Source organism: Cellulosimicrobium sp. NPDC057862, assembly GCF_042797035.1.
In the GTDB taxonomy this organism is placed as follows: Bacteria; Actinomycetota; Actinomycetes; order Actinomycetales; family Cellulomonadaceae; genus Cellulosimicrobium.
Genome location: NZ_JBHVMH010000021.1, coordinates 1 through 57,671, shown reverse-complemented (window position 1 = coordinate 57,671; position 57,671 = coordinate 1). Strand labels below are relative to the sequence as shown.

General features: G+C 74.0%; 42 protein-coding genes, 1 pseudogene and 2 riboswitches (1 of these 45 running past the window's edge). Of the genes and pseudogenes, 24 read left to right on the top strand and 19 right to left on the bottom strand.

Translation table 11 applies throughout. The features are described from left to right. From ACFVN3_RS18710 to ACFVN3_RS18700, 3 genes are all read right to left on the bottom strand, one after another. Window positions 1-683: the beginning of an MFS transporter gene (locus tag ACFVN3_RS18710; protein ID WP_378234480.1), read on the bottom strand. It extends 808 nt beyond the left edge of the window; only the first 683 of its 1,491 coding nucleotides appear in the window; its start codon is at window positions 681-683; its stop codon lies beyond the left edge, outside the window. A gap of 59 nt (window positions 684-742) precedes the next feature. Then, a complete protein-coding gene (locus ACFVN3_RS18705) occupies window positions 743-2,083 on the bottom strand; it encodes a M20/M25/M40 family metallo-hydrolase (protein WP_378234479.1) in 1,341 nt (446 codons plus the stop codon). A gap of 85 nt (window positions 2,084-2,168) precedes the next feature. After that, complete coding sequence (locus tag ACFVN3_RS18700) at window positions 2,169-2,792, bottom strand: hypothetical protein (RefSeq protein WP_378234477.1); 624 nt, start codon at window positions 2,790-2,792, stop codon at window positions 2,169-2,171. Between the two features lie 137 nt (window positions 2,793-2,929). On the opposite strand from ACFVN3_RS18700, the gene purN reads away from it, so the two are divergent. Next, on the top strand, window positions 2,930-3,571 hold the full coding sequence (gene purN, locus ACFVN3_RS18695; RefSeq protein WP_378234476.1) for a phosphoribosylglycinamide formyltransferase: 642 nt from the start codon (window positions 2,930-2,932) through the stop codon (window positions 3,569-3,571). Here the strand turns inward: purN and ACFVN3_RS18690 are convergent. After that, entirely contained in the window at window positions 3,568-4,149 is a 582-nt protein-coding gene (locus ACFVN3_RS18690) for an ArsR/SmtB family transcription factor (RefSeq protein WP_378234475.1), read from the bottom strand. The two genes, purN and ACFVN3_RS18690, sit on opposite strands and share 4 nt — an antisense overlap. 102 nt (window positions 4,150-4,251) lie before the next feature. Here ACFVN3_RS18690 and ACFVN3_RS18685 point away from each other — a divergent pair, with 102 nt between their 5' ends. Next, window positions 4,252-5,685 (top strand): MFS transporter, encoded by a 1,434-nt coding sequence (locus ACFVN3_RS18685; protein ID WP_378234473.1) that lies wholly within the window; start codon window positions 4,252-4,254, stop codon window positions 5,683-5,685. A gap of 3 nt (window positions 5,686-5,688) precedes the next feature. Continuing rightward, a riboswitch (ZMP/ZTP riboswitch) is annotated at window positions 5,689-5,777 on the top strand. 62 nt (window positions 5,778-5,839) lie between these two features. Further along, the gene (gene purH, locus ACFVN3_RS18680; RefSeq protein ID WP_378234472.1) at window positions 5,840-7,522 is read left to right on the top strand and encodes a bifunctional phosphoribosylaminoimidazolecarboxamide formyltransferase/IMP cyclohydrolase; all 1,683 of its coding nucleotides are present in this window, start codon (window positions 5,840-5,842) and stop codon (window positions 7,520-7,522) included. A 63-nt stretch (window positions 7,523-7,585) separates the two neighbouring features. On the opposite strand, the gene ACFVN3_RS18675 is transcribed toward purH, so the two are convergent. After that, window positions 7,586-8,944, bottom strand: coding sequence for an NAD(P)/FAD-dependent oxidoreductase (locus ACFVN3_RS18675; protein WP_378234471.1), 1,359 nt, complete (start codon window positions 8,942-8,944; stop codon window positions 7,586-7,588). Window positions 8,945-8,998: 54 nt separating this feature from the next. On the opposite strand from ACFVN3_RS18675, the gene ACFVN3_RS18670 reads away from it, so the two are divergent. Next, window positions 8,999-9,427 carry a DUF3017 domain-containing protein gene (locus ACFVN3_RS18670; RefSeq protein WP_378234470.1) on the top strand — a complete coding sequence of 143 codons (429 nt, stop codon included), beginning with the start codon at window positions 8,999-9,001 and terminating at the stop codon, window positions 9,425-9,427. Between the two features lie 71 nt (window positions 9,428-9,498). On the opposite strand, the gene ACFVN3_RS18665 is transcribed toward ACFVN3_RS18670, so the two are convergent. Continuing rightward, complete coding sequence (locus ACFVN3_RS18665) at window positions 9,499-10,581, bottom strand: MIP/aquaporin family protein (RefSeq protein WP_378234469.1); 1,083 nt, start codon at window positions 10,579-10,581, stop codon at window positions 9,499-9,501. A gap of 375 nt (window positions 10,582-10,956) precedes the next feature. On the opposite strand from ACFVN3_RS18665, the gene ACFVN3_RS18660 reads away from it, so the two are divergent. From ACFVN3_RS18660 to ACFVN3_RS18625, 8 genes are all read left to right on the top strand, one after another. After that, window positions 10,957-12,174, top strand: a complete 1,218-nt coding sequence (locus tag ACFVN3_RS18660; RefSeq protein ID WP_378234468.1) for an NADP-dependent isocitrate dehydrogenase — start codon at window positions 10,957-10,959, stop codon at window positions 12,172-12,174. A 164-nt stretch (window positions 12,175-12,338) separates the two neighbouring features. Further along, a complete protein-coding gene (locus ACFVN3_RS18655; RefSeq protein ID WP_378234467.1) occupies window positions 12,339-13,325 on the top strand; it encodes a malate dehydrogenase in 987 nt (328 codons plus the stop codon). Window positions 13,326-13,485: 160 nt separating this feature from the next. Then, on the top strand, window positions 13,486-17,127 hold the full coding sequence (locus tag ACFVN3_RS18650) for an ATP-binding cassette domain-containing protein (protein ID WP_378234466.1): 3,642 nt from the start codon (window positions 13,486-13,488) through the stop codon (window positions 17,125-17,127). 276 nt (window positions 17,128-17,403) lie between these two features. Continuing rightward, on the top strand, window positions 17,404-23,595 hold the full coding sequence (gene pulA, locus ACFVN3_RS18645; RefSeq protein WP_378234464.1) for a pullulanase-type alpha-1,6-glucosidase: 6,192 nt from the start codon (window positions 17,404-17,406) through the stop codon (window positions 23,593-23,595). 152 nt (window positions 23,596-23,747) lie between these two features. Next, window positions 23,748-24,230, top strand: a complete 483-nt coding sequence (locus tag ACFVN3_RS18640) for a GNAT family N-acetyltransferase (RefSeq protein WP_378234482.1) — start codon at window positions 23,748-23,750, stop codon at window positions 24,228-24,230. Between the two features lie 325 nt (window positions 24,231-24,555). Continuing rightward, window positions 24,556-26,115 (top strand): multiple monosaccharide ABC transporter ATP-binding protein, encoded by a 1,560-nt coding sequence (gene mmsA, locus ACFVN3_RS18635; RefSeq protein WP_378234462.1) that lies wholly within the window; start codon window positions 24,556-24,558, stop codon window positions 26,113-26,115. A gap of 52 nt (window positions 26,116-26,167) precedes the next feature. Beyond that, window positions 26,168-27,457: a multiple monosaccharide ABC transporter permease gene (mmsB, locus tag ACFVN3_RS18630; protein WP_047234069.1), complete on the top strand. Its 1,290-nt coding sequence runs from the start codon at window positions 26,168-26,170 to the stop codon at window positions 27,455-27,457. Window positions 27,458-27,539: 82 nt separating this feature from the next. Further along, the gene (locus tag ACFVN3_RS18625) at window positions 27,540-28,649 is read left to right on the top strand and encodes a substrate-binding domain-containing protein (protein WP_378234461.1); all 1,110 of its coding nucleotides are present in this window, start codon (window positions 27,540-27,542) and stop codon (window positions 28,647-28,649) included. Between the two features lie 138 nt (window positions 28,650-28,787). Here ACFVN3_RS18625 and purU read toward each other — a convergent pair whose 3' ends face one another. After that, window positions 28,788-29,708 carry a formyltetrahydrofolate deformylase gene (gene purU, locus ACFVN3_RS18620; protein WP_336721966.1) on the bottom strand — a complete coding sequence of 307 codons (921 nt, stop codon included), beginning with the start codon at window positions 29,706-29,708 and terminating at the stop codon, window positions 28,788-28,790. 107 nt (window positions 29,709-29,815) lie between these two features. Here purU and ACFVN3_RS18615 point away from each other — a divergent pair, with 107 nt between their 5' ends. The 5 genes from ACFVN3_RS18615 to ACFVN3_RS18595 all read left to right on the top strand — a co-directional run bounded on the left by ACFVN3_RS18615 (window position 29,816) and on the right by ACFVN3_RS18595 (window position 35,087). Beyond that, window positions 29,816-30,334, top strand: coding sequence for a GNAT family N-acetyltransferase (locus tag ACFVN3_RS18615; RefSeq protein ID WP_378234459.1), 519 nt, complete (start codon window positions 29,816-29,818; stop codon window positions 30,332-30,334). A gap of 69 nt (window positions 30,335-30,403) precedes the next feature. Beyond that, window positions 30,404-30,514, top strand: a riboswitch (ZMP/ZTP riboswitch). An 81-nt stretch (window positions 30,515-30,595) separates the two neighbouring features. Then, a complete protein-coding gene (glyA, locus tag ACFVN3_RS18610) occupies window positions 30,596-31,885 on the top strand; it encodes a serine hydroxymethyltransferase (RefSeq protein WP_378234458.1) in 1,290 nt (429 codons plus the stop codon). 8 nt (window positions 31,886-31,893) lie between these two features. Then, complete coding sequence (locus ACFVN3_RS18605) at window positions 31,894-32,775, top strand: bifunctional methylenetetrahydrofolate dehydrogenase/methenyltetrahydrofolate cyclohydrolase (RefSeq protein ID WP_378234457.1); 882 nt, start codon at window positions 31,894-31,896, stop codon at window positions 32,773-32,775. Window positions 32,776-32,859: 84 nt separating this feature from the next. Continuing rightward, on the top strand, window positions 32,860-34,182 hold the full coding sequence (locus tag ACFVN3_RS18600) for an MFS transporter (RefSeq protein WP_378234456.1): 1,323 nt from the start codon (window positions 32,860-32,862) through the stop codon (window positions 34,180-34,182). Window positions 34,183-34,283: 101 nt separating this feature from the next. Next, window positions 34,284-35,087, top strand: coding sequence for an exodeoxyribonuclease III (locus tag ACFVN3_RS18595; RefSeq protein ID WP_378234455.1), 804 nt, complete (start codon window positions 34,284-34,286; stop codon window positions 35,085-35,087). 95 nt (window positions 35,088-35,182) lie between these two features. Here the strand turns inward: ACFVN3_RS18595 and galK are convergent, their stop codons facing one another. The 7 genes and pseudogenes from galK to ACFVN3_RS18560 all read right to left on the bottom strand — a co-directional run bounded on the left by galK (window position 35,183) and on the right by ACFVN3_RS18560 (window position 43,313). After that, the gene (galK, locus tag ACFVN3_RS18590) at window positions 35,183-36,526 is read right to left on the bottom strand and encodes a galactokinase (RefSeq protein ID WP_378234481.1); all 1,344 of its coding nucleotides are present in this window, start codon (window positions 36,524-36,526) and stop codon (window positions 35,183-35,185) included. Continuing rightward, window positions 36,500-37,702 (bottom strand): annotated as a pseudogene (gene galT, locus ACFVN3_RS18585) (galactose-1-phosphate uridylyltransferase); the annotation flags it as partial. The gene galK and the pseudogene galT, both read right to left, overlap by 27 nt. 54 nt (window positions 37,703-37,756) lie before the next feature. Then, a complete protein-coding gene (locus ACFVN3_RS18580) occupies window positions 37,757-38,530 on the bottom strand; it encodes a DeoR/GlpR family DNA-binding transcription regulator (RefSeq protein ID WP_378234454.1) in 774 nt (257 codons plus the stop codon). A 103-nt stretch (window positions 38,531-38,633) separates the two neighbouring features. Then, a complete protein-coding gene (locus ACFVN3_RS18575; RefSeq protein ID WP_378234453.1) occupies window positions 38,634-39,845 on the bottom strand; it encodes an ABC transporter permease in 1,212 nt (403 codons plus the stop codon). Further along, on the bottom strand, window positions 39,842-40,738 hold the full coding sequence (locus tag ACFVN3_RS18570; protein WP_378234452.1) for an ABC transporter ATP-binding protein: 897 nt from the start codon (window positions 40,736-40,738) through the stop codon (window positions 39,842-39,844). Before ACFVN3_RS18570 ends, ACFVN3_RS18575 begins: the two co-directional genes overlap by 4 nt. Beyond that, on the bottom strand, window positions 40,738-41,766 hold the full coding sequence (locus tag ACFVN3_RS18565) for an efflux RND transporter periplasmic adaptor subunit (protein ID WP_378234451.1): 1,029 nt from the start codon (window positions 41,764-41,766) through the stop codon (window positions 40,738-40,740). The genes ACFVN3_RS18570 and ACFVN3_RS18565 overlap by 1 nt, the downstream gene beginning before the upstream one ends. Before the next feature lie 407 nt (window positions 41,767-42,173). Then, window positions 42,174-43,313 carry an Mrp/NBP35 family ATP-binding protein gene (locus tag ACFVN3_RS18560; RefSeq protein ID WP_378234449.1) on the bottom strand — a complete coding sequence of 380 codons (1,140 nt, stop codon included), beginning with the start codon at window positions 43,311-43,313 and terminating at the stop codon, window positions 42,174-42,176. A 108-nt stretch (window positions 43,314-43,421) separates the two neighbouring features. Between ACFVN3_RS18560 and ACFVN3_RS18555 the strand changes: the two genes are divergently transcribed. Next, window positions 43,422-44,219, top strand: a complete 798-nt coding sequence (locus ACFVN3_RS18555) for a maleylpyruvate isomerase family mycothiol-dependent enzyme (protein ID WP_378234448.1) — start codon at window positions 43,422-43,424, stop codon at window positions 44,217-44,219. A 77-nt stretch (window positions 44,220-44,296) separates the two neighbouring features. Here ACFVN3_RS18555 and ACFVN3_RS18550 read toward each other — a convergent pair whose 3' ends face one another. Both ACFVN3_RS18550 and ACFVN3_RS18545 read right to left on the bottom strand, forming a co-directional pair. Continuing rightward, the gene (locus tag ACFVN3_RS18550; RefSeq protein WP_378234447.1) at window positions 44,297-44,806 is read right to left on the bottom strand and encodes a DUF1003 domain-containing protein; all 510 of its coding nucleotides are present in this window, start codon (window positions 44,804-44,806) and stop codon (window positions 44,297-44,299) included. Beyond that, entirely contained in the window at window positions 44,799-46,142 is a 1,344-nt protein-coding gene (locus ACFVN3_RS18545; RefSeq protein WP_378234446.1) for a magnesium transporter MgtE N-terminal domain-containing protein, read from the bottom strand. The genes ACFVN3_RS18550 and ACFVN3_RS18545 overlap by 8 nt, the downstream gene beginning before the upstream one ends. Window positions 46,143-46,274: 132 nt before the next feature. Between ACFVN3_RS18545 and ACFVN3_RS18540 the strand changes: the two genes are divergently transcribed. Then, window positions 46,275-47,084 (top strand): general stress protein, encoded by an 810-nt coding sequence (locus ACFVN3_RS18540; RefSeq protein ID WP_378234444.1) that lies wholly within the window; start codon window positions 46,275-46,277, stop codon window positions 47,082-47,084. A gap of 246 nt (window positions 47,085-47,330) precedes the next feature. Here ACFVN3_RS18540 and ACFVN3_RS18535 read toward each other — a convergent pair whose 3' ends face one another. Both ACFVN3_RS18535 and ACFVN3_RS18530 read right to left on the bottom strand, forming a co-directional pair. Further along, window positions 47,331-48,968 carry an aminopeptidase P family protein gene (locus ACFVN3_RS18535; RefSeq protein ID WP_378234443.1) on the bottom strand — a complete coding sequence of 546 codons (1,638 nt, stop codon included), beginning with the start codon at window positions 48,966-48,968 and terminating at the stop codon, window positions 47,331-47,333. Further along, a complete protein-coding gene (locus tag ACFVN3_RS18530; RefSeq protein WP_378234442.1) occupies window positions 48,965-49,858 on the bottom strand; it encodes an alpha/beta fold hydrolase in 894 nt (297 codons plus the stop codon). The genes ACFVN3_RS18535 and ACFVN3_RS18530 overlap by 4 nt, the downstream gene beginning before the upstream one ends. 118 nt (window positions 49,859-49,976) lie before the next feature. Here ACFVN3_RS18530 and ACFVN3_RS18525 point away from each other — a divergent pair, with 118 nt between their 5' ends. The 3 genes from ACFVN3_RS18525 to ACFVN3_RS18515 all read left to right on the top strand — a co-directional run bounded on the left by ACFVN3_RS18525 (window position 49,977) and on the right by ACFVN3_RS18515 (window position 53,409). Continuing rightward, window positions 49,977-50,816, top strand: a complete 840-nt coding sequence (locus tag ACFVN3_RS18525; protein ID WP_378234441.1) for a PHP domain-containing protein — start codon at window positions 49,977-49,979, stop codon at window positions 50,814-50,816. Between the two features lie 7 nt (window positions 50,817-50,823). Then, complete coding sequence (locus ACFVN3_RS18520) at window positions 50,824-51,456, top strand: MarC family protein (RefSeq protein ID WP_047234782.1); 633 nt, start codon at window positions 50,824-50,826, stop codon at window positions 51,454-51,456. Between the two features lie 159 nt (window positions 51,457-51,615). Beyond that, window positions 51,616-53,409 carry a beta-N-acetylhexosaminidase gene (locus tag ACFVN3_RS18515; RefSeq protein ID WP_378234440.1) on the top strand — a complete coding sequence of 598 codons (1,794 nt, stop codon included), beginning with the start codon at window positions 51,616-51,618 and terminating at the stop codon, window positions 53,407-53,409. A 69-nt stretch (window positions 53,410-53,478) separates the two neighbouring features. On the opposite strand, the gene ACFVN3_RS18510 is transcribed toward ACFVN3_RS18515, so the two are convergent. After that, the gene (locus ACFVN3_RS18510; protein ID WP_378234439.1) at window positions 53,479-55,560 is read right to left on the bottom strand and encodes a carbohydrate binding domain-containing protein; all 2,082 of its coding nucleotides are present in this window, start codon (window positions 55,558-55,560) and stop codon (window positions 53,479-53,481) included. Between the two features lie 140 nt (window positions 55,561-55,700). On the opposite strand from ACFVN3_RS18510, the gene ACFVN3_RS18505 reads away from it, so the two are divergent. Both ACFVN3_RS18505 and ACFVN3_RS18500 read left to right on the top strand, forming a co-directional pair. After that, window positions 55,701-56,420 (top strand): FadR/GntR family transcriptional regulator, encoded by a 720-nt coding sequence (locus tag ACFVN3_RS18505; protein ID WP_378234438.1) that lies wholly within the window; start codon window positions 55,701-55,703, stop codon window positions 56,418-56,420. Further along, window positions 56,417-57,607 carry a CynX/NimT family MFS transporter gene (locus ACFVN3_RS18500; protein ID WP_378234436.1) on the top strand — a complete coding sequence of 397 codons (1,191 nt, stop codon included), beginning with the start codon at window positions 56,417-56,419 and terminating at the stop codon, window positions 57,605-57,607. Before ACFVN3_RS18505 ends, ACFVN3_RS18500 begins: the two co-directional genes overlap by 4 nt. The last annotated feature ends 64 nt before the right edge of the window (window positions 57,608-57,671 follow it).

Below are 57,671 nucleotides of genomic sequence, written 5' to 3'. Positions count from 1 at the left end.
AGCAGGCTGAGGCCGCCGGTGAGCGCGAGGAGCGCAAGCGAGACGAGCACGAGGCCGACGGTGTCGAAGCGCCCGCCCGCAGGGTCGGGCGACTCCTTCACCCCCAGGAGCACGACGACGAAGCACACCACCACGAGCAGCGCGGGCACCAGGAGGACGATCCGCAGCGGCAGCGCGTCGACCAGCGCACCGCCCGCGAGCGCGCCGAGGATCGCGCCGGTCTCGAGCGCCGCGACGAGGATGCCGGCCGCCCGCGCGGTGACCGCGGCGGGGTTCGCCAGGCGCCGGGCGCGCGACCACACGAGCGCGATCTCCAGCGGCAGCCACACGACGTAGAACCCCTGCACGGCCCACGCCACGAGGAACACCGCGAACGAGTCCGTGAACGGCAGGACGAGCGACGCGGCCGCCGTGACCGCCGTCGACCACAGGAGGATGCGGCGGTGGCCGACCATGTCGCCGAGCTTGGCCAGCGGGGGCACGACGAGCGCGGACAGCATGAGCTGGGAGCCCTCGAGCCAGTTCACGTCGGCGTCGTGCACGCCGAGGTGCCGCGCGATGTCCGTGAGCATCGGCGTGTAGTAGCCCTGGAGGACGCCGCTCGTCAGCTCGACGAAGGCGAGGAACCCGACGACGCCGGCGAGGGTCGAACCCGCGAGGCGCCCGGTGAGCGAGCGAGCCATCGCTGCTCCTTCTGCGTGGGGAGGCGCGCGTCGTCACGCGCCCCGGAGGTGGGGGAGCGTCAGGGTAGCCGCTCGAGGAGCGCGCGGTGGAACCGCTCGCCCCGCTCGAGCTCGGCGACCTCGACGCGCTCGTCGACGCCGTGGATGGTGGCGCGCAGCTCGGCGGACATCGCGAGCGGCGCGAACCGGTACACGGCGGGCGAGAACCGGTGGAAGTGCCGCGCGTCGGTCGCCTGCATCGTGATGTACGGGGCGGGCAGCGCGTCGGGGTGCGAGACGCCGACGCACGCGGCGAGGAGGGCGAACCGCTCGTCGTCGACGGGGGACTCGGGGGAGGGCTCGCTGCCCTCGACGACCTCGATCTGGACCTGCGGGTCGTCGACGCGCCGGCGGACGCGCTCGACGGAGCCCGCGAGGGTCTCGCCGAGCGCGATCCGCAGGTTGACGGTCGCGGACGCCTGCGACGGCAGCACGTTCGCGGCCGTGCCGCCGGAGAGCATCGTCGGCGCGACGGTCGTGCGGACGATCGCCGCGGCCTCGCCCCCCATCGCGGCGAAGGTCTGCGCGGACACGGGCGGCGCTGCGGCCAGGGCGCGCAGCGCGGTGCGCGCGGGCCCGGTCGCACGGTCGGAGAACAGGCGGAGCATGCGCGAGATCGCGACGGGCGCGCGCGCCGGGAAGGTCCGCGGGCCGAGGCGCTCGACGGCGCGCGCGACCCGCCGGACCGCCGTCGTCGTGGGCGGGGCGGAGGCGTGGCCGCCCTCGCCGCGCGCGGTGAGGCGCAGCGTGAGCACGCCCTTCTCGCCCACGCCGATCATCGCGGCGCTCCCGGGGACGAGGGGGAGCGGGGAGTCCGTGACCGCCCCGCCCTCGTCGAGCACGAGCCACGGGATCACGCCCCGCTCGTGCAGCGTCGCCGCGATCGCGGCGGCGGCCGCGCCGTGCGACTCCTCGTTGCCACCGAACGACAGGTAGACGTCGCGCGCGGGCGTGAAGCCCGCCGCGAGCAGGTTCTCGACCGCCTCGAGCACGACGACGAGCGGCCCCTTGTCGTCGAGCGCGCCACGCCCGTGGACCCAGCCGTCGGCGACGCGCCCCTCGAAGGGTGGGTAGGTCCAGTCGTCGCTCTCGTCGACCGGGACGACGTCGTAGTGCGCCATGAGCACCACCGGCGGCTCGCCGGAACGCCCGCGCCAGCGGTAGAGCAGACCGAGGTCGGTGATGCGCTCGCGGTCGAGGTGCTCGTGGACCAGGGGGTAGAGCTCGGGGAGGAGGTCGACGAGCTCGTCGAAGGGCGCGAGCCCGCGCTGCTCCAGCTCGGCGGACACCGTGGGGATCCGGATGAGCCGGGCGAGGCGCTCGTCGGCACCGGGCCGGGGGGACACGGAGGCGGTCGTCATGCGCTCACCCTAGAGACTCCATGTCACGAGCAGGTGACGGAGTCTCAGGCCGTGTCGGCGGACGAACCCGGCGCGTCGCAGGCGGTCAGGAGGACGCGGGGGCGGGCGTGGGGAACCAGCGGGCGAACTTCTCCTCGAGCGCCTGGGTCCGCTCGACGTCGCAGCGCTTCTCCGCCGAGACGGTGATGGCACCGTCGAGGCACTGCTGGTGCGCCAGCGCGACGTCCCAGGTGACGAGCGTCGACACCATCTGGAGGGCGAGCATGGCGGAGAGGCCGACCCCGATGCCCAGCGCCGGGACGAGCGCCCCGCGCACGCGAGCACGCCAGACGGCCATGAGCGCCCGGATGCCCACGACGATCGCCCCGAGCGCGAGCGCGAGACTCACGGCCTGCCACGGGAACGGCATCGTGCTCACGACGATCACCGCGAGCAGGAGCAGGCCGAAGTGCAGCACGCGTCGCGTCGCCTGCCGTGCGAGCTCGGGGTCCGGCTCCGGCGGCTCGGGCGGTGCCGGAGGCCGGGCGTCGGCGGGCGCCTGCAGGTCCGGCCAGCCCGGCGGGGGCGGGGGGAGCGGGGCACCCGGGCCGGGGCCGGCACCCGGCGGGACCGGTGCGTCCGGACGCGGACCCTCCTCCGGCGGCTGCGGCGGCTCGGGACGGGGCTGCTGCGGCGCGTCGGGACGGGGCGGTGCGTACGGGTTGCCCACGGGCAGCTCCTCGGTCGGTCGGGCGGCTCGCGGTACATTCTCCCATCGGAGGCCGGGTGCCCGGGAGGGTGCCCCGCCCCTCCCGCCGAGCCCGACGCTCGAGCCGCCCCGAGCCACCCCGACCCCGCAGGAGCACCGTGCAGACGCCGTCCGGCCACCCCGTCGAGTCCACCTCCGCCTCCCGTGTCGTCGTCCTCGTCTCGGGCGCGGGCAGCAACCTCGCCGCGATCCTCGCCGCGCACGACGACGCCGCCTACGGGGCGCGCGTCGTGGGCGTCGTGTCGGACAAGGCCGACGCGGGCGGTCTCGACCTCGCCCGCGAGGCCGGGGTCGCCGCCGTCGTCGTGGCCCCGGGGGACTTCGACGACCGGTCCGCGTGGAACGAGGCGGTCGCGCAGGCGGTCGACGTCTTCCGGCCGGACCTCGTGGTGCTCGCGGGCTTCATGCGCATCCTCGGACCGGCGTTCGTCGGGCGCTTCGCGGGCCGCACGATCAACACGCACCCGGCGCTCCTGCCGTCCTTCCCCGGCGCCCACGGCGTGCGGGACGCGCTCGCGTACGGGGTGCGCGTCACGGGGTGCACCGTCCACGTGGTCGACGACGGCGTCGACACCGGGCCGATCATCGCCCAGGTCGCCGTCCCGGTCGAGGACGGCGACGACGAGTCGTCGCTCCACGAGCGCATCAAGGTCGCGGAGCGCGCGCTGCTCGTCGAGACGGTCGGCCGGGTCGCGCGCGAGGGGCTGCGCGTGGAGGGCCGGCGGGCCCTGCTCGGCTAGGCGCCGGGCTCCTCCTCCGGAGTGCTGTCCGCGGGCGGGAGGTCGCGCGGCGCGAGCACGGCGAGGGCCTGGTAGGTCTCGCGGCGCTCCTGGGGCGCCGCACGCCCCTCCTCGAGCGAGCGCGTGGTCCAGCGCTCGAGCAGCTCCGCGATCTCGTGGGACATCGTCGCCGCCTGCTCGGCGGTGAGCACGAGCGTGCTGAGCGCGAGGATCCGGTCGTCGCGCGCCCCGGTCTCGCTCCCGCGCCGGAACGTCTCCTCGGCCCAGGCAAGGGCCGGGCGCACCACGTGGCGCACCGCGTCGGGCGTCCCCGGCTCGACGGCGTAGCTCTGCGCCACGTTCTTCCACACCCGGTCGCGGCGGTCGCGCGCGTGCTCGGGCGCCTCGACGATCATCCCGGCCTTGGCGAGCACCCGGAGGTGGAAGCTCACGGAGTTCGCGGGCTCTCCCGTCGCCTGGGCGAGGTCCGCCGCGCGCGCGTACCCGAGGACGGCGAGCTCCACGAGGATGCGCTGCCGCAGGGGGTGCGCGATCGCCCGCAGCGCCGCGGGGTCCTGGACGCGGAAGGTCTCGAGCACAGGCCGAGGCTAGCAACGCCCGGGTCTGTGCACGCGATGGTGCGCAGAGACAAGTGCGCAACGGCTATTGCGCAAGAAGAGTTGCGCACCTAGGTTCGTGCCATGACGAACCCGCCTGCCGCCTCGGTCGAGGACCACCCGCCCACCGGCCCGTCGTCGACGGCGGCGGATCCCGCCGTCCCGGACCCTGCCGCCCCGGACGCCGTCGTGCCGGACGCCGTCGTGCCGGGCGTCGCCCCGGGCGGTGCGGTCCCGCCGTCGCTCCTGCGCAACCGGTCGTACATGCTGCTCATGACGGGGATGACCGCGGAGTCGCTCGGTGCGGGCGTCGCGCTGTTCGCCGTGCCGCTCGTCGCCTACGGGATCACGGGATCGGTCGTGCAGGCGGGCGTCGTCGCCGCCGTCGGTCAGCTCGGGGCGCTCCTCGCGACGCTGCCCGCCGGCGTCGTCGCGGACCGGGTCGACCGGCGCCGGCTCATCACGGTGGCCGCGGGCGTCGGCGCGGCGCTATGGGCGACCGTCGCGCTCGCCGCGGCGCTCGGCTCGCTCACCGCCTGGCACCTCGCGGCCGTGCTCTTCGGGGCGTCGGTCGTCGGGGCGCTCGTCGACCCGGCCACGAGCGGGGCGTTCCGCTCCGTCGTGCCCGTCCCGCAGCTGCCGACCGCGCTCGCGGCCGTGCAGGGCCGGGACGCCGTCGCGAGCCTCCTCGCCGGGCCCCTCGGCGGCGTGCTCTACGCCGTCGCGCACGCCGTCCCGCTCGCCGCGGCCGCGATCGGGCACCTGGCGACCGCCGTCTGCACGGGGTTCGTGCGCGAGCCGCTCAACGGCGACGTCGCCGCGGCGCGCGCGACCCGCCCCGCGGAGGCGCTGCGCGAGGGGCTCCGTTTCGTGTGGTCCGTGCCGCTCTTCCGCGCTCTCCTCGGCCTGTTCGTCGTCATCAACGTCGCGTTCGGCGGCCTCATGGTCGGCATCAACCTCGAGCTCGTGCGCACGGGCACCGCGCCGCTCCTCATCGGCCTCGTCGACCTCGCGGTCGGCCTCGGCGTCCTCGTCGGCGCGGTCCTCGCGCCCCGGCTCGTCGCGCGGCTCCGGGCCGGCGTCCTCGTGGTCGGCTCGCTCGGCACGCTGGCGGCCGGTGCTGTCGCGATGGCGGCGCTGAACACGTACGTCGGGTACGTCCTCCTGCTCCCGCCGGCGCTCCTCCTGGTCCCCGCGGCGAACGCCTGCCTGTCCGGCTACGCGGCCGCGATCACCCCGCCGCAGCTCCAGGGGAGGCTCTCGTCGGTCCTGGGGCTGACCGGCCTCGCCGCCGGACCCCTCGTGCCGCTCGTCGGGAGCGGGCTCCTCGAGCGGTTCGGGCTCGGGACGGCGCTCGTGGTGCTCGCAGGGCTCCTCGTCGTCACCGTCGCCGTCCTCAGCACGGTCCGGTCGCTCTGGCGGGTCGGCACCCCGGACACCTGGGCCGACGACGCGGCCGCCCTCGCCGCGTCGGGCGTCGTGCCGGGCGAGCCCGCGCCGGCCGGGCCGGGCCGGTAGACTCGTCCCGGCCGCGACTGGCGAGGGTGGGAACGACCACCGGGGAGCGGCCGGATCAACCTGCTGGTGCGTCGACCGCCTGGGCGCCTGGGTTCAGCCACTCGGTACCGGTGCACCGCCGGACCGCGACCGCGACCCAGAGGAGCCCCTCGTCATGTCCCACCCGGCCCCGCACGTGCCTTCCGCCCCCGACGTCCAGCTCGCCGACGACGCGCAGCGCCCCGTGCGGCGGGCGCTCCTGAGCGTCTACGACAAGACCGGCCTCGTCGAGCTCGCGACCGCGCTCCACGCGGCAGGCGTCGAGCTGGTCTCCACCGGCTCCACCGCGTCGACGATCGCCGCCGCGGGTGTGCCCGTGACGAAGGTCGAGGACCTCACCGGGTTCCCCGAGTGCCTCGAGGGCCGGGTCAAGACGCTCCACCCGCGCGTGCACGCCGGGATCCTCGCGGACTCGCGCAAGGCCGACCACCTCGCGCAGCTCGACGAGCTCGGCATCGCGCCGTTCGAGCTCGTCGTCGTCAACCTCTACCCGTTCGCCGCCACCGTCGCGTCGGGCGCGGGCCCGGACGAGGTCGTCGAGCAGATCGACATCGGCGGGCCCTCGATGGTCCGCGCGGCCGCGAAGAACCACCCGAGCGTGGCCGTCGTCGTCGACCCGGCCCGGTACGACGACGTCGTGGCGGCCGTGCAGGCGGGCGGCTTCACCTACGCGCAGCGCAAGGCGCTCGCGGCCGCCGCGTTCGTGCACACCGCGACGTACGACGTCGCGGTCGCGTCGTGGATGGGCAGCGTCGTGGCGCCGACCGACGCGGTCGAGACCGACGGCGAGACCGTGAGCACCGGGTTCCCGGCCTGGATCGGCGCCACGTGGGACCGCGCCGACGTGCTGCGCTACGGCGAGAACCCGCACCAGCGCGCCGCGCTCTACACCCAGGGCCACGGTGCGAGCGGCCTCGCCCAGGCGGCGCAGCTCCACGGTAAGGCCATGAGCTACAACAACTACGTCGACGCCGACGCCGCCTGGCGTGCTGCGCACGACCACGACGCGCCCGCCGTCGCGATCATCAAGCACGCCAACCCGTGCGGCATCGCGGTCGGCACCGACATCGCCGAGGCGCACGCCCGCGCCCACGCGACCGACCCCGTCTCGGCCTACGGCGGCGTCATCGCCGCGAACCGCGTGGTCACCAAGGCGGCCGCAGAGCAGATCGCGCCCGTCTTCACCGAGGTGGTCGTCGCGCCGGGCTTCGAGCCCGAGGCGCTGGAGGTCCTCCAGGCGAAGAAGAACATCCGGCTCCTCGTCGTCGACACCCCGCCGACGACGTCCGTCGAGACCCGCCCGGTGAGCGGCGGGCTGCTCGTGCAGAGCACCGACCGGGTCGACGCCGTCGTGACGGACGCCGACGGGAACGTCACCGGCGGGGACGACCCGCAGCACTGGAACCTCGTCACCGGCGAGGCCGCCGACGACGCGACGATCGCCGACCTCGCGTTCGCGTGGCGCGCGATCCGCGCCGCGAAGTCGAACGCGATCCTCCTCGCGCACGACGGCGCGGCCGTCGGCGTCGGGATGGGGCAGGTCAACCGCGTCGACTCGTGCCGCCTCGCGGTCGAGCGCGCGAACACGCTCGCCGAGGGGGAGGAGCGGGCACGCGGCGCCGTCGCGGCGTCCGACGCGTTCTTCCCGTTCGCCGACGGTCTCCAGATCCTGCTCGATGCCGGCGTGCGTGCCGTCGTCGCTCCGGGAGGCTCGATCCGCGACGCCGAGGTGGTCGAGGCGGCGCAGGCGGCGGGCGTGACGATGTACTTCACCGGGACGCGCCACTTCGCGCACTGAGACGAACCCTCGCTCGACGGCCCCGCCGGTCCTCGGACCCGCGGGGCCGTCGCGTCCCGGGCGTCAGGCGAGCGCGTCGCGCAGGCGGCGGGTCGGGTCGAGCGCGACGTCGAGGTCGACGCGCAGGCGGCCGGTGCGGTTCATCGCCTTGCGCACGGGGCCGACGTCGCGCGGCGAGTCGACCAGGAGGACCGCCCGGACCTCGGTGACCCGACCGTCCGGGGCGGCGTCCGACGTCGCGCCGACGTGCGACCCCGGGGGGAGGTAGAACGCGGCCCAGCCCTCGTGGCTGGTGGTCCCGCCCGACGGGTCGCCGCGGAAGAGCACGTCGTCGGCCTCGTCGGGCACGCCGAACAGGGCGAGGTCGTGACCGAGCTGCTGGGAGAACACGTACGGGGCGTGCCCCGGTCCGGTGTCCTCGTCGCCGAGCATCGCGGCGACCGTCGCGTCGGGGTCGTGGAGCGCGGCCGACCAGTGGCCGCCGGGGACGGCACCGAGCACGGGGTGCTCGCGGGTCGCGCAGTCGCCGACGGCCCAGAGCCCGTCCAGCCCGCGCACGGCGCCGGTCGCGTCGACGGGGACGCTGCCGCGCACGTCGCGCGGGACCGCGCCGTCGAGCCAGTCCGTGGCGGGGCGGGCGCCGACGGCGGCCAGCACGAGGTCGGCCGCGAGCTCGCGCCCGTCGGCGAGCCGGACGCCGTCGGGACGGACCTCCGCGACCGCGGCGCCGGTCACGAGCTCCGCGCCGACGGCGGCGTACCAGGGCGCGAGGTGCGCGCCGACGCCCGGTCCGAGCTGGCGCCGGAGCGGGGTCGGTGCCGCCTCGAGGACCGTGACGCGCGCGCCCGCGCCGGTCGCGACCCCGGCCAGCTCGGCACCGATCCAGCCCGCGCCGACGATCACGAGGCGGAGGCCTGGCCGCAGCGCGCCGCGCAGGTCCTCGGCGTCCCGCGCGGTGTGCAGGAGGCGGGCGTGCTCCCAGCCGGCGGGCCGCACGGGCGTGGAGCCGACCGCGAGCACGACGGCGTCGGTGGCGCGGCGCTCGCCCGACCGGGTCGTGACCTCCCACGAGCCGCCCTCGGGCGCGGAGCGACGGTCCAGCCGTACCGCCGGGTCGGCGAGGCGGACCTCGTCGGCGAGGGCCTCGACGTCCACGCCGAGGTCCTCGGCCAGCCATGCCGGCCGCGGGCGGCTCAGGAGCTCCTTCGACAGCGGCGGCCGGTCGTAGGGAGGCACACCCTCGGCGCCGAGGAGCGTCACCCGTCCGGCGTACCCCCGACGTCGGAGCGCGCCGACGGTCTGGGCGCCCGCGAGGCCGCCGCCCACGACGACGACCGACGAGGGCGGCTCCGGGACCGCCGCGGGGCGGTCTCCGCGGTGCGGAGCGGGGGGCGGGAGGACCGGCGGCTCGGCGGACGACATGCACGTCACGCTAGGCCACGACGGTAGGCTTCCGGGCGTGGAAGGTGCAGCAGCGTGACCGACGTCACCGCGGACGGGGGGACGCGCCACCGCCCGCCGACGACGCTCGCGCCGGCGTGGCACCACGTCGACGACGAGCCCGGAGACCGGGAGCACCCCGTGCGGGCGCGGCCCGACGACGAGACCCGGCCGCCGGTCCCGGAACCCCCCGCGAGCCTCGCCCCGTCGCGCCAGCCGGCGATGTGGCTCGTGCTCGCGGGCGTCGCGGTCTCGACGCTCGTCGCCGTGCTCGTCGGCGCGCGCGCCGGTTGCTTCACGCTCGCCGCGCTGCTCGCCGTCGCGGGGGTGTGCCGGGCGGCCATCCCGGGCCCCGGCCCCGTCGGGATCACCGTGCGCTCGCGCGGCCTGGACGTCTTCTTCTTCCTCGCGCCCGCCGTCGCCATGGCGTTCCTCGCGCTGAGCCTCGACCAGGGCGAGATCTGACCCCTCGGCACGGCAGACGACGACGGGCCCGGACCGCGGTCGCGGTCCGGGCCCGTCGGGCGTGCGGGACGTCAGGCCTTGGGGGCCTCGTCCGTGCCGGGGGCCTCGCCCGCCGCGGGCGCCTCGGGCTCGTCCACCTCGACGACCTCGACGACCTCCTCGACCGCGACGACGTCGCCGTTCTCGTCCGTGACGACGACCTCCTCCTCGACGACGGCGGCGACGGCACCCGCACCGGCGGCACCGGCGGCGCCGGCCGCCGCGGAGTACGCCGGGGCCTCGGCCTCGGTCAGCGTGACGACCTGGTCCTCGCCGAGGAGGTCGTCCTGCTTCGGGGCGAACGCGAACGCGCGGTAGAAGAGGCCGGCGATCGCCGCGCCGAGGAGCGGTGCGACCCAGAAGACCCACTGCTGCTTCCACAGGTCGCCGTCGCCGGCGAAGACCGCCGAGGCCATCGAGCGGGCCGGGTTGAGCGACGCGTTGGTGATCGGCGCGGCGACGAGGATGAGCGCGGTGAGCGTGAGGCCGATGACGACCGGCGCGTACTGGACGCTCGCGCGCTTGTCGGTGACGCCGAGGATCACGCCCACGAACACGGCGGTGACGATGGTCTCGACGAGCAGCGCCTGCACGAGGCCGAACTCCGTGCCGCCCTGCGACGCCGTCGCGAGCGAGGAGAAGCTGCCGTACCCGTTGGCGGTCGCGACGAACACGCCGCCCCGACCCTCCTGCCCGAGGAGCTGCGGGAGCGTCGAGGGCACCGTCGCGAGCAGGACGAGCCCGGCGAGGATCGCGCCCACGAGCTGGGCGACCCAGTACGGCAGGACGTCGCGCCACGCGGTGCGGCCGCCGATCGCGGCGCCGAGCGTCACGGCCGGGTTGAAGTGGCCGCCCGACACGTTGCCGACGGCCGCGGCGCCCGCGATCACCGCGATGCCGCCGGCGAGGCCGACGGCCAGGGCGTTCTGCTGGCTGACGAACGTGTAGAGCGCCACACCCACGATCGCGAGGACGAGGAAGAACGTGCCGAAGACCTCGGCGCCGAGACGCGCGAGGAGGCTCGGCTGGACGACGGCGACGGTCTCCGTCGGCGCGGGGCGCGGGTCGTCGACGAAGCCCTCCGGTGCGCCGGGAGCGGTGGTGTCCTGGGACATGATGATCCTGTCTGGTTCGGTGGGTACTTCGGGCAGTCCCGGCCCGGCCGCCACGGTGCGGCACCGGGGAGGCGGTCGGGACGACGGCACGATGCCTGACCGAGTGCCCGGCCATTCCGGCATCTGGGGGCATCTTGCCACCACCACCCGGGAGATGTGTGGAAATCAGCGGTGCTCCACCTGAGAACGGACGTCCCGTCTCACGATGCGGTCGGTTCGCCCGGGGCCCGCGAAAGTATCTTGATGTCGAGAAGTCGAGTACCCTGGACCGCGGTCAGCAACGCCCCTGCGTGCGACGGACCGGGCCCCACGGGCCGCACGGTCGCCGTCCGGCTCCCGGGGGCACCAGTCCCCGACAGTTGGAGCGATCTGCGCATGGGCAAGATCAAGGTCGTCAACCCGGTCGTCGAGCTCGACGGCGACGAGATGACGCGCATCATCTGGCAGTTCATCAAGGACCGCCTCATCCACCCGTACCTCGACGTGGACCTCAAGTACTACGACCTGTCGATCCAGAACCGCGACGCGACGGACGACCAGGTCACCATCGATGCCGCGCACGCGATCAAGCAGTACAACGTGGGCGTCAAGTGCGCGACGATCACGCCCGACGAGGCGCGCGTCGAGGAGTTCGGCCTGAAGAAGATGTGGGTCTCGCCCAACGGCACGATCCGCAACATCCTCGGCGGCGTCGTCTTCCGCGAGCCGATCATCATCTCCAACATCCCGCGCCTCGTGCCGGGCTGGAACAAGCCGATCATCATCGGCCGTCACGCCCACGGCGACCAGTACAAGTCGACGAACTTCAAGGTCCCGGGCCCCGGCAAGATCACGATGACGTTCGAGCCGGCCGACGGCTCCGAGCCGCAGAAGTTCGACGTCGTGACCATGCCCGAGGAGGGCGGCGTCGCGATGGGCATGTACAACTTCAACGAGTCGATCCGCGACTTCGCGCGCGCCTCGTTCGCGTACGGCCTCCAGCGCGAGTACCCCGTGTACCTCTCGACGAAGAACACGATCCTCAAGGCCTACGACGGCGCCTTCAAGGACATCTTCCAGGAGGTGTTCGACGCCGAGTTCGCCGAGGCGTTCGCCGCGAAGGGCCTCACCTACGAGCACCGCCTCATCGACGACATGGTCGCCTCGGCCATGAAGTGGGAGGGCGGCTACGTCTGGGCCTGCAAGAACTACGACGGCGACGTCCAGTCCGACACCGTCGCGCAGGGCTTCGGCTCGCTCGGCCTCATGACGTCCGTCCTCATGACCCCGGACGGCCAGACCGTCGAGGCCGAGGCCGCGCACGGCACCGTGACGCGCCACTACCGCCAGCACCAGCAGGGCAAGCCGACGTCGACGAACCCGATCGCGTCGATCTTCGCCTGGACCCGCGGCCTCATGCACCGCGGCAAGCTGGACGGCACGCCCGAGGTCACCGAGTTCGCGCAGACCCTCGAGGACGTCGTCATCAAGACCGTCGAGGCCGGCCAGATGACCAAGGACCTCGCGCTCCTCGTCGGCCCGGACCAGGAGTGGCTGACGACCGAGGACTTCCTCGCCGCGCTCGACGAGAACCTCAAGGCGCGCCTGGCCTGAGCCTCGGTCAGAGCCTGCCCGACGGCGGCGCCCCCCTTCGCAGGGGGCGTCGCCGTTCGTCGTCCTCGTGCTCGGGTCGTGATGAGCGGCTCCCTCCTCGGCGGCCCCGCTCGCGGTGAGGCCGACGGGCCTCCGACCTGGGCGCGTTGTGGGAGAGTGAGCGCATGACTTCCCCCGTGAACGTGACGGTGACCGGCGCGGCCGGTCAGATCGGCTACGCACTGCTCTTCCGGATCGCGTCGGGCCAGATGCTCGGCCCCGACACCCCCGTGCGCCTGCGCCTCCTGGAGATCCCGCAGGGCGTCAAGGCCGCGGAGGGCACCGCGATGGAGCTCGACGACTGCGCCTTCCCGCTCCTCGCGGGCATCGACATCTTCGACGACCCGACCGCCGCGTTCGAGGGGACGAACGTGGCGCTGCTCGTGGGTGCGCGACCGCGCGGGCCGGGCATGGAGCGTGGTGACCTCCTGGAGGCCAACGGCGGCATCTTCAAGCCGCAGGGCCAGGCGATCAACGCGGGTGCGGCGGACGACGTCCGCGTCCTGGTCGTCGGCAACCCGGCGAACACGAACGCGCTCATCGCGGCGTCGAACGCGCCGGACGTGCCGAAGGGCCGGTTCACCGCGATGACGCGCCTCGACCACAACCGCGCGCTGACGCAGGTCGCGAAGCGAGCGGGCGTCCCGGTGTCCGAGGTGCGCAAGGTGACGATCTGGGGCAACCACTCGGCGACGCAGTACCCGGACATCTTCCATGCGGACGTCGCGGGGACGCCGGGCGCGCAGCTCGCCGAGGACCGCGGGTGGCTCGAGGAGACGTTCATCCCGACGGTCGCCAAGCGCGGCGCGGCGATCATCGACGCGCGGGGGGCGTCCTCGGCGGCCTCGGCCGCGAACGCGGCGATCGACCACGTGCGCGACTGGGTGCTCGGCACGCCGGAGGGCGACTGGACGAGCGCGGGCGTCGTGTCGGACGGGTCGTACGGGGTCCCGACGGGCCTCATCTCGTCGTTCCCGGTCGTGTCCCGCGGCGGGTCGTGGGAGATCGTCCAGGGCGTCGAGCTGTCGGAGTTCTCGCGCGGGCGCGTCGACGCGTCGGTCGCGGAGCTCCAGGAGGAGCGACAGGCCGTGGAGCAGCTCGGGCTCGTCTGAGCCCGGCTCCGGTCGCGCGGTCCGAGGCACGGTCCGGACCGCGGGACCGGGGACGGTCCGGGGGCCGGACGGGGGCGACGGTGCGGGGTGTTCGGGGGCGGGTGACCGGGCGGAAAATCGCTGCGCCCGCGGGGGTGGGGCGCCGTAGGGTCGACGGGCCATGATCGACGCCACCCTGCCGACCGAGCAGCCCCCGAACCCCCCGGCCACCCCGAACCCCACCCCGGCGGCGGGTGCGTCGCGCGCACCCGTCGACCCCGCCCGCCGTCTGGACTGGCGGCGGCTGCGCGGGCCGCTGGCAGTCGTCGCGCTCGTCGCGCTCACGCTCGGTGCGGTCGGTGCCGCGCTCGGGACCGTCATCGCGGGCTGGCTGGCCGACGACCCGACGACGGCGACGCTCCAGCTCCTCGCGGTGTGCGTCATCGGCGCGGCGCTGCTCGACACCGTGGGCCAGGTCGTGTGGGCCGGGGTCGTGGACCGGGCCGAGGGCCGACTGCGCGGCGACCTGCTCACGGCGGCCTTGCACCAGCCGCTCGCCACGCTCACGGAGCAGGCGGTCGGCGAGGTGCTCGACCGTGTCGACGACGACACGCACGCGGTGGGCACGCTGGTGCGCCGCCAGCTCTGGGGCGCGGGCCGCACGGTCGTCGGCGTCCTGCCGATGTGGGTCGTCGCGGGCCTGACCTGGTGGCCGGCCTGGATCCTCTTCCCGGCGCTCGGCGCCCTGGCCGCCGTGATCGTGCGGCCCATGCTCGGGGAGATCGCGCGCCGCAAGGTGATCGAGGAGGCCGCCTGGACGGACCACGCCGCCGCGTTCGAGGAGTCGGTCGCCGCGCGCGACGACCTGCGCACGAGCCTCGGCCAGTCGTTCGCGGTCCGGCGCCTCGCCGAGCGCTCGGCCGCCGTCCACCGGAAGTTCGGGGCCGTGCTCGTCGTCGAGTCGCGCATGCTCCGGCGCGCGGGCCTCGTGCTCGCGTCGCTGCTCGCCGGCGTCGCCGTCGCGGGCGCCGCGCTCGCCGCGGACGGCGACCTCGGCGTCGACCGTCTCGTCACCCTGTTCCTCGTGACGGCGATGTTCGTCGGGCAGGTCGACAACCTCGTCCACCACCTGCCGGACATCCAGGAGGGCATCGGCGCGCTCACGCGTATCCGGCAGATGCTCGCGGTCGAGCCCGAGCCGACGGGCGGGCGCTCGCTGCCCGCCGGGCCGGTCGGGATCGAGCTGCGCGACCTCCACTTCTCCTACGCCGAGGGAACGTTCGCGCTCGACGGCGTGAGCCTGCGGGTACCTGCGGGCGAGACGGTCGCGCTCGTGGGACGGACGGGCTCGGGCAAGTCGACGCTCGCGTCGCTGCTCTCGCGTGCGGTCGAGCCACCGCGCGGCGCGGTGCTCCTGGGCGGGGTCGACGTGCGCGACCTCGACCTCCAGGCGCTGCGCGCCGCGGTCGGGGTCGTCACGCAGCGGACCGAGATCCTCGCGGGCACGCTCGCCGAGAACGTCGCGCTCTTCGCGGACGTGCCGCGTGCCGACGTCGAGGCCGCCGTGCGCGAGCTCCGGCTCGACGACTGGGTCGCGGGACTGCCCGAGGGCCTCGACACGCTGCTCGGCCCCGGCGGGACGTCGCTCTCGGCGGGGGAGGAGCAGCTCGTCGCGTTCGCACGGCTGCTCGTCCGCGACGTGCAGGTCGTCGTGCTCGACGAGGCGACCGCGCGCATGGACCCGCTCACGGAGGCGCGGGTCGTCGCGGCCTCGGAGCGGCTGCTCGCGGGGCGGACGGGCGTGCTCGTCGCGCACCGCCTGACCACGATCGAGCGCGCCGGTCTCCTCGCCGTCCTCGACCACGGCCGGGTCGTGCAGCAGGGCGAGCGGGCCGCGCTCGCGCGCGTCGCGGGCCCGTACCGCGACCTTCTCGCGGCGAGCGTCGCCGAGGAGGCCGCGACCGACGCCTTCGGCACGCCTGCCGGTACGGGCGCCGACCTGCTCGACGGTGCCGACGCATCCGGCGGACCCGACGGGTCAGGTGTCCCCGAGGGCGTCGAGACCTCGGGCCAGGACCGTGCCGCGGAGGCGGTCGGGGGTCGCCGACGGCGAGGCGAACCGCCGGCCCTCGCGGACCCCGGTGACGGGCCCAGCCTCGCGCGCGGGGTGCTGCACGCGCTGTTCGTGCGCCCCGCGTGGGGCGTCGTGGGCGCCCTGCTGTTCCTGGCGACGAGCCTCGTGTCGGCGCAGGGCGCCGTCACGGGCTTCCTCTGGGGCCGCGCGGTGCAGGACCTGGACGAGGGCTTCCCGGCACAGCTTCTCGTGCCGCTCGCCGTGCTCCTGGTCCTCGCGCCGCTGTGCCTCGCCTGGGCGCTGTACGTCTACCCCCGCTGGTGGATCGAGGTGCTGCTGCGCGTGCGCATGGCGGTCATGGCCGGCCAGACGCGCCAGCACCGGCTCACCGCGACGCCACCGGGCGAGGTGGTCGCGCGCGCCATGGACGCCGACCGCTTCGTCCGGTACGCGGACCGGTGGGTCGACTTCGTCAACGGCCTCGTCATCGCGGGGGTCACGGCGCTGCTCAGCGGGTCGTGGCTCGCGGGCGCGGTGCTGCTCGCGGTGATGGTCGTGTCCGCGGCGGCCTCGGCGCTCGGGCGCCCGATCGCCGGCCGGTCGGCCACGCGGTCGTCCGCGGCGCGTGCTCGGTTCGGGCGCGCGCTGGTCTCGGCGCTCGACTCGGCGCGCACGGTCAAGCTCGCCGCGCGGACGCCGCAGGTGCACGCGCACCTGCGCGACGTCGACGGGGGCCGCGTGCGGGCCGCGATCTTCGAGCACCGGGTGCAGGCCGCGCTCGACGGCGTCCCGCTCGTCATGATCCAGCTCGGCGTGGTCGCGGCGTGGGCGGGGCTGCTGACCGGCACGTGGGACCTCGCGACGGCGCTCCTGGTCGCCAACGCGGTGACCGGCTTCGGCTGGTTCGGCGTGGTCGCGGGGGCGGTCGTGACGGAGGCGCCCGGCACGCGCTCGTGGCAGCGTGCCACGAGCCGGTTCGCCGCCGGCACGGACCTCATGGACCTGCCGCCCGGCGTCGACCTCCTCACGGGCGAGGCCCCCGTGCCCGACCCGGGCCCGCGCCGACCGCTCGAGCGGCTCGAGCTGGCCGACGTCACCGCGCTGCACGACGACGGCACGATCGGCGTCCAGGGCGTCGACCTCGCGGTGCGCCGCGGTGAGCTCGTCCTCCTGCTCGGGCAGGTCGGGGCGGGCAAGTCGAGCCTGCTCTCGGCGTTGTCGGGCCTCATGGAGCACACGGGCCACATCCGGTGGAACGGGACCGACGTCGTCGACGCCCAGACGTTCCTGCGGCCGGGGCAGGTCGCCCACGTGGCGCAGGTCCCCCGCGTGCTCTCGGGGTCGTTCGCGGACAACGTGCGGCTCGGGCACGAGCGCGACGTGCACGGACCGGTCGCGGCCGCGCGCCTGGAGCGCGACGTCGTCGAGGCCGGGGGCCACGAGGCCCTGGTGGGGCACCGCGGCGTCCGGCTCTCGGGCGGCCAGGTGCAGCGGCTCGCCCTCGCGCGGGCGCTCGCGACCGACGCCGAGCTCCTCCTCGCCGACGACGTGTCGAGCGCGCTCGACGCGGCGACCGAGATCGAGCTGTGGACCTCGCTCCGGGAGCGGGGCACCACCGTCATCGGTGCGACGTCGAAGCGGGCCGCGCTCGCGCGCGCGGACCGCGTCGTCGTGCTCGACGAGGGCCGGGTCGCCGAGGTCGGGCCGTGGAGCGACCTCGCGCCACGCTGGGGTCACCTGGCGGGCTGACCTCGCTCCCCGCCGAACCCGGGGTCGCTCCTCACCGGACACGTTCCGAGAGGAGCGACCCCGGGTTCGGCGTCTTCAGGAGGTGGTGCAGGAGAGGTGCGCGCCCTGGTTGCCAAACCTTGCTGCAACTTTCTGCAAGCAGTACAGTTCGGCTCAGCCGTACGCTGAGAAGCCGCGGTCGACGTCGCCCGCTGTCGGTCTCCGTCGTCCGCGTCCACCGGTTCGTGCCAGCTCATGCCTGCGGCCCCGCACCAGCCACCGGACGAGGGAGTCCTCATGACCTCCACGCCGCGACGTCGCCGCGTCCCGCGCACACCGTCGCCCCACCCATCCGACCCTCCGGCCCGTCGCTCGCGCGGGTCCCGTACGACGGCGTCGGTCACCGCCGTCGCGCTCGCCACCTCCGGCCTGGCGGGCGTCACGCTCGCCGCGCTCGCCGCCCCCGCGGCGGGGGCCGACGAGCGCACGCTCGCCCTCGTGGGCGACCTCCAGTCCGAGCTCGGCTGCGCGGCCGACTGGGACCCCGCGTGCGACGCGACCGAGCTCGCGCCCACCGACGCCGCGGGCGTGTGGTCCGCCGACTTCGACCTACCCGCTGGGACGTACCAGTACAAGGTCGCGTTCGACGACGCCTGGGACGAGGCGTACGGCCGCGACGGCGGCCAGGACAACGCGCCGCTCGTGCTCGGCGGCGACGCGACCGTCCGCGTCACGTTCGACGAGGCGACGCACCGCATCGCCCTCACGCCGCTCGGGCTCGCCGGCGGCTACGACGAGGCCCAGGACGCCGACCTCGTGGTGCCGCCCGTGCGCCAGCCCGGGTCCGACGAGCGCTTCTACTTCGTCATGACGGACCGGTTCGCCAACGGCGACCCGTCGAACGACACCGCCGGGCTCGGCGACGACCCGCTCGTCTCCGGGTACGACCCGACGAACAAGGGCTTCTACCAGGGCGGCGACATCGCGGGCCTGCGGCAGAACCTCGACTACGTCGAGGGCCTGGGCACGACGGCGATCTGGCTCACGCCGTCGTTCAAGAACCAGCCGGTCCAGGGCACCGGCGCCGACGCCTCCGCGGGCTACCACGGCTACTGGATCACCGACTTCACGCAGATCGACCCGCACCTCGGCACCAACGCCGAGCTCGAGGCGCTCATCGACGAGGCGCACGACCGCGGGATCAAGGTCTACTTCGACATCATCACGAACCACACGGCCGACGTGATCGACAACGAGCAGAAGCAGTACTCGTACGTCGACCAGGCCACGTCGCCGTACCGCGACGCCGACGGCACGGTGTTCGACCCGGCGGACCACGCGGGCACGGGCGACTTCCCGGCGCTGGACGCCGCGACGTCGTTCCCGTACACGCCGGTGGTGCCCGCGGGCAAGGAGGACCTCAAGGTCCCGGGCTGGCTCAACGACCCGACGCTCTACCACAACCGGGGCAACTCGACGTGGACCGGGGAGTCGGTGACGTACGGGGACTTCGACGGCCTCGACGACCTCATGACTGAGCACCCGACGGTCGTCGACGGGTTCGTCGACGTCTACCAGGACTGGATCGACCTCGGCATCGACGGCTTCCGCATCGACACCGTCAAGCACGTGAACTTCGAGTTCTGGGAGACGTGGACCACCGAGGTCCTCGACTACGCGCACGCGCAGGGCAAGGACGACTTCTTCATGTTCGGCGAGGTGTACGACGCCGACGCGGCGAAGCTCTCGCCCTACGTGCGCAAGACCGACATGAGCTCGACGCTGGACTTCACGTTCCAGTCCGCCGCGACGAGCTTTGCGAGCGGCAACAGCGCCAAGGGCCTCGCCTCGCTCTTCGCGAGCGACGACATGTACACGACGCCCACGACGAACGCGCAGGCGCTGCCGACGTTCCTCGGCAACCACGACATGGGCCGCGTCGGGTACATGCTCGCGAGCACCGACGACCCGCTCGCGCGCGACGAGCTCGCGCACGACCTCATGTACCTGACCCGCGGGCAGCCGGTCGTGTACTACGGCGACGAGCAGGGCTTCGCGGGGAAGGGCGGCGACAAGGACGCGCGCCAGACGCTGTTCGCGACGCAGGTGGACGAGTACGCCGCCCAGCCGCTCGTCACCGGCGAGCAGGCCGGCAGCGTCGACCGCTTCGGCACCGACGCCCCGCTCTACGCGCACATCGCCGAGCTCGCCGCGCTGCGCGAGGCGCACCCGGCGCTCGCCGACGGGGCTCAGGTCGAGCGCTACGTCGAGAACGGCGCGGGCGTGTACGCCTTCAGCCGCGTCGACCGTACGGAGAAGGTCGAGCACCTCGTCGCGCTGAACAACGCGGCCGACGAGCGCTCGGCGACGTTCACGACCCTGACGCCGGGCGCCTCGTACGAGGCGCTCTACGGCGAGTCTGCCCAGCCCGTCACGGCGGACGCCGACGGCACCGTCACGCTGACCGTCCCGGCGACGGGCACGGTCGTGCTGCGGGCCGACCGCGAGGTCGGCGCGGACTCGTCCGGCGAGATCGCGGTCAGCGTGCCGCGGGCCGGGGGAGCGGTGACCGGGGTCGCTCCCGTGGCGGCCACCGTCGACACGGACGCGTGGGCCGAGACGTCGTTCGCGTGGCGCGAGGTCGGGAGCGCCGAGTGGCACCCGCTCGGCACGGCCGAGGACACGGCACCGCGCGTCTTCCACGACGTCGCGGGACTGGCCGAGGGCACCCTGGTCGAGTACCGCGCCGTGACGACCGACGCCGACGGCGACCGTGCCGCCGCGTCGACGTTCGCGAGCGTCGGGGTCGACGTGAGCGGGGTGGTGGGCGAGGAGCCCGAGCCCGAGATCGACCTCGTGACCGTTCCCGGGAGCCACAACGCGGCCATGGGCTGCGCGGGCGACTGGGCCCCGGCGTGCGAGGCCGCGAAGCTCACCCAGCGCGCCGACGGCGTCTACGCGGGCACGTTCGACGTCCCGGCCGGGACGTACGAGTACAAGGTCGCGCTCAACGGGTCGTGGACCGTCAACTACGGCGTCGGTGGCGTACAGGACGGCGGCAACGCGACGTACACGACGACCGGCGGCCCGGTCACGTTCTACTGGGACCCGGTGAGCAAGGACTTCTCGAGCACCGCTCAGGGGCCGATCGTCACGCTGCCGGGCTCCTTCCAGGACCAGGTCGGCTGCCCCGCCTCGTGGGCGCCCGACTGCCTCGCGTCCTGGCTCAAGGACCCGGACGGCGACGGCACCTACACCTGGTCGACCGACCGCCTCGCGGCCGGCGCATACGAGGGCAAGGTCGCGCACGGCCTGAGCTGGGCCGAGAACTACGGCGTGGGCGGCGCACCCGACGGGGCGAACTACCAGTTCTCCGTGGGCGACGGCGAGAACGTGACGTTCTCGTACGACCTCGCGACCCACGTCCTGACCATCGAGGTGGCGAACCCGCCGCTGCCGGGGACCGGTCAGCAGGCGGCGCACTGGGTCCGTGCGGACCTGGTCGCCTGGCCCGGGGACCTCGGCACCGGTGAGGAGTGGACCTTCTGGGCCGCGCCGGACGGCGGGATCACCGTCTCCCCGGGCAGCACGGAGGGTGAGGTGCAGGCTCCGGAAGGCACGGCGTCGTACACGCTCGAGGTGGACCCGGCGGGCCTGCCCGACGACGTCGCCGCCGAGTTCCCGGCGCTCGCCGGGCACACCGCGCTGCGCGTGCTCGACGACGGCGAGCCGCTCGACCGTGCCGCGGCCGAGGCCGCGCTCACCGGCCAGCTCCTCGTGACCCGGGCCGACGACGGCGTCCTCACGGCCGCGACCGGCGTCCAGGTGCCGGGCGTCGTCGACGACCTGTTCGCGCAGGACGCGGCCGAGCGCGAGCTCGGCGTCTCGTGGCACGCCAACGGCAAGTGGGCGTCGTTCGCGCTGTGGGCCCCGACCGCGAAAGCGGTCTCGGTGCTCGCGTGGCCCGCGGGGGCGTCGCTCGACGACGACCCGCGCCGGTTCGAGGCCGCGCGCCAGTCCGACGGCACGTGGACGCTCGACGGCAGGGCCGCCGACAAGAAGCTCGGCGGCGCCGACGTCGGCTGGAAGGGTGCGCGCTACCTCTACGAGGTGCGGGTCTACGTCCCGAGCACGGGGAAGGTGGAGACGAACGTCGTCACCGACCCGTACTCGGTGGGACTCACCCTCGACTCCACGCACTCGGTGGCCGTCGACCTCGACGACCCCGCGTTCCGCCCGAGCGCCTGGGAGGGCACGCCCGCCCCGGTCGTCGAGCGCGCGGTGGACCAGACGATCTACGAGCTGCACGTGCGCGACTTCTCGATCTCCGACGAGACGGTCCCCGCCGAGCGGCGCGGCACCTACCTCGCGTTCGCAGAGCGGGACTCGGCCGGCATGACGCACCTGCGCGAGCTCGCGGACGCGGGCCTCACCACGGTGCACCTCCTCCCGACGTTCGACATCGCGTCGATCCCCGAGGACCGTGCCGCCCAGAAGACGACGGGCGACCTCTCCGGGTTCGCTCCCGACTCGACCGAGCAGCAGGCCGCGGTCGCGGCGGTGCAGGCGCAGGACGGCTTCAACTGGGGCTACGACCCGTGGCACTTCAGCACGCCGGAGGGGTCGTACGCGGTCGACGCGGACGGCGGCGCGCGCGTGGCGGAGTTCCGCACCATGGTCGGGTCGCTCCACGGCGCCGGGCTGCAGGTCGTGCTCGACCAGGTGTTCAACCACACCGCGGCGAGCGGGCAGGACGCGAAGTCGGTCCTCGACAAGGTCGTGCCGGGCTACTACCACCGGCAGAACCCGACCACGGGCTCCGTCGAGACGAGCACGTGCTGCCAGAACGTCGCGACCGAGCACGCGATGGCGGGCAAGCTCATGGTCGACTCGGTCGTCACGTGGGCCCAGGACTACAAGGTCGACGGGTTCCGCTTCGACCTCATGGGGCACCACTCGAAGCAGAACATGCTCGACGTCCGGGCCGCGCTCGACGAGCTCACCCTCGCCGAGGACGGCGTCGACGGGAAGAGCGTCTACCTGTACGGCGAGGGCTGGGACTTCGGCGAGGTCGCGGGCAACGCGCTGTTCGAGCAGGCCACGCAGGGCCAGCTCGGCGGCACGGGCATCGGGACGTTCTCCGACCGGCTGCGTGACGCCGTGCACGGCGGCTCGCCCGTCGACGGCGCCTCGACGTTCACGCAGGGCTTCGGCACGGGCCTGGCGACCGACCCGAACGGGCAGCCCGCCCGGGCGGGAGAGCCGGGGACCGTGAACGACGGCTCCGCGGACGAGCTCGCCGACCTCGGCCATCAGACCGACCTCGTGCGCCTCGGGCTCGCCGGCAACCTGCGCGACTACACGCTGGTCACGTCGACGGGCGAGGAGAAGCGCGGCGACGAGATCGACTACCGCGGGGCACCGGCCGGCTATGCCGACTCACCCGAGGAGGTCGTGACGTACGTCGACGCGCACGACAACGAGACGCTGTTCGACCTGCTCACGCTCAAGCTCCCGGCCGACACGCCGATGGACGAGCGCGTGCGGATGAACACGGTCTCGCTCGCGACCGCGGCGCTCTCCCAGACGCCGTCGTTCTGGCACGCGGGCACGGACCTGTTGCGGTCGAAGTCGCTCGACCGCAACAGCTACGACTCGGGTGACTGGTTCAACGCGATCGACTGGACGGGTCAGGACAACGGGTTCGGCAAGGGCCTGCCGATGGCGGCCGACAACGAGGACAAGTGGCCGCTCATGGCCCCGCTCCTCGCGGATCCGGCGCTCGAGCCGTCGCCCGACGACATCGCCACCGCGTCGGCGCAGGCGGAGGATCTCCTGCGGCTGCGGCACTCCTCCGAGCTCTTCCGGCTCGGCGACGCGGACCTGATCCGGGAGAAGGTGTCGTTCCCCGACGCCGGTCCGGACCAGGTGCCCGGCGTGATCGCGATGTCGGTCGACGACACGGCGGGCGACGACGTCGACCCGGCGCTCGACGGGCTGCTCGCCGTCTTCAACGCCTCGCCGGACGAGGTCACCGTCCCGCTGTCCGCGTTGGCGGGCCGCGAGTACGTGCTCTCGCCGGTCCAGGCCGAGGGGAGCGACGCCGTCGTGCGGGGCACCACGTGGGACGCGGCCTCCGGGACCGTCACGGTCCCGGCGCGCACCGTCGCGGTGCTCGTCGAGCCGCAGGCGGGTGGCGACCTGCCCGTCTCCGTCGAGGTGCAGCCCCGCTGCCTCGCGGGCAAGGCGTACGTCGCGGTCCGCGCGACGAACGACGGCGCCGTCACGGTGGACCTGACGCTCTCCACGCCGTTCGGCGAGAGGGCGTTCACGAAGGTCGCAGCCAGGAAGAACGCCTACCAGTCGTTCGCGACGCGGGCGAAGACCGTCGCGGCGGGAGAGGCCGTCGTCACGGCCACCGCGGTGGTCGACGGCGAGGAGGTCACCTCGTCCTTCACCGTCGAGCACGAGGGGCTCACCTGCTCCTGAACGGCGAAGCGTCGTCCTGACTCTCCACCCGCCGACCATGCGGTCGTCGCCCGTCCTGGCCTCAGGACGGGCGACGACCGCATGCTCGTCCGGCCTCGGGCCCGCCGCGGTGGCTCGTTCCACGGCTGGTACGGTCACGAGGCGTGAGCAGCATGTCCTCGACCGGCCCCGGCCCGATGACGGGTCTCTCGTTCCGTACGGCCGTGGCGGCCGACCTGCCGCGGGTCGTCGCGCTCATCGCGGACGACGCCATCGCCCGCGCCCGGACGGGGGAGGTCGGTCCCGAGCACGAGGCGGCGTTCGCGGCGATCGACGCCGACGCGAACAACGAGCTGGTCGTGGTCGAGCTCGACGGGGAGGTCGTCGGCACGATGCAGCTCACCGTGATCCCGGGGATCTCCCGGCGCGGGGCGTCTCGGCTCCTCGTCGAGGCGGTCCGCGTCGACCGCGGTCTCCGCGGGCAAGGCGTCGGCCGCGCGATGATGACGTGGGCCCACGCGTGGGGCGTCGCGCGAGGCTGCACGCTCGCCCAGCTCACGTCCGACAAGCAGCGGGCCGACGCCCACCGGTTCTACCGGTCGCTCGGTTACGAGCAGTCGCACGAGGGCTTCAAGCTCCCTCTGCTCCGCGCGTAGCGCGGGCGGGACCCGCACCCCCGTCGACGTTGCACCACCCACACCGCGGTGTTAGCGCTGTCACATCGCGGGAGCGCTCTCGCGACTTCATGGCCTGACTCCATGGGAGCGCTATCGCGATGTTTGCGCTCACATCGCCACGAAACAGACAGCGCTGTCAGGACTTAGGTCGCTGTTTGGTCACGGTTCTGGCGATCCTTGCGTTCAGGAGTTGACGCCAAGAACGTGACCGGCATAACGTCAGGCCCGCTCGGGCGGCGCTGAGGGTGTCCGGGTACGCGGCGCGTCGGTGCGCGGCGAGCTGTCCTCGGCAGGAGGAGGTCCGATGACGGACGAGCGCGTGATCCTCGAGATGCGAGGCATCACCAAGGAGTTCCCGGGCGTGCGCGCCCTCGACGACGTGAACCTGCGGGTGCGAGCCGGCGAGATCCACGCGATCTGCGGCGAGAACGGCGCCGGCAAGTCGACGCTCATGAAGGTGCTCTCGGGCGTGTACCCGCACGGGACGTACTCGGGCGACATCTACTACGACGGTGCGGAGGTCCAGTTCAAGGACATCCGGTCGAGCGAGCACGCGGGGATCGTCATCATCCACCAGGAGCTCGCCCTGATCCCCGAGCTCTCGATCACCGAGAACATCTTCCTCGGGAACGAGGTCAAGGGGGCGTTCGGCATCGACTGGGGCGCGGCCCGCCAGCGCGCCGAGGAGCTCATGGCGCGCGTCGGCCTCCAGGAGTCGCCCGACGCCCAGATCAAGAGCATCGGCGTCGGCAAGCAGCAGCTCGTCGAGATCGCCCGCGCCCTCGCCAAGGACGTGCGCCTGCTCATCCTCGACGAGCCGACGTCCGCGCTCAACGAGGAGGACTCCGAGCACCTGCTCGACCTGCTGCGCGGCCTGCGGTCCAAGGGGCTGACGAGCATCATGATCTCCCACAAGCTCAACGAGATCGAGGAGGTCGCCGACTCGATCACGATCATCCGCGACGGTCGCTCGATCGAGACCCTCGACGTCCAGGGCGACGCCGTCGACGAGGACCGCATCATCCGCGGCATGGTCGGCCGCTCGCTCGAGTCGCGCTTCCCGGCGCACACGCCGTCCATCGGCGAGACCTTCTTCGAGGTCGAGGGCTGGACCGTGGAGCACCCCGAGGTGCCGGGCCGCTACGTGTGCAAGGGCTCGACGTTCCACGTCCGCCGCGGCGAGATCGTCGGTTTCGCCGGGATCATGGGCGCCGGCCGCACCGAGCTCGCGCGGTCGCTCTTCGGGCGGTCGTACGGGCGCTACAAGTCCGGCGTCGTGCGCATCGACGGCCGCGAGGTGTCCATGCCCACGGTGCTCTCGGCCATCGAGAACCGGATCGCCTACGTCCCCGAGGACCGCAAGGCGCTGGGGCTGAACCTGCTCGACACGATCCTCGGCACGATCCAGGCGGCGAACCTGCCGCGCATCGCGAAGGCGGGCGTCATCGACCAGGACGCAGCGTTCGTCGCGGCCGAGTCGTACCGCAAGGCGTTCTCCATCAAGGCGCCGAGCGTGCACGAGGGCGTCGCCAAGCTCTCGGGCGGCAACCAGCAGAAGGTCCTGCTCGCCAAGTGGATGTACACCGAGCCCGAGCTCCTCATCCTCGACGAGCCGACGCGCGGCATCGACGTGGGCGCCAAGTACGAGATCTACGGCCTGGTCCAGAAGCTCGCCGACGCGGGCCGCGGCGTGGTGGTCATCTCGTCCGAGCTGCCCGAGCTCCTCGGCCTGTGCGACCGCATCTACACCGTCTTCGAGGGGCGGATCACGGGCGAGGTCCCCGGGTCGGAGGCGACCCAGGAGGGGCTCATGCGCCTCATGACCGGGACGCCCGGCGACGCACCCTCCGACGCCGCCGCCTGAGCGCGTCCCCCCAACCAGCCACCGCATCGCAACCGAGAAGGAACCACCGACGATGTCGTCCATCAAGCAGCTGCTGAGCGGGGGAGCGCGCCAGTTCGGCATGCTCTTCGCGCTCCTCGCCCTGGTCATCTACTTCCAGATCGCCACGGGCGGGCGGGTCCTCACGCCGAGCAACGCGCAGAACCTGCTCAACGGCAACTCCTACATCCTCATCCTCGCGATCGGCATGGTCCTCGTGATCATCGCGGGCCACATCGACCTGTCGGTCGGGTCGGTGGCCGCCGTGACCGGCATCATCGTGGCCATCGCCATCCGGGACTGGGGCATCCCGTGGTGGCTGGGCATCCTCCTCGGGCTGTGCGTGGGCGCGGTCATCGGCGCCTGGCAGGGGTGGTGGGTGGCCTACGTCGGCATCCCAGGCTTCATCACCACGCTCGCCGGCATGATGCTCTTCCGCGGCCTCAACCAGTTCATCGGCAAGTCGAACACGGTGCCCGTGCCGCAGGAGCTCCAGACCCTCGGTGGCGGCTACCTGCCCGAGTGGGGGCCGAACACCGGCCTCAACAACTCGACGCTCCTGCTCGGCGTCCTGGCGATCGCGGCCGTCGTCTGGTCGGAGTTCCGCCGCCGCGCGAGCGCCCGCAAGCTCGGCGCCGAGCCGGTCCCGACCTCGGTCGCCGTGACGCGCGTCGTGCTCTTCAGCGCCGTGATCGCCTACCTCACGTACCTCTACGGCTCGGGCCGCGTCGGCACATCGTTCCCGGTCCCCGCGCTCGTGCTGGTCCTGCTCGTCGTCGTCTACCAGTTCGTGGCGTCGCGGACCATCACCGGTCGCCACGTCTACGCGGTGGGCGGCAACCGGGCGGCGGCGGCGCTGTCCGGCGTGAACATCAAGCGCACCAACTTCTTCGTCATGATGAACATGTCGATCCTCGCGTCGCTGGCCGGGATGATCTTCATCGGCCGCTCGACGGCCTCCGGCCCGTTCGACGGCAACATGTGGGAGCTCGACGCGATCGCGGCGGTCTTCATCGGCGGGGCCGCGGTCTCCGGCGGCGTGGGCACCGTCGTCGGCTCGGTCATCGGCGGCCTCGTCATGGCCGTCCTCAACAACGGTCTCCAGCTCATGGGCGTCGGCTCCGACATGACCCAGATCATCAAGGGCCTCGTGCTCCTCATCGCGGTCGCGTTCGACGTCTACAACAAGGTGCAGGGTCGGCCGTCGATCATCGCGCTGATCTTCCCGTCGCGGCGCGACAAGGGCACCGGAGCCGTCACGGGCGCCGACGACGCCCAGCCGGAGGTTCCGGTCGAGGCCGGGGCCACCGCCGCCAAGGGCTGACCTGACCGATCCCTCACGTCCCACCCACCGCACGACCCCTGACCGCATCCGACGACGGATGCCCGACAAGAAAGTGGTACCCATGAAGAAGCTCACCACGACGCTCCTGGCGCTCACCGCCGCGAGCGCGCTCGTGCTCAGCGGCTGCTCCTCCGACCGCGGGGGCGACGCCGGTGGCGACTCCACCGGCGGCGGCGAGTCCGCGGCTGCCGGCTTCGAGGAGGGCGCGACCATCGGTGTCGCCCTCCCGCAGAAGACCTCGGAGAACTGGGTGCTCGCCGAGCAGCTGTTCAACGACGGGCTCACCGAGGCCGGCTTCAAGCCGATCGTCCAGTTCGCCAACGGCGGCGTCTCGGAGCAGCAGAGCCAGATCGACGCCATGGTGGAGCAGGGCGCGAAGGTCATCATCGTCGGCGCCATCGACGGGTCGCAGCTCGGGACCCAGCTCAAGAACGCGAAGGACAACGGCGCGACCGTCATCGCCTACGACCGTCTCGTGAAGAACACGGACGCCGTCGACGAGTACATCGCGTTCGACAACTACCAGGTCGGCGTGCTCCAGGGCGAGGCGCTGCTGCAGGGCCTCGCCGAGCGCAAGGGTGAGGGCCCGTACAACATCGAGCTCATCGCCGGCTCGCCCGACGACGCGAACTCGACGCCGTTCTTCGAGGGCGCCATGAGCGTGCTCGACCCGAAGATCGAGGACGGGACGCTCGTCGTCCCGTCCGGCCAGACGTCGTTCGAGCAGGTCGCGACGCAGGGCTGGAAGGCCGAGAACGCGCAGAAGCGCATGGACACCGTGCTGTCGGGCAGCTACTCCGACAAGGAGATCGACGGCGTCCTGTCGCCGAACGACACGCTCGCCCGCGCGGCGCTCACGTCGGCCAAGCAGGCCGGCAAGGAGACCCCGGTCATCACCGGCCAGGACTCCGAGGTCGAGTCGGTCAAGTCGATCGTCGCGGGTGAGCAGTACTCGACGATCTACAAGGACACGCGCAAGCTCGTCGAGGAGTCGATCAACGCGGTGAAGGCGCTCCAGGCGGGCGAGGAGCCGGAGATCAACGACACCGAGTCCTACGACAACGGCGTCAAGGTCGTCCCGGCCTTCCTCCTCGAGCCGGTCATCGTCACGCAGGAGAACGCGGCCGAGGTCTACGCGGGTGACCCCACCCTCGAGGAGCTCACCAAGTGACCCGTTCGCTCTGAGCGACCGGGAGGCGACGGCGTACCGGCACGCCGCCGCGCGACGACCCCCGTCACGTCCTCGGACGTGGCGGGGGTCGCCGTCGTGCAGGGAGAGGTGCCGGGAAGCCCGGCGGGAGCCCGCGGCTCAGCGGAAGACGACGGTGCGGTGCCCGTCCAGGAGCACGCGGTGCTCCGCGTGCCAGCGCACGGCGCGCGCGAGCGTCTGCCGCTCCACGTCCTCGCCGATCGCCACGAGGTCCTCGACGCGGCGCGAGTGGTCGACGCGCTCGACGTCCTGCTCGATGATCGGGCCCTCGTCGAGGTCGCCCGTCACGTAGTGCGACGTCGCGCCGATGAGCTTGACGCCGCGGTCGTGCGCCTGGGCGTACGGGCGTGCGCCCTTGAAGCTCGGCAGGAACGAGTGGTGGATGTTGATGATGCGACCGGGCATCTCGCGGCACAGCTCGTCCGAGAGGATCTGCATGTATCGCGCGAGGACGACGAGCTCGACGTCGAGCTCGGCGACGAGCCCACGCAGGCGTGCCTCGGCGTCGGCCTTGGTGTCGCGCGTGACGGGCACGTGGTGGAACGGCTTGCCGTAGAACGTGGCGATGTCCTCGAGGTCGCGGTGGTTGCCGACGACGCCGACGACCTCGATCGGCATGCCCTGGGAGCGCTCGCGGTAGAGCAGGTCGACGAGGCAGTGCGGCGCCTTGGAGACCATGAGGAGCGTGCGGACCCGGCGCCCGACGACGTCGAGCTGCCACGTCATGGCGAACCGGGCCGCGACCTCCTCGACCGCGCGCTCCAGCTCGGCGCGCTCCGCGGCCGCCGTGACCTGCACGCGCATGAAGAACAGCCCCGAGAGCGGGTCGCCGAACTGCTGCGACTCCGTGATGTTGCCGCCGAGGCGGGCGAGCGCGCCGGCGACGGCGTGCACGATCCCCGGCCCGTCCGGGCACGAGAGCGTGAGGACCCAGTGCGTGGGGTCGCCGGTCGGGGGCTGCGCGGTGCGGAGCGCCGAGGTGTCGGGGACGTCGGCGCCACGGGGATCTGTCGTGGACACCCCTCAGAGGGTAGCCGCGTCCCGGCGCTGACGAGGCCGCCGTCCGGCAGCCTGACATCACCCGGACACGCGCGGTCGCGCCGCGCGATGTCTGACACGATGTCTTCATGAACGACGCGCAGATCACGACCCGCCTCGTCGACGACGCCGAGGCCGGTGAGCTCCTGACCCTGCGGCGGGCGGCGTTCGTCACCGAGGCGCAGCTCTACCAGGACCCCAACATCCCCCCGTTGACCCAGACCCTCCACGAGCTGCGCGAGGACCTCGCGCGCGAGGACGTCGTGACGATCGGGGCGTGGCTCGGCCCGCGCCTGGTCGGCTCGGTCCGCGTCGAGATCGAGGACAGCAAGGCGACGCTCGGCCGGCTCGCGGTCGCGCCGGACATGCAGGGCCGCGGCATCGGGACGCAGATGCTCTTCGAGGTGCTGCCCTACCTGCCCGAGCAGACGTCGGAGATCTGGGTCTTCACGGGCAAGGACTCCAAGCAGAACCTCGCGATGTACACCAAGCACGGCTACGAGGAGCAGTACGACAAGGCCGCCGGCGACCTCACCTACACCTACCTGCGCCGCATCCTGGGCGAGGCCGAGGCGCGCAACGAGTCCGACGCCGTCGGGCAGGAGTAGCCGGGCAGGAGCAGGCGAGGCCGGGCCCGGGCGAGAGCCCGGGACCCGGCGACGGGCCGTGCGCTAGGATCGACGCGTCGTGACTGGCGCCGCCCGGTGGAACTCCGCCCGGGCAGGGTGGATCACCACCGGGGAGCGACACGCTGTGCAGACGACGGGTCGTTCGCCTGGGCCCCGGGTCACCCCCTGGTGGGGCGTACCCGGCGAGCCGGGAACGTGACCACCGACGACACACTGCCAAGCACCCGCGGAGGAGACGCCATGAGCGCCCAGCCAGCCGACAACGTCCTCGACACCCCGCTCGCCGAGCTCGACCCCGAGATCGCGGCCGTCCTCGACGGGGAGCTCGCGCGCCAGCGCGACACCCTCGAGATGATCGCGTCCGAGAACTTCGTCCCGCGCGCCGTCCTGCAGGCGCAGGGCTCCGTGCTCACCAACAAGTACGCCGAGGGCTACCCGGGCCGCCGCTACTACGGCGGCTGCGAGCAGGTCGACGTCGCGGAGAACCTCGCGATCGCCCGCGCCAAGGACCTGTTCGGTGCCGAGCACGCCAACGTCCAGCCGCACTCGGGCGCCACGGCCAACGCCGCCGTGCTGCACGCGCTCATCAACAAGGGCGACAAGATCCTCGGCCTCGAGCTGGCGCACGGCGGTCACCTCACGCACGGCATGAAGATCAACTTCTCCGGCAAGCTGTACGACGTCGCGGCGTACGGCGTGGACCCGCAGTCCTACCGCATCGAGATGGACGAGGTCCGCAAGCAGGCGCTCGAGACGCGCCCCGACGTCATCATCGGGGGCTGGTCCGCGTACCCCCGTCACCTCGACTTCGCCGCGTTCCGCGAGATCGCGGACGAGGTCGGCGCGAAGCTCTGGGTGGACATGGCGCACTTCGCGGGCCTCGTGGCCGCGGGCCTGCACCCGTCCCCGGTGCCGTACGCGGACGTCGTGTCCTCCACGGTGCACAAGACGATCGGCGGACCGCGCTCCGGCTTCATCCTGAGCAAGGAGGAGTACGCCAAGAAGATCGACTCCGCCGTGTTCCCGGGCCAGCAGGGCGGCCCGCTCATGCACGTCGTCGCGGCCAAGGCCGTGTCGTTCAAGATCGCGGGCTCGGACGACTTCCGCGACCGCCAGGAGCGCACGCTGCGCGGCGCGAGCATCATCGCCGACCGCCTCGCCCAGGCCGACGTGGCCGAGGCCGGCGTCTCCGTCCTCACGGGCGGCACCGACGTGCACCTCGTGCTCGTCGACCTGCGCCACTCCGCGCTCGACGGCCAGCAGGCCGAGGACCTCCTGCACGAGGTCGGCATCACCGTGAACCGCAACGCGGTGCCGTTCGACCCGCGCCCCCCGCGCGTCACGTCCGGCCTGCGCATCGGCACGCCCGCGCTCGCGACGCGCGGCTTCGGCGACGCCGAGTTCACCGAGGTCGCGGAGATCATCGCGACCGCGCTCCGCGAGGGCGCCGCGACCGACGCCGACGCCCTGCGCGCCCGCGTGCAGAAGCTCACGGCCGACTTCCCCTTGTACCCGGGCCTGCAGCAGTGAGCCCCCGGATGAGTGCCCAGCTCCTCGACGGCAAGGCGACCGCCGCCACCATCAAGGCCGAGCTCAAGGACCGCCTCGCGGTCCTCGCCGGGAAGGGCGTCGTGCCCGGCCTGGGCACGCTCCTGGTCGGCGACGACCCGGGCTCGCAGTGGTACGTCGCGGGCAAGCACCGCGACTGCGCCGAGGTCGGCCTGTCCTCGATCCGCGAGGACCTGCCCGGCGACGCGACGCAGGAGGAGATCGAGGCCGCCGTCCGCCGCCTCAACGAGGACCCCGCCTGCACGGGGTACATCGTGCAGCTCCCGCTCCCGAAGGGCATCGACACCAACCGCGTGCTCGAGCTCATCGACCCGGCCAAGGACGCGGACGGGCTGCACCCGACCAACCTCGGGCGCCTCGTCCTGCGCGTCAACGAGGAGGTCACCTCGCCGCTCCCGTGCACGCCGCGCGGGATTATCGAGCTCATCGAGCGGCACGGGATCTCCCTCGCGGGCAAGGAGGTCGTGGTCGTGGGCCGCGGCGTGACCGTCGGCCGCTCGATCGGCCTGCTGCTCACGCGCCGCGCCGTCAACGCGACCGTGACGCTCACGCACACCGGGACGACGGACCTCGCGGACCTCGTCCGCCGCGCCGACGTCGTCGTCGCGGCCGCGGGCGTCCGGGGCATCATCACGCGCGACATGGTCAAGCCGGGCGCCGTCGTCATCGACGTCGGCGTCTCGCGCGAGGTCGACCCGGAGACCGGCAAGAGCCGGGTCGTCGGCGACGCCGCGCCCGACGTCGCCGAGGTCGCGGGCTGGATCTCGCCGAACCCCGGCGGGGTCGGGCCCATGACGCGCGCGATGCTCCTCGCGAACGTCGTCGACGCGGCGGAGCGCGCCTCCGCCTGACCTCCTCCCAGGGCGCGGCCGTGGACCAGCACGGCCGCGCCCTGCGGCATTCCCGGGACGACCCGCAGGCGCTAGTCTGCGCGGGTGACGAGGGCGCGCATCGCGACGACGGCGGCGTACGCCGTGCAGGGCTTCGGGTTCGCCGTGGTGCTCACCAGCATCCCCGGGTACAAGGAACGGCTCGGCATGGGCGACGACGTCGTCACGCTCGTCGTGCTGGGCGTGTGCGTCTTCGCCGGGCTGGGCAGCGCGCTGTCCGGCGTCGTGGCGGCGCTCCGCGGCGCCCGCGTCGTGGTCGTGGGCGGCCTGCTGCTCGCCGCCCTCGCGGTCGCGGGCGTCGGGCTCGCGCCGTCGTGGCCGGTCTTCTTCGTGGCGATCGGGCTGTACGGGCTCGCGCTCGGCGCGGTCGACGCCTCGATGAACATGCTCGGGATCGACGTCGAGCGCGCGCACGGCCGCAGCCTGCTCGCGTCGTTCTACGCGGCCAACGCCGCCGGGGGCGTGCTGGGCGCGCTCGCCGTCTCGGGCAGCGCGCTCGTCGGGCTCGGCCAGCCCGTCGCGCTCCCACTCGTGGCGCTCCTCGTGGCCGCGGGCGCCGTCTGGCTCGCGGTGCGCCTGCCCGACGGCGGCACGACCGTCCCGGGTGCGGTGGCCACGGGCGGGACTCCGGGCGCGGAACGACCGACCGAGGTTGAACCGGTGGCGGTCGGGGTGGCGGGCGACGACCGCGGCCCCGCGCAGCTCGGGACCGTGACCTGGGTCGCGGCGGGCACGATCGCGCTGCTCGGCGCGGGGATGCTCGCGTTCCCCGTCGCCGACTCGGCCGTGTCCAGCTGGAGCGCGACGTTCCTGCGCGACGTCCTCGCGGCGAGCGCCGCCGCCGCACCCCTGGGGTACGCGGCGTACCAGGCGGCTCTCATCGTGTCGCGGCTCGTCGGGGACGGTCTCGTCGAACGACTCGGCCGCGTGCGGGTCGTGCGCTGGGGAGGCACGCTCGGCGCCCTCGGGTTCGTCGCGGTGGCCGCGGCCCCCGCCTGGCCCGTCGCGGTGCTCGGGCTGGCGGCGACCGGGCTCGGGCTCGGCGTCGTCGCGCCGCTCGCGTTCTCCGCGATCGGGGACCGCGCCCGTGAGGCGGTGGCGACGGGCACGGGCAGGGAGTCGGCGGAGCCGCCGGCCGGGGTCGTCGCGACGGTCACGGACCGCGCGGTCGCGCGCCTCAACGTCTTCACCTACGCGGGCGCCGTGCTCGGCGGCGTGCTCACGGGCGTGTTCGCGACCGCCCATCACCTCCGGGTCGGGTTCGTCGCCCTCGCCGTGCTCGCCGCCGTGTCGGCGGTGCTCGCCGGCGCGTTCCGGCCCGCCCGCGTCGCCCTCGTGAGCGTGAGCGAGGCCACGCCGCCCGCGTGACGCCGGGGACCCGTCCTGTCGGTGGCGTGTGATGGGATGGCCGGCGTGCCGCGACCGTCTGACGGCCGCGCGCGACCGTCATCGAGGGAGGACGAGCCGACTTGCTCACCATCGCCACCGCCAACGTCAACGGGATCCGCGCCGCGTACCGCCGCGGGATGGACGCCTGGATCGCGTCCCGTACGCCCGACGTCCTGCTGCTCCAGGAGGTCCGTGCCCCCGACTCGGTCGTGAACGACCTCCTCGACGGGTGGCACGTCGCGCACCAGGCGTGCGACCTCAAGGGCCGGGCCGGCGTCGCCGTCGCCTCGCGGCTGCCCGTCTCGGCCGTGCGCGTCGGCCTGGGCGCCGGCGAGCCGGAGCCGCCCGTCGACACTGGCCGCTGGGTCGAGGCGGACCTCGAGCTGCCCGACGGCGGCCGGGTCACGGTCATCTCCGCGTACATCCACTCCGGCACCGTGAGCCAGCCGGAGACGATGGTCGCGAAGTACGCCTACCTCGAGAAGGTCACGGCCCGCCTGCGCGAGCTCGCGGCCACGGGGGAGAAGGTCGTGCTCGCGGGCGACCTCAACATCGCCCACCACAACGTCGACATCAAGAACTGGAAGGGCAACCTCAAGAGCGCCGGCTTCCTCCCGGAGGAGCGCGCGTACGTCGACGTCTGGCTCGACCAGGTCGGCCTCGTGGACCTCGGTCGTGTCCACGGCGGCGAGGGCCCCGGCCCGTTCACGTGGTGGTCGTGGCGCGGGCGCGCGTTCGACAACGACTCCGGCTGGCGCATCGACTACCAGCTCGCCACGCCGGCGCTCGCCGAGCGCGCGGTCAAGGTCGAGGTCGACCGCGCACCGTCGCACGACGATCGCTGGAGCGACCACGCGCCGCTCGTCGTCACCTACGACGTCTGAGACGGTCCGCCCCCGCCGAGCACGACACGAGGGTCGCCATGTGGCGGCACAGCGACCCTCGAGTCGTGCTCGGCGGCGTGTGAGGTCGTGCTCGGTCAGGCGACGCGCTCGGCCGGTGCGGACGGGGTCGCGAGGAGGAAGCCGGGGGCGCCGAGGCCCTCGCGCTCGAACGCCCCGCGGACGGCGTCGGCGACGGCTTCCACCTGGTCGGCGCGGACGAGCGCGATCGCGGAGCCGCCGAACCCGCCGCCGGTCATGCGCGCGCCGAGGGCGCCGGCGACGCGTGCGGCGTCCACGGCGACGTCGAGCTCGACGCTCGAGACCTCGTAGTCGTCGCGCAGCGACGCGTGCGACGCGTTCATGAGCGGCCCGACCGCGTCGGGCCGGCCGTCGCGCAGCAGCGCGACGAGGTCGCGCACCCGGCCGATCTCCGTGACGACGTGACGCACACGGCGGCGCGCGACGTCGTCGGGCAGCTTCTCCAGGGCGACGGCGAGCGCCCCGGCGGGGTCGTCGCTCGCGGCAACGTCGTCGGCGAGTTCGCGCAGGGAATCCAGCCCGAGCGTGCGGGCGGCGTCCTCGCACGTGGCGCGCCGCGCCGCGTACTGGCCGTCGACGAGCCGGTGCTCGGCGCGCGTGTCGACGACGAGCAGGGCCAGCCCCGCGGCGTCCAGGTCGAAGGGCACCTGCTCGGCGGACTCGACGGGGTCGAGTCCGGGCCGGCAGTCGAGGAGCAGCGCGTGCCCGGCGTGCGCTCGCAGCGACGCGGACTGGTCCATCCCGCCCGTCGGGGCGCCGGCGATCTCGTTCTCGGCACGGATGCTCGCGGCGGCCAGGGCGGCGCGGCCGGCGTCGGTCGAGGCCAGGCCCAGCCCGGCGACGTCGTCGAGCGCGACCGCGACCGCGCACTCGAGCGCGGCCGACGAGGAGAGCCCGGCGCCGAACGGGACGCTCGAGTCGACCGCCGCGTCGAAGCCCGTGACCGTGCCGGGGTCGGCACCCTGCGCGACGAGGTGCTCGCGCAGCGCCCACGCGACGCCGGCGACGTACGACCCCCACCCGGAGACCGTGCCCGGGGCGACGTCCTCGAGCGTCGTCGTCCACGTCTCGCCGGGCGCCTGGGCCGACGCGAGCCGGACGGCCGAGTCCGGGCGCGGGCGCAGCGCGACGTACGTGCGGTGGGGGAGCGCGATCGGCAGGCACAGGCCCGCGTTGTAGTCGGTGTGCTCGCCGATGAGGTTGACGCGACCCGGCGCGGCCCAGACGTGGACCTCGTCCGGGTCCTCGCCGGTCGGCGCGTCGCCGTCTCGGGGGGCGTCCTCGCCGAACGCGGCGGCGAGGACCGCGCGCGCCCGGGCCGCGCCGTCGTCGTCCGACCACGACCGGACCCACCCGCGTGCGGCGCTGGACGGGGCGAGCTCCTGGAGGCGCGCCGCGATCCGCTCGGGCGTCGTGTCGCTGATCCACGCGCCCATGCCCGACTCCGAGCCGGCGAGGTACTTGAGCTTGCCCGGTGCGCGCAGGATGGAGAAGACCTGGAGGTGGAGCCGGGCGAGGGTCACGTCGTCCGTGCCGCCGTCCGCGACGGAGCGGCCCTCGTGCGCGGGGGCCTGGTGCCACGCGGCGATGTACGGGAGCGGGATGGGGTCGCCGTCGGCCGTCTCGAAGAACCGGTCGAGGCGGCGCAGGAGCTCGAGGTAGGCGGTGGCGAGGTCGTCGCGCTCGGCGTCGGTGAGCGCGGGGAGGTCGGGGACGTCGCGGCGCGGGGCGAGGTGGACCTCGACGGGCCAGCGCGCCGCGAACGGCACGTACGCGACCCAGTGCTCGGTCTCGAGCACGACGCGACGCCCGTCCGCGAGCTCGGAGTCGAGCACGTCGCGCAGCAGGTTGCGGCCCGTGCGGCGGTGGTGCTCGCGCGCCTCGTCGAGCAGCGCGCGCGTGCGCGGTGTGACGTAGGGGTAGCCGTAGATCTGCCCGTGCGGGTGGTGCAGAGTGACGCCGATCTCCTGGCCCCGGTTCTCGAAGCAGAAGACCTGCTCGACGCCGGGCTCTGCCCCGAGCACCGCGGTGCGGTCGGCCCACGCGTCGATGATCGTGCGCACACGCTGCGGCGAGAGCGCGCCGAACGAGGTGCGGTGGTCGCTCGAGAAGCACACGACCTCGCACCGGCCCGCGGCCGGGGCGTGGAGCTGGAGCGGCGCGTCCTCGACCACGGCGTCGGCGACGCCGGGCACGCGCTGGAGCGACGGGAAGCGGTTCTCGAAGACGACGACGTCGTAGTCGGTGTCGGGGACCTCGCCGTCCGAGTAGGCGGCGCCCGGACGGGCGGGGCACAGCGGGCACGAGTCGGCGGCGGGGAGGAACGTGCGGTTCATCCGGTGCGCGGCGAGGGGGACCCAGTCGCCCGTGAGCGGGTCGCGGCGCATCTCGGGGCCGACGTACGGGCGCGACGTGCCGTCGGGACCGGGGACCGGGGCGAACCGGTCCGGCAGCGGCCGCGGGTCGTCGAGCCGACGTGAGCGCTCACCCGAGACGTACGCGGGCGAGTCGTCGAAGTAGACGAGCTCGCGGCCGTCGGCGAGGCGGGTCGAGGTGCGGCGCAGGTGCGGGTTCATGCGTGCGGGTCCGATCGCGGTGCGGGGAGGGGAGAGGCGGCTGCGGGACCGTCGTCAGGCGACGACGAGCTGCTCGACGAGGTCCTGGACCCGGGCGCGCTCGTCCTCCGCGAGCCCGGCGTCGGTGACGAGGACGTCCACGTCGGCGAACGTCGCGAAGACGCGCAGACCGGTCGTGTGCCACTTCGTGTGGTCGGCGAGGACGACGGTGCGACCCGCGGACTCGATGAGCGCACGGTTGGTCGCGGCCTCGTCCAGGTTGGGGGTCGTGAGCCCGATCTCCGGGTCCACGCCGTGCGCGCCGACGAACGCGAGGTCGACGCGCAGGCCCGCGAGCGCGGCCTCTGCGAGCGGGCCGACGAGCGCGTCGGACGGGGTGCGGCTGCCGCCCGTGAGGATCGTCTCCAGGCGTGGGTCGTTCGCGCGGTGCAGGATCTCGGCGACCGGGAGGGAGTTCGTGACGACCGTCAGGGGGCGCAGCGCGGGGTCCGCGGCGATGCGGGCGGCGAGCAGGTGGGTCGTCGTGCCGGCGCTCAGCGCGACCGACGCGTTCGCGGTGATGAGGCGAGCGGCGGCCGTCGCGATGGCCTCCTTCTCCGCGGCCTCGCGCGAGCTCTTGGCGGCGAAGCCCGGCTCGTGCGCTGTCGTGTGGGGCGCGACGGCGCCGCCGTGGACCTTGCGGACGAGACCCTGGTCGGCGAGCTCCACGAGGTCGCGCCGGATCGTCATGTCCGAGACGCCGAGCTCCCGGGTCAGGTCCCCGATGCGGACCGCACCGTGGTCCCGGATCTCCGCGAGGATGCGCTCCTGGCGCTGTGAGGCGAGCATGCGAACAGTATTGTCCACATCGCCGAGAAATCCAACATGATCGAACACGACCGAACATCCACGGTGGTGACCGGCCCGGCGGGTGCCGGACCGGCCACCAGGGTCAGTAGCGGATCGCGTCGATGACCTTGACCCGGACGGCGACGAGCGCCGGGAGGAGGCCGGCGAGCGCTCCGATCCCGACGGCGGCGAGCATCCCGGTCACCGCGGCGGAGAACGGGAAGCCGGGGGCGTCCTGGACCGCAGAGCCCATGAGCGCGTCGAGCGGGACGTTGTGCAGGGCGACGACCGCGACGGTCACGCCCAGCACGCCCGCGACGGTCGTCGCCACGACGCTCTCCATCATCACGGAGAAGAAGACGCGCCCCGAGCTCGCGCCGAAGCTCCTGCGGATCCCGATCTCGCGGATGCGGTACCGCACGGTGACGAGCGCGATGTTGACGAGACCGAGCCCGCCGAGCAGGAGCGCGATCACGCTGACGCCGAGCACGACCCAGCGGATCGCGCCGTCGACGACGGCGTAGCCCGCCGAGTCCGACCGGTAGACGTCGGCCTGCGTGCCGCTGAGCGCCCCGGAGACGTCGCGCTGGATCGCCTCGACGAGCCCGTCGGCGAGGTCGTCGGGAACCCACAGCTCGAGACGTGGAGGGCCGGTCATCTCGAGCGTCTCCGGCGTGACCCAGGCCGACTGGGCGTCCACGAGGACGTAGGCCTGTGGCTCGGCCTGCGGCCAGTCGTCCGGGAACGCACCGACGACGGTGGCGACCACCGGGTTGTCACCGCCGATCGTCACGGTCGGGTGCTCTGCCACGGTCACGCCGCCGAGCGCGTCGAGGAACGCCTGGTTGACGACGAGCGCGGGCGCGAGGCGGTCGGAGTCGGCGTCGGTGAACCAGCGGCCCGACGTCACCTCGAAGCGGTGCATCGTGGCCCAGTCGGCCTCGACGCCGGTCGTGTAGACCTCGCGCGTGCCGTCGGGGAAGCGGACGGGCGCGGGCGCGTCGCGCAGCATCGACGAGTAGCCGATCGCGTAGCGCTCGACGACCTCGTCGAACACGCGCTCGTACTCCTCGGGCGCGGGCATGACGCTCCCGCCCTCGCCCGTCGGCCAGGCCGACACCTGGAGCGTCGCAGCGCGCCCGTTCCACCGGTCGTTCTGCTCGGCGGAGACCTGGCGCAGCATCTCTCCGGCCGCGGAGATCGCGGTGATCGCGCAGACCGCGACCGCGACGCCGACGAGCGCGAGCAGGACGCGCACCTTGTGGACGCGGAGCTCGTCCCACGCCTCGAGGACGGCGCCGACGATCCCGGTCACGCGGCGTCCCCCGACCGCGGGGAGGCGCCGTGCGAGGCGACGAGCGGGCGGGCGACGTGCTCCGCCTGGTCGTCGCCGGCCTCGAGCGCGTGCGGCGCGGTGTCGTCGTGCGCGGCCGGACCGTAGGGGCCGACGCCGTCGGTGGCCGCGCTCGCGCCGTCCCCGCTCGTCGCCTCGAGCGCGGCGAGCGACCCCGCGCTGCGCGCACTGATGGCGATCGGTGCGAGCACGCCGTCGGCGAGACGGAACTGCCGGGCCGCGCGCGACGCGACGGCAAGGTCGTGCGTGATGGCGATGAGCGCCGACCCGTTCTCGCGCGCGATCGTGTCGAGCAGGTCCATGACCTCGCTGCCGGTGTCGACGTCGAGCGCGCCCGTCGGCTCGTCCGCGAGGATCACGCGGGGGACGCGCACGAGCGCGCGGGCGATGGCGACGCGCTGCTGCTCCCCGCCCGAGAGCTTCTCCGGGCGCGTGTCGAGGCGGTCGCCGAGGCCGACCCGTTCGAGCATCTCCGCGGCGAGCGTCCTGCGCTGCCAGAACTGCCGTCCGCGCGCGTAGAGAAGCGGCGCGACGACGTTCTCGAGCGCCGTGCGGCCCTGGAGGAGGTTGAACTGCTGGAACACGAACCCGAAGTCCGTGCCGCGGCGCCGCGCCCGGGCGCGGCCGGAGAGCCGGCCGATGGGGACGCCGTCGAGCAGGTACTCCCCGCCCGTCGGGGTGTCGAGGAGCCCGAGGATGTTGAGGAGGGTGGACTTGCCGGTGCCCGAGCGCCCGACGATCGAGACGTGCTCGCCCGCGGCGACGGTGAGGTCGATGCCGCGCAGGATCTCGAGCTCCCGGTCGTCGGGGAGCAGCACCGAGCGGGCGACCCCGTTGATCTCCAGGAGGCTCATCAGTAGCTGGCCTCTCCGCTGTCGTCGGTGCCCACCATGCCGTCCATGACCGGCACGACGTCCTGGCCCGGCACGAACTCGAGGACCTCGTCGCCCTCGGCGAGCCCCTCGGTGACCTGGACGACGCTGCCGTCCGTGAGGCCGAGCGTGACGGCGCGCTCCTCGGGCTCGCCGTCCGCGCCGACGACCCACACCTTGCCCTGCTCGACCCGGCCCAGGACCGCGGTCACGGGCACGACGAGGGCGCCCTCGACCGAGCCTGCGGTGATCTCGAGCTCGGCGGCGAGGCCGGCGAAGACGGTGACGTCGCCCGGCACCGCGCACGTGACGCTCGCGGACGAGGCTCCGGCGGGGTCGGGCGCGCCCTCCTCGGGTGTTCCGGCGGGAGCGGCGGCCGTGCCCATGCGCAGGTTGGTGCAGGTGAACGGGGCCGGCCCTCCGGTCACGGTGACGGTCGCCTCGGTCGGGATCTGGAGCAGGCGGAACTGCTGCTCGGCGACCATGCTGCCCGTGACGGAGAGCGTCCCGGGGGAGATCGACGCGAAGTCCTCCCCGACAGCCACCTCCTGGTCCTTGAGAGCCGTGAACGTGGCGATCGTGCCGGCGGTGGTGGCCTCCACCGTCTCCCTCGTCACCTTCGGCCGGCGCTCGGTGACCGTGACCTCGCCCGTCTCCGGGTCGGTCTCGGTCAGGGGCTCGCGGGGTTCCTCGAGGGTGACCTCGAGGAGAGGCGCACCCGCCTCGACGACGTCGCCCGGCGTGGCGTGCACCGCCGTGACGACGCCGCGCTGCGTGACCTTCTGCGGCGCCGCCGGGTCGGCCACGATCTGCCCGGTCAGGGTCACGGTGTTCGTGACGTCGCCCGTGGTCACGGCCACGCGGGGCTCGACGAGCTCGGCGGAGGGGACCGCCGGGTCGGCGGGGGGCTCGGGAGCGGCGCGAAAGGCGATCACGGCGAGCGCGGTGGCGATGACCCCCCAGACGACGATGCGGAGGGCAGGGAAGACGATCCGGCGGGTGATACCCACGTGCGGGCTCCTGGGACGACGGTGGCGGACGGCGAGCGGGCGCTGCTCGGCGGGCGGGTGGACGCCCGGCCCGAGGCTAGGGGGCGGGGCGTGCGGGCGTCGTCATCCCTGGGGAGGAGTTCTGTCGCGATCTCTCCACCGTGGGGTCACCGTCTGGTAACGGGCGGAGGCGCCCCGGCGCGAGGCCGGGCGCGCACGAGGCGTGCGAGGGCGCGCGAGGGCAGGGCGGAGCAGCGACGACGCCACGGCTGGATCCCCCCTCACCGGCCCGACGGCCGTCCCCCTGACAGGATGCGGGCGAGACTATACCGTGGCACGTAGAAAAGACAGGGGTGCTTCCCAAGGACCCGCGGGAGCATGGCGCCGCCACGTCGGCGGCCCCGCGGGATCGGTCGGACAGGCCTCGGTCAGACCACGGTGACGCCGAGCGAGCGGCCCGCGAGACCGCGCGGCCGACGCGCGAGGCCGAGCGCGACGTCGTGCAGTGCGACGGCTGCGGGCGAGCCGGGGTCGGCGAGGACCACCGGGGTGCCGCCGTCGCCGGCCTCGCGCAGCGAGACGTCCAGCGGGACCTGGCCGAGGAGCGGGACGGTGGTGCCCGTGGCGCGCGACAGGTTCGCGGCGACGCGCTCCCCGCCGCCCGACCCGAAGACCTCCAGCCGCGACCCGTCCGGCTGCTCGAGCCACGACATGTTCTCGACGACGCCCACGACACCCTGCTGCGTCTGCGTGGCGACCGATCCCGCGCGCTCGGCGACCTCTGCGGCCGCGACCTGCGGCGTCGTGACCACGACGATCTCGCTGCCCGGCAGGAGCTGCGCCACGGAGATCGCGATGTCGCCCGTCCCGGGCGGCAGGTCGAGGAGCAGCACGTCGAGGTCGCCCCAGAAGACGTCCGCGAGGAACTGCTGGAGGGCCCGGTGCAGCATCGGGCCCCGCCACACGACCGGCTGGCCGGGCGGGACGAACATGCCGATCGAGACGACCTTCACGCCGTGCGCGATCGGCGGCAGGAGCATGTTGTCGACGCGCGTGGGCTGGCGGTCGACGCCGAGCATGCGCGGGATGGAGAACCCGTAGATGTCCGCGTCGACGACGCCGACCTCGAGACCCTGGGCCGCGAGCGCGACCGCGAGGTTCGCGGTGACGGAGGACTTGCCCACCCCGCCCTTGCCCGACGCGATCGCGTAGACCCTCGTCAGAGACTCCGGCTTCGCGAAGGGGATCTCGGGCTCGCCCACGCCGCCGCGCAGCATCGTGCGCAGCTCCGCGCGCTGCTCCGCGCTCATGACGCCCAGGTCGACGCGCACGTCCGCCACGCCGTCGACGGCACGCACGGCGGCGTCGACGTCACGCGTGAGGGTGTCGCGCATGGGGCACGTCGCGACCGTGAGGTCGACGCCCACCGTCACGACGGCGCCGGGCGCCACCGCGACCGAGCGGATCATGCCGAGGTCCGTGACGGGGCGGCGGATCTCCGGGTCGAGGACCGCGGTGAGGGCCTGCCGGACGGCATGCTCGAGCTGGTCTGCGGCGGGGTCGGGCATGGACCCATCGTAGGCGTGCACGCGGCACCGTCCGCCGGGCCCTAGGTCCCGGGACGGACGTGAGCCGCATCGCACGACGTGGTGCTTCCGACGGACTACCGTGCTCGGATGGACGTCCTGGCCTCCCTCGCACGGGACAGCGAGCTGTTCGGTGACGCCGTGCGCAGCGCGCCCCCGGACGCGCGCGTCCCGTCGTGCCCCGAGTGGACGGGGGCGGACCTGCTCTACCACCTCGCGGAGGTGCAGGACTTCTGGGCGCGCGTCGTCGGGCCGGCGCCCGGGCAGGGCCTCGACGGCGACGACGTCGACCCGCTCGCCCGCCCGTCGTCGGACGCCGAGCTGCCCGCGCTGCTCCAGCGCTCGACCAGCCGACTCGTCGCCGCGCTCACCGGTCGCGACCCCGGGGAGCCCTGCTGGTCGTGGCACGAGGAGGGTCGCCGCGTCGGCTGGGTCCTGCGCCGGCAGGCGCACGAGGCGCTGATCCACCGCGCGGACGCGGAGCTCACGGCCGGACGGGACGTGACGCCCGCCGACCCGGACGTCGCGGCGGACGGCGTCGACGAGGTGCTGTCGGTCATGGTCGACGGCGTGCCCGGCTGGGGCGTGTTCACCCCCGACGGCGCGACGGTGTCGGTCGTCGTGGACGGGTTCGGGGAGCGGCCCCGGAGCTGGGAGCTCGCGTTCGGGCGCTTCACCGGGACGGGCCCGGAGTCGGGCACCGCGTACGACCTCGACGTCGCGCAGCTCGTCGACCTGCCCGGCTCGACCACGACGCAGGTCGCCGGCCCCGCGTGGGCGCTCGACCTGTGGTTGTGGGGCCGCGGCCCGGCCGACGGCCTGGCCGTCGAGGGTGACCCGGCCCTTGCCGAGCGCCTGCGCCGCGTCGCGGCCGAGGGCACGCAGTAGCGGCTCCCGAGATCGGCCCGAGCGGCCGAGATCGACCCTCGGGAGGCCGATCTGGAGCCGTGCGGGTCGATCTCGGGTCAGCGGTCGACGGCCTCGTCGTCGGCCGGGCGGGCCGACTTCTCCTCGAGCTCCTCCAGCAGGTTGCGGATCTCCGAACGGACGAAGTCGCGCGTGGCCACCTCGCTCAGCGCGATGCGCAGGGCCGCCATCTCGCGCGCGAGGTACTCGGTGTCGGCGAGGTTGCGTTCGGCACGCTGGCGGTCCTGCTCGGCCGTGACGCGGTCGCGGTCGTCCTGGCGGTTCTGCGCGAGCAGGATGAGCGGCGCGGCGTACGACGCCTGGAGCGAGAGCATGAGGGTGAGCGCGGTGAACCCGAACTCCGCGGAGTCGAACCGCAGGCCCTCCGGACCCCACGAGTTCCAGATGATCCACACCGCGCAGAACACGGTGAGGTAGACGAGGAACCGGGGCGTGCCGAGGAACCGGGCGATGCCCTCGGTCGCGCGGCCGACCGCGTCCTGGTCGACCTTGACCCGCGGGATGAGGGTGCGCCGCGCGCTCTTCGGGGTGTCGAGGCGGTCAGCCACGGGTCACCCCCGTCGCGCCGCCGCGGCCGGCCGCCCGAGCGGGCAGCGACCCGGGCGCGAGCGCGGCGCGTGCCTGGTCCGTGTCCACGTCGTCGTCCGTCTCGCGCCAGTCGTCGGGCAGCATGTGGTCGAGCACGTCGTCGACGCTGATCGCGCCGAGCAGGCGCTTCTCCGCGTCGAGCACGGGGACGCACAGGAGGTCGTAGGTCGCGAGGATGCGCGTGACGCGACCCAGCGGGGCGTCGGGGGCGACTCCCTCCACGTCGGAGTCGAGCACCGAGCCGACGGCGGCGTGCGGGGGCTCGCGCAGCAGCCGCTGGAAGTGCGCGACGCCGAGGAACCGGCCCGTCGGCGTCTCGAGCGGGGGGCGCGCGACGAACACCATCGACGCGAGCGCGGGGGCGAGGTCCTTGCGCCGGATCTGCGCGAGCGCCGTGGCGATCGTCGTCTCCGGGCCGAGCACGACCGGCTCGGAGGTCATGAGGCCGCCCGCGGTGTCCTCCGCGTAGGCGAGCAGGCGGCGCACGTCGCGCGCCTCCTCCGGCTCCATGAGCTCGAGGAGCTGGGCGGCCTGCGCCTCCGGGAGCTCGTGCAGCAGGTCCGCCGCGTCGTCGGGCTGCATCGCCTCGAGGACGTCCGCGGCGCGGTCGGTGTCGAGGCCGGAGAGGATCGCGACCTGGTCGTCCTCCGGCAGCTCCTCCAGGACGTCGGCGAGGCGCTCGTTGTCGAGCGCGCCCGCGACCTCGAGCCGGCGAGTGTCGCCCAGGTCGTGGATGACGTCGGCGAGGTCGGCGGGCTTGAGGTCGTCGTAGGCGGCGAGGAGCATGGCCGCGCCCTGCGCCTCCGTGCTGCCCGCGAGGCCGGTCACCGCACCGACGTCCACGACGATGGCGTAGCCCCGCCGGCGCAGCCCGAGCGTGCCCTTGTGCTGAGACCTGCGCCGCACGTACAGCTTGGTGACGAGCCAGTCCCCGGTGCGCTGCCGCTCGATCGCGAGGTCCTCGATCGTCGCCGAGCCCGACCCGTCGACGAGCTCGACCGTGCGCTCCAGCAGCTCGCTCACCGCGAGCGTCTCCATCGCGCGCTGCTCGAACCGCCGCATGTTCACCAGGCCCGTGGAGATGACCTGGCCGGCGTCGATGCTCGTGACGCGCGTGAGGGGGAGGAAGACGCGGCGTCGTCCCGGCACCTCCACGACGAGGCCCACGGCGCGGGGCGCGCCCTTGGGCCGGATGAGCACGACGACGTCCCGCACCCGTCCGACCTGGTCGCCGATGGGGTCGAACACGCTGGTCCCGGCCAGGCGCGCGACGAAGACGGTGGTGGCTGCGCTCACGCGGCCAGCCTACGCACGCGCCCGGGTCGTCGCGCGTTCCTCCGGTGGGTGGCGCCGTCGGACCGCCCGGAGCGGCGGACGCGCGGGGGCGCGGGCCTCGCGCAGGCCGCACGAGTAGGACAGACTGGGCGAATGAGCATGTCACGCCCGGGTGCCGTCCCCCGTGTCCCCACCCCGCCGCGCGGCGAGGAGATCGCGTCGTACGCGACCTACCTCGAGGCGCAGAAGGCGGTCGACTACCTCTCGGACAACAAGTTCGCGGTCGAGCTCGTGACGATCGTCGGTGCCGACCTCAAGATGGTCGAGCGGGTGACGGGGCGGCTCACGTACGGGCGCGTGGCGATCGCGGGCGCGGCGTCGGGTGCGTGGTTCGGCCTGTTCGTCGGCCTGCTGCTCTTCCTCTTCTCGGGCGACGGCGCGTTCGTGCTCACGGCGATCGCGATCGGCGCCGGGTTCGGGCTCCTGTTCTCGGTGCTCTCCTACGCCCTCACGCGGGGCAAGCGCGACTTCACGTCGCAGAGCCAGATCGTCGCGTCGTCGTACGGCATCCTCTGCGCGCCCGAGAGGGCGGGTGACGCGCGCCAGCTCCTGTCCCGGATGCCCGAGGGCGCCGGCGGCGTTCGCGCCCCCGCCGCACCGGCCAACCCGACGTGGGGCACGCCGGGCGCGCCCACGCCACCCCCGGCCGCGGGCGGGCAGCCCGTCGCGCCGCAGGCCCCGCCGTCGGGCACCGCGGCGACCGCGCCGCCCGCGGCACCGGCTGCCCCGCCGGCCCGGACCCCCGACCCACGCTGGACCACCCCGTCAGGCGAGCCGCGCTACGGCGCCATGCGCCCGACGTCGGACCAGCCGGCCGACGCGCAGCCGGCTCCCGGAACCCAGCAGGACGCGCAGCCGGCGCCCGGAGCGCAGCAGCCCGACCAGCCCGAGCGCCCGGCCTGAGCGACGACGAGGGCCGACCGCCGGACCTCGTCGTCCGTCGGCCGGCCCTCGCCGGAAGCGCCCGCTAGCGCTTCCGTGGCTTCACGGCGGTCTCGGCAGCCCTCTCGCGCTTCTGGGCGCGCTTCTCCTTGAGGGACATCGACGCTTCCTTCTTGGTGCTCTTCGCCACGTGAGTTCACCTCCCCTCGCCGGTGGATGAACGGGCCACCATGGCCCAGTTCCTCCGCCCGCGAGGGGGGCCGCGGGTCAGCCGCGCAGGCGCGCCATCCAGGCCTCGACGTCCTCCGGCCGACGGGGGAGCGCGGCCGAGAGGTTCTCGTTGCCGTCGGCCGTGACCAGCACGTCGTCCTCGATGCGGACGCCGATGCCCCGGTACTCCTCCGGGACGGCCAGGTCGTCCGCCTTGAAGTACAGCCCCGGCTCGATCGTGAAGACCATGCCGGGCTCCAGGACGCCGTCGAGGTAGAGCTCGCGGCGCGCCTGCGCGCAGTCGTGGACGTCCAGACCCAGGTGGTGGCTCGTGCCGTGCACCATCCAGCGGCGGTGCTGCTGTCCCTCGGGCGAGAGCGACTCGGCCGCGCTCACCGGGAGCAGCCCCCACTCCTCGAGGCGCGCGGCGATGACCTCCATCGCGGCGGCATGCACGTCGCGGAAGCGCGCGCCGGGCACGGCGACGGCGAACGCGGCGTCCGCGGCGTCGAGCACCGCCTGGTACACGCGGCGCTGGACATCGGTGTACTCGCCGTCCACGGGCAGCGTGCGCGTGACGTCCGCGGTGTAGAGCGAGTCGACCTCGACGCCCGCGTCGAGCAGCACGAGCTCGCCCGAGCGCACGACGCCGTCGTTGCGGATCCAGTGCAGCGTCGTGGCGTGCTCGCCGGCCGCGGCGATCGTCTCGTAGCCGACCGTGTTGCCCTCGAGGCGCGCGTGCGCGTCGAACGTCGTCTCGATGACGCGCTCGCCGCGCCGGTGCTCGACGGCGCGAGCCAGGTTCCGCACGACCTCCTCGAAGCCCGCGATCGTGGCGGCGACGGCCTCGCGCATCTGCTCCACCTCGTGGGCGTCCTTGACGAGCCGCAGCTCGGAGACGGCCTCGACGAGCGCGGCGTCCGTGCGCCGGTACGCGGTCTCCGCGCGCGCGAGCCACTCGGCCTCGGTGAGCTGCTCGTCCTGGGCGGCCGCGACGTCGTCCAGCCCGGCCTCGGCGCGGATCGCCTCGACGAGCGCCTCGACGGCCTCGTCGGCGCCCGCGACGACGAGCAGCGTCACCCCGCCCGGACCGATGTCCTTCGCGAGCGCGTCCCGCAGCTCGTCGACGTGGCGGGCCTCGACGCCCGTGGCGGTCGAGACGTCGTCGAGCGACGGACGCGCGCCCACCCAGAACTCGCCGTAGCGCGAGTCGGCGTAGAACTCCTCGGTGTCGCGCGCGGCGAGCGGGCGGACGTAGAGCACGGCGTGGTGGTCCGAGCCGGCGTCGCCGGTCCCGGGCTCCACCGGGTGCAGCACGAGCACCGCGTCAGGCTCCTGGTCCGTGCCGTAGCCGGTGAGGTGCGCGAACGCCGAGTGCGGGCGGAACCGGTAGTCGGTGTCGTTCGAGCGCGTCTTCAGCGGGCCGGCGGGCACCACGAGGCGTGCGCCCGGGAACCGCGCGGACAGCGCGGCGCGGCGGGCGACGGTGGACGGGGCGGCCGGGAGGGGCTCGACGTCGAGCTCGGCGCGCGGCGCCCAGCTGCTCGTGATGAAGGCCTTGAACGCGTCGGAGTCGGGGCGCTGCGAGCGGTTGCTCCCGCGCGCGGCCAGGTCCTGGCCCTCGCCGACGTCCTCGGGGGCCTGGTCGGGCGTCTCGGACGTGGGCACGGGCGTGACGGGGGTGGCGTCGGTCATGCCCCCAGTCTCGCACCGCGCACGCGGCCGAAGTCCGCGAGCGCGCGCCCGAGCACGCGGTTGAACGCCTCGGGGGCCTCGCTGTTGACGTCGTGGCCGGCGCGCGGCACGACGACGAGCGCCGCGTCTGCGGCCGCGGCGAGGTAGCGCTGCTCGTCGAGCCGCATGTGGTCCCGGGCGCCGTTGACGAGCCAGACCGGCACGTCGACGTCGCGCACGTGGGTGAGCCACGAGCGGCCCGCGAGCTGGGTGAGGGCGTCGGTGACGACGTGCCAGCCGGGCGCGGCCGGGGAGGGCGTGCCCGCGTCGGCCGGGCCCACGAGGGCGTAGGACGTCGCCGCGCCGCCCGGGAGCGAGCGCCCGCCCCGGGCGATCGTGCCCCACGCGGCCACGCTGGTGCGCGCCGCCCAGCGGGCACCGCGCCCGACGGCGCCCCCGCCCGCGACGACGAGGCGCGCGACGTCGCGGTAGAGCGCGACGGGCTTGCCCTTGGGGTCGGACGTGCACGCCGCGGCGACGACGCCCGCGAGGTTCGCGGGGCGGCGGGCCGCCCAGGCGAGCGACGTGTAGCCGCCGAGCGAGAGCCCGACCAGGACGACCCGGCGGTCGGGGCCGAACGAGGCGGCGGCCTCGTCGATCACCTCGAAGGACCGGTCGAGCGTGAAGCGTTCGTGCGCGCGGGTGCCGTGCGCGGGCAGGTCGACCGCGACGGCGTCGTGGCCCAGCGACCGCACGTGCTCGACCTGGTGGTCCCAGATCGCGCCGGACGTGCGCATACCGTGCACGAAGACCACGCCGGGGGGCGCCTGCGGGGCGCTCGCGGGTGCGTCGGCGGGACCGTGGACGGAGCGGGCAGGGGCGGCGGCGGCGGAGAGCGTCGTGGGGGTCATCGCGGTCGACTGTGGCACCCCAGCCTGGGACGGCCGTGGTGAGGGGCCGCGCCCCGTGTGCACATCGTGTGCGGGTCCCGTGCCGCCGACCCGGTGTCCCGTCACTATCCTGGGTCCCGTGCGCATCGACCTCCACACCCACTCGACCGCGTCGGACGGCACGGACGCGCCGGGGGAGGTCGTCGAGGCCGCGGCCGCGGCCGGGCTCGACGTCGTCGCGCTCACGGACCACGACACGACCGCCGGCTGGGCGCAGGCGACGGACGCCGCGCTGCGCCACGGCGTCGCGCTCGTGCGCGGCGCGGAGATCTCCGCCCGCTCGGGCGGCATCAGCGTGCACCTGCTCTCCTACCTGCACGACCCGGCGCACGCGGCGCTCCTCGCGGAGCTCGACCGCACGCGCGACGCGCGCACGAGCCGGGCGCGCCGGATGGTCGACCTGATCGCCGAGGACTACCCGATCACGTGGGATGATGTGCTCGCGCAGACCGTCGAGGGCACGACGATCGGGCGGCCGCACATCGCGGACGCGCTCGTCGCCGCAGGGCTCTCGCCCGACCGCTCGGCGGCGTTCGCGACGATCCTCGCCACCGACACCCCGTACTACGTGCCCCACTACGCGCCCGACGCCGTCGCGGCGGTGCGGGGGATCCGTGCCGCGGGCGGTGTGCCCGTCTTCGCCCACCCGGGCGCGGACGGTCGAGGGCGCGTCGTGTCCGACGCGGTGATCGAGGAGATGACCGCGGCGGGCCTCGCGGGGCTCGAGGTGTTCCACCGCGACCACGACGACCGTCAGCGCGCACGGCTCGAGGACCTGGCCCGCACCTTGGGCCTGTTCGTCACCGGGTCGAGCGACTACCACGGGGCCGGCAAACCGAACCGGCTCGGGGAGAACACGACAGCACCGACCGTGCTGGAGCAGATCGAGGAGCTGGGACAGTTGGACGTGATCCGATGATCGGACGATGAACGAGCTCTTCGACGTCCGGCTCTTCACGGAGGTCTTCGTCACCCTGTTCGTCATCATGGACCCGCCCGGCACGGTGCCGGTGTTCCTGGGCCTGACGAGCGCGATGGGTGCCAAGCAGCGCAACCAGGCGGCGCGCACCGCGATCCTCGTCGCGTTCGGCGTGATCGTGGCGTTCGCGGCGTTCGGCCAGCAGATCCTCAGCTACATGCACATCTCGCTGCCCGCGCTCCAGACCGCGGGTGGCCTGCTGCTGCTCCTCGTCGCGATGGAGCTCCTCACGGGCAAGATGGAGGAGCCGCAGCCGTCGGGGAACAAGGGCGTCAACGTCGCGCTCGTGCCGCTCGGGACGCCGCTGCTCGCGGGCCCGGGCGCGATCGTCGCGACCATGGTCTTCGTCCAGCGCGCGGGGGAGCGCGGGGGTGGCGTCGCGGAATGGGTCGCGATCGTCGCGGGCGTCGTCGCCGTGCATGTCTGCCTCTGGCTCTCCATGCGCTTCGCGAACGTCATCAACCGCGTGCTCGGCGACTCCGGGACCATCCTCGTCACGCGCATCGCCGGACTCCTGCTCGCGGCCATCGCGGTCCAGCTCGTCGCCGACGCCGTCACGCAGTTCGTCCAGGCCGCCTGACGCCCGCGGTGCGCGGCGCACGAGATGCGGCTCCCGCCGCGGAACCTCGGCGCCACGCAAGGTCTCGCTGAGGACGGTGGGGGAGCGCTAGGGTCGGCAGCGGTGCGGACGACGGCCGTCCGCGCGACGAGTTCGGCAGGGGTCCTCATGAATGCTGTCATGCACTCGGCGCGACGCACGCTCGTCGTGTTCACCGTCATCGGGGTGAGCGGGGTCGTGACCCTCTCCGGCTGCACGGCCGCCCCCGGAGGGGGACCGACGGCGCAGGAGCTCGGTCTCGTCCCCCTCCCGGCGTCGGTCGAGGTCTCGGACGCCGCGCCCTTCGTGCTCGACGACTCGACCCGGGTCGTCGTCGACGCGGCGGCGGGCAGCGCCGTCGGGCAGGAGGGTGCGGTCCGCGTGGGCGAGCTGCTCGCCGAGGAGCTGCGGACGCCCACGGCGCTCGACCTCCCGGTCGAGCCGGTCGTCCAGGACGCGGGAGAGGAGCCGGCCCCAGAGGCGGGGGCCGTGGTGCTCCGGCTCGACCCGGGCGGCGAGTCCTGGGACCCCGACGGCCTGCTCGACGACCCCGCGGCCGAGGCATACACGCTGGAGGCCGGGGAGGACGGCGTCGTGCTCGCCAGCACGACGCCCGCGGGCCTGTACCGCGGCACGCGCACGCTGCTCCAGCTCCTGCCCCCCGAGGTCGAGGCGCCCGCCCCCGTCGACGGCGTCGCGTGGGAGGTGCCCGCCGTCGAGATCACGGACGCGCCGCGCTACGCGTACCGCGGTGCGATGCTCGACGTCGCACGGCGCTTCGCCCCGGTCGAGGACGTCCAGCGGTTCGTCGACCACCTCGCGGACTACCGTCTCAACGTGCTGCACCTGCACCTGTCCGACGACCAGGGCTGGCGGCTGACCGTCGACGCCTTGCCGGAGCTCACGGAGGTGGGCGGTCGGACGCAGGAGGGCTGGCCGCCGGGCACGGGCGGGCCGTGGTTCTACACGCCCGAGGAGTACGCGCAGATCGTCGAGTACGCGGCCGACCGGTTCGTCACCGTCGTCCCCGAGATCGACGGACCCGGGCACACGCTCGCCGCGCAGTCCGTCCTGGGGTCGCTGCGTTGCGACGGGACGCCTGGCGAGCCGTACTGGGGGCCGGAGGTGAACAACCCCATGATCTGCTCGAGCGACGAGAACATGCCGGCGGTCCGCGAGTACCTCGACACCGTCCTCGCGGCCGTGGTCGCGCAGAACCCGGGCCCGTACGTCCACCTCGGCGGGGACGAGGCCCCGAGCCCCGCGGAGGGGTGGTACGAGAACTACACCGCGGCGGCGAACGAGATCGTCGCGGAGCACGGGCGCACGGTCATGGGCTGGCACCAGTGGGCGCAGGGCACGACCCTGCCCGAGGGCAGCCTGATCCAGTACTGGGGCGTGGGCGAGCGCAACCAGGGGCTCATCGGGACCGCGCGGGAGACCGCGGACGTCCGGGAGGTCCGCGCGGCGCTCGCCGCGGGCGCCGACCTCGTCATGTCGCCCGCGGACCGGACGTACCTCGACATGAAGTACGACGACCTCACGCCGTACGGGCTCGAGTGGGCCGCGCGGATCGATCTCGAGCGCGCGTACTCGTGGGACCCCGAGACGGAGCTGACGTCGACCCTCGACCCGGAGCGGAAGGTCGACGTCGCCGGACGCGTCGCCGGGGTCGAGGCGCCGCTGTGGTCGGACCGCTCCTACCCGGACAGCCTCACCCACCTGCCGACGAGCACCGACGAGTTCGTCGACGTCGACGTCTACGTGGATCTCATGACCTTCCCCCGCCTGCCCGCGCTCGCCGAGGTGGCGTGGACCGCCCAGGCCGACCGCGACTTCGAGGACTTCGAGGCACGGATCGTCCGGCAGGCTCCCCGGTGGGACGCCGCGGGCATCGGGTGGAACCGCGTGCACGACGTGCGCTGGGACGACTGAGCCGGACGGCCGGCGTCCGGGGGCCCCCGGACGCCGGCGCGTCACGGCCGGCTCGTCACGACGGGTTCGTCATGGCCAGTAGGCGTCGAAGTTCCGGGAGAACTCCCAGCCGTTGAAGCGGTCCCAGTTGATCGACCACGTCATGAGGCCGCGCAGCGCCGGCCAGCGCCCGTGGGTCTGGTACGACCCGCAGCCCGTGCCCTTCGTGAGGCAGTCCAGGGCCTGGTTGACCTGGGCGGGCGCGGTGTGGCCGTTGCCCGCGTGCGTGCTCGCCGGGAGGCCGATCGCGACCTGGTCCGGGCGCAGCGCGGGGAACACCTTGGACGTGTCCCGCGCGACGGGGAAGCCCGTGAGCAGCATGTCCGTCATGGCGATGTGGAAGTCCGCGCCGCCCATGGTGTGGTACTGGTCGTCGAGACCCATGATCGGGCCCGAGTTGTAGTCCTGGACGTGCAGGAGTGTCAGGTCGTCGCGCAGCGCGTGGATGACCGGCAGGTACGCGCCGCACCGCGGGTCCTGACCGCCCCACGGGCCGGAGCCGTAGAACTGGTAGCCGTTCTGGACGAAGAACGTCTCCGGCGCCATGGTCAGCACGAAGTCGTCGCCGTAGCGCGCGGCGAGCGTCTTGAGCGCGGAGATGAGGTTGACGATCACCGGCGTCGTCGGGTTGCGGAAGTCCGTGTCGCCCGTGTTCAGGTACAGCGAGTGGCCCTCGAAGTCGATGTCGACCCCGTCCAGCCCGTAGGTGTCGATGATCGAGCTCACCGACGTGACGAACGCGTCGCGCGCGGCGGGCGTCGTGAGCTGCACCTGCCCGTTCTGCCCGCCGATCGACAGGAGCACCTTCTTGCCCGCCGCGCGCTTCGCGGCGACGGCGGCCTTGAACTCCGCGACCGACTCGACGTTCGGGCACTCGGTCTGCGGGCACAGGCTGAACCGGATGTCCCCGGACGTGACGGACGTCGGCTCGCCGAACGCGAGGTTGACGACGTCCCACGAGTCCGGGACGTCCGCCATGCGGGTGTAGCCCGAGCCGTTGGCGAACGACGCGTGCAGGTAGCCCACGAGCGCGTGCGGCGGGAGGTCGCCGCCGGTGCCGCCGCCGTCAGGCGTCGTGACGGTGACGGCGGTGGAGCGGGCGGACTCGCCGGCGCTGTTGGTGGCGGTGACCTGGAAGGAGTAGGCGGTGGCGGCGGTCAGCCCGGTCACGGTGGTGGACGGGGTCGTGGTGGTGGCGACCTTCGTGCCGTCGCGGTAGACGGAGTAGCCGGTGGCGCCGGTGACGGCGCCCCACGTGAGGGGCACGCTGCTGGCGGTCGGGGTGCCGGCGGTGAGGCCGGTCGGGGTGGCCGGCGGCTGCGTCGTGCTGCCGGTCGTGGTCGCGGTGACGGCGGTGGAGCGGGCGGACTCGCCGGCGCTGTTGGTGGCGGCGACCTGGAAGGAGTAGGCGGTCGAGGCTGCGAGTCCGGTGACGGTCGCCGACGGGGTCGTGGTGGTGGCGACCCTCGTGCCGTCGCGGTAGACGGAGTAGCCGGTGGCGCCGGTCACGGCGCCCCACGTGAGGGGCACGCTGCTGGCGGTGGGGGTGCCGGCGGTGAGGCCGGTCGGGGTGGCCGGCGGCTGCGTCGTGCCGCCGCCCGGGCCGACGAGGCTGACGTCGTCGACGACGTAGGCCGGCTGGCCGTACCAGCCGTGCAGGTAGATCGTCGCCGACGTGGCCGTCGCCGAGGTGGTGAACGTCAGGCTGAGGCGCTGCCAGGTCGAGGCCGAGGGCGTCCAGGTGGAGACGTCCTGCGCGGTCGCGCCGCTCGCCCCGAGGTACACGTACGCACCCTGGACCCACGCGCTGAGCGTGTAGGTCGAGGAGGGCTGCACGGTCACGGGCTGCGAGCAGCGCGCGTTGTCCGCGCCCGCGGGCGTGGCCCGCAGCGCACCGCCGCCGGTGCGGACCGGGCTCGCGGTCGCCTGACCTGTCGAGCCCGAGCAGGTCCAGCCGGACAGCCCCGACTCGAACCCGCCGTTGACGGCGAGCTCGGTGTCCGCGGCGGTGGCGGTGGTGGTCCCGGTGAGCAGCGTCCCGACGAGCGTCGCCGAGGCGACGAGCGCGAGGAGCCTGCGCAGCCGTCGGCCTCCTGGGGTGGTGGGGTCCATGGTGGGTCTCGCTTTCGTCGTCGAGGAGCGGTCCCGCGCAAGGTCCTCCTGGTGCCGCGCGCTGGTCAATCCCCGTACGAGAGACCCCGTACGACCTGCGCTCGTCGCCGCGGCCAAACAGGGGATGTTAGGTTCTTTCCGTGAACCAGGCGATCGTCCCTCCCCGCAAGGTGTCCGAGCTCGTCGTCGAACGGCTCAGCGAGCGCATCGCTCGCGGGGAGTGGCCGGTCGGCTCCCGCATCCCGCCGGAGCCCGAGCTCGTGGCCGAGCTCGGCGTGGGTCGCAACACCGTGCGCGAGGCCGTGCGCGCGCTCGAGCACGCGGGCGTCCTCGAGCCCCGGCGCGGCGACGGCACCTACGTCCGCGCCGCCGACGGCCTCGACGCCGCCCTGGCACGTCGCGCGCGGACCACCGACGCCTTCCACGTGCTCGACGTGCGCGGGATCCTCGAGCGCGGTGCGGCGCGGGCGGCGGCCGAACGGCACGACGCGGGCGCGCTCGCCCGGCTCGACGCCGCGCTCGCGGCCCAGGCCGCGGCGCGCGACGCCGACGAGGACACGTTCCAGGCCGCCGACGTCGCGTTCCACGCCGAGGTCGTGCGCGCCGCCGGAAACCCGCTGCTCGCCGACCTCTACGACGGCCTCGACCACGCGCTCGTCCGGACCTTCCCCTCTGGGGAGCAGCGTCGGCACCACCGCGACGTCCCCGGCCACGAGGAGGTCGTGGCCGCGATCCGGGCCGGTGACGCCGACGCGGCCGAGGGTGCGGTGGCCGCGACGATCGACGCCGTGCGCGCGCAGCTCGTGGAGGCCGCCGCGGAACGCCCCGGTCGTGCGGGAGCCGGCGAGGTCGACGCGTGAGCGGGCTGCGCCGGCCGCTGGGGGTGGGGGCGGTCGTCGCGATCGTCCTCGCGTCGCTCAACCTGCGCCCGGCCGTCGTGGCCATCTCGCCGCTGCTCGGTGAGATCCGGGCCGACCTGGGGCTCAGCGCGACGGCGGCCGGGATCCTCACGACGCTGCCCGTCCTGTGCTTCGGGCTCCTCGCGCCGCTCGCTCCCGTGCTCGCACGGCGCTGGGGGCTCGAGCGTGCGCTGTTCGTGAGCCTCGTCGTGCTGTGCGTCGGCTTCGCGCTCCGGCTCGTCCCCGAGACCTGGGGGCTCTTCGCGGGGACCGTGGTCGCCGGGTGCGCGATCGGCCTCGGGAACGTCCTGCTGCCCGCGCTCATCAAGCGCGACTTCCCCGACCGCATCGGCCTCATGACGGGGCTGTACTCGATGGCGCTGTCCGGCGGCGCCGCTCTCGCCGCCGGGCTCACGCTCCCGGTCGCGTCCGCGGCGGGGCTCGACTGGCGCGGCGCGCTCGCGACGTGGGGCGTGCTCGCGGTCCTCGGCGTGCTGGTGTGGGTGCCGCGCGCGCTGCGGCCCGACCCGGCGGGCGCGACGGCGTTCGGCGCGGGCGCCGGGGCCGGGGTCGCCCGCTCCGCGGTGTGGCGGAGCCCGCTCGCCTGGGCGGTCACCGTCGTCATGGGGATGCAGTCGCTGTCGTTCTACGCGGTCAACGCCTGGCTCCCCGAGATCATGGTCGCGCTCGGCAGGACGCCGGAGGCGGGCGGCTGGCTGCTCGCGCTGTGCAACCTCGCGGGCATCCTCGGGTCGTTCGTGACCCCGGTCCTCGCCGGGCGCATGCGCCGCCAGCGGGGCATCGGGATCGTGCTCGTCGTGCTCGTCGGGTCCGGGCTGCTCGGGCTGGCCCTCGCCCCCGGCGCCGCGGCGCTCTGGGTCGTGCTCGTGGGCCTCGGCCAGGGCGGCGGCATCAGCCTCGCGCTCACCCTGATGGCCCTGCGGGCCCGCGACGCCGCCCACACGTCCGAGCTCTCCGGCATGGCGCAGAGCGCGGGCTACCTGCTCGCCGCGACCGGGCCGCTCGGCCTCGGGCTCGCGCACGACGCCACCGGCGCGTGGACGCTGCCGCTCCTCCTGCTCGTCGCCGCGGCGGCCGTCCAGGGTGTCGCGGTGTGGTTCGCGGGTCGCGACGCGCACGTGCACTGACCGGCAGGGCCCGGACGCGACGAACCCCGGGTCGCTCCCCACGGCGTGGTGTCCGTGGGGAGCC

Excerpts from the sequence above, each read along its gene's own strand:
- ACFVN3_RS18520 (WP_047234782.1), top strand. The coding sequence starts at position 50,824 with ATGAACGAGCTCTTCGACGTCCGGCTCTTCACGGAGGTCTTCGTCACC.
- ACFVN3_RS18605 (WP_378234457.1), top strand. The coding sequence starts at position 31,894 with ATGAGTGCCCAGCTCCTCGACGGCAAGGCGACCGCCGCCACCATCAAG.
- purH (WP_378234472.1), top strand. The coding sequence starts at position 5,840 with ATGTCCCACCCGGCCCCGCACGTGCCTTCCGCCCCCGACGTCCAGCTC.
- ACFVN3_RS18655 (WP_378234467.1), top strand. The coding sequence starts at position 12,339 with ATGACTTCCCCCGTGAACGTGACGGTGACCGGCGCGGCCGGTCAGATC.
- ACFVN3_RS18650 (WP_378234466.1), top strand. The coding sequence starts at position 13,486 with ATGATCGACGCCACCCTGCCGACCGAGCAGCCCCCGAACCCCCCGGCC.
- ACFVN3_RS18660 (WP_378234468.1), top strand. The coding sequence starts at position 10,957 with ATGGGCAAGATCAAGGTCGTCAACCCGGTCGTCGAGCTCGACGGCGAC.
- ACFVN3_RS18615 (WP_378234459.1), top strand. The coding sequence starts at position 29,816 with ATGAACGACGCGCAGATCACGACCCGCCTCGTCGACGACGCCGAGGCC.
- pulA (WP_378234464.1), top strand. The coding sequence starts at position 17,404 with ATGACCTCCACGCCGCGACGTCGCCGCGTCCCGCGCACACCGTCGCCC.
- ACFVN3_RS18510 (WP_378234439.1), bottom strand. The coding sequence starts at position 55,560 with ATGGACCCCACCACCCCAGGAGGCCGACGGCTGCGCAGGCTCCTCGCG.
- ACFVN3_RS18535 (WP_378234443.1), bottom strand. The coding sequence starts at position 48,968 with ATGACCGACGCCACCCCCGTCACGCCCGTGCCCACGTCCGAGACGCCC.
- ACFVN3_RS18705 (WP_378234479.1), bottom strand. The coding sequence starts at position 2,083 with ATGACGACCGCCTCCGTGTCCCCCCGGCCCGGTGCCGACGAGCGCCTC.
- ACFVN3_RS18530 (WP_378234442.1), bottom strand. The coding sequence starts at position 49,858 with ATGACCCCCACGACGCTCTCCGCCGCCGCCGCCCCTGCCCGCTCCGTC.
- ACFVN3_RS18515 (WP_378234440.1), top strand. The coding sequence starts at position 51,616 with ATGCACTCGGCGCGACGCACGCTCGTCGTGTTCACCGTCATCGGGGTG.
- mmsB (WP_047234069.1), top strand. The coding sequence starts at position 26,168 with ATGTCGTCCATCAAGCAGCTGCTGAGCGGGGGAGCGCGCCAGTTCGGC.
- glyA (WP_378234458.1), top strand. The coding sequence starts at position 30,596 with ATGAGCGCCCAGCCAGCCGACAACGTCCTCGACACCCCGCTCGCCGAG.
- ACFVN3_RS18555 (WP_378234448.1), top strand. The coding sequence starts at position 43,422 with ATGGACGTCCTGGCCTCCCTCGCACGGGACAGCGAGCTGTTCGGTGAC.
- ACFVN3_RS18675 (WP_378234471.1), bottom strand. The coding sequence starts at position 8,944 with ATGTCGTCCGCCGAGCCGCCGGTCCTCCCGCCCCCCGCTCCGCACCGC.
- ACFVN3_RS18625 (WP_378234461.1), top strand. The coding sequence starts at position 27,540 with ATGAAGAAGCTCACCACGACGCTCCTGGCGCTCACCGCCGCGAGCGCG.
- ACFVN3_RS18580 (WP_378234454.1), bottom strand. The coding sequence starts at position 38,530 with ATGCTCGCCTCACAGCGCCAGGAGCGCATCCTCGCGGAGATCCGGGAC.
- ACFVN3_RS18665 (WP_378234469.1), bottom strand. The coding sequence starts at position 10,581 with ATGTCCCAGGACACCACCGCTCCCGGCGCACCGGAGGGCTTCGTCGAC.
- ACFVN3_RS18540 (WP_378234444.1), top strand. The coding sequence starts at position 46,275 with ATGAGCATGTCACGCCCGGGTGCCGTCCCCCGTGTCCCCACCCCGCCG.
- mmsA (WP_378234462.1), top strand. The coding sequence starts at position 24,556 with ATGACGGACGAGCGCGTGATCCTCGAGATGCGAGGCATCACCAAGGAG.
- ACFVN3_RS18560 (WP_378234449.1), bottom strand. The coding sequence starts at position 43,313 with ATGCCCGACCCCGCCGCAGACCAGCTCGAGCATGCCGTCCGGCAGGCC.
- ACFVN3_RS18685 (WP_378234473.1), top strand. The coding sequence starts at position 4,252 with ATGACGAACCCGCCTGCCGCCTCGGTCGAGGACCACCCGCCCACCGGC.
- ACFVN3_RS18640 (WP_378234482.1), top strand. The coding sequence starts at position 23,748 with ATGTCCTCGACCGGCCCCGGCCCGATGACGGGTCTCTCGTTCCGTACG.
- ACFVN3_RS18570 (WP_378234452.1), bottom strand. The coding sequence starts at position 40,738 with ATGAGCCTCCTGGAGATCAACGGGGTCGCCCGCTCGGTGCTGCTCCCC.